The sequence below is a fragment of the Centipeda sp. (in: firmicutes) genome (genome assembly GCF_057271695.1).
The window spans coordinates 57,672-102,738 of the sequence record NZ_DBHIVL010000002.1 but is presented as its reverse complement, the minus strand read 5'-3'; the positions used below and the strand labels follow the sequence as shown (position 1 = coordinate 102,738).

48 protein-coding genes and 1 tRNA gene (1 of these 49 running past the window's edge) are annotated in these 45,067 nt (G+C 57.8%); 4 read left to right on the top strand and 45 right to left on the bottom strand.

Going from position 1 to position 45,067, the window contains the following annotated elements:
- Nucleotides 1–115: secretion protein HlyD (locus ACO6BQ_RS01020; protein WP_489118805.1), on the top strand; the 115-nt coding region annotated here is incomplete at its 5' end.
- Nucleotides 116–190: 75 nt separating this feature from the next.
- On the opposite strand, the gene glyS is transcribed toward ACO6BQ_RS01020, so the two are convergent.
- From glyS to ACO6BQ_RS01000, 4 genes are all read right to left on the bottom strand, one after another.
- On the bottom strand, nt 191–2,242 hold the full coding sequence (gene glyS, locus ACO6BQ_RS01015; RefSeq protein WP_489118793.1) for a glycine--tRNA ligase subunit beta: 2,052 nt from the start codon (nt 2,240–2,242) through the stop codon (nt 191–193).
- Complete coding sequence (gene glyQ, locus ACO6BQ_RS01010) at nt 2,239–3,120, bottom strand: glycine--tRNA ligase subunit alpha (RefSeq protein WP_006307112.1); 882 nt, start codon at nt 3,118–3,120, stop codon at nt 2,239–2,241. The genes glyS and glyQ overlap by 4 nt, the downstream gene beginning before the upstream one ends.
- Nucleotides 3,121–3,191: 71 nt before the next feature.
- Nucleotides 3,192–3,473 carry a hypothetical protein gene (locus ACO6BQ_RS01005; protein ID WP_489118791.1) on the bottom strand — a complete coding sequence of 94 codons (282 nt, stop codon included), beginning with the start codon at nt 3,471–3,473 and terminating at the stop codon, nt 3,192–3,194.
- A gap of 43 nt (nt 3,474–3,516) precedes the next feature.
- The gene (locus ACO6BQ_RS01000) at nt 3,517–4,059 is read right to left on the bottom strand and encodes a 3'-5' exonuclease (RefSeq protein WP_489118789.1); all 543 of its coding nucleotides are present in this window, start codon (nt 4,057–4,059) and stop codon (nt 3,517–3,519) included.
- A gap of 246 nt (nt 4,060–4,305) precedes the next feature.
- Between ACO6BQ_RS01000 and ACO6BQ_RS00995 the strand changes: the two genes are divergently transcribed.
- Complete coding sequence (locus ACO6BQ_RS00995; protein WP_489118786.1) at nt 4,306–5,466, top strand: FprA family A-type flavoprotein; 1,161 nt, start codon at nt 4,306–4,308, stop codon at nt 5,464–5,466.
- A gap of 60 nt (nt 5,467–5,526) precedes the next feature.
- Here ACO6BQ_RS00995 and ahbB read toward each other — a convergent pair whose 3' ends face one another.
- From ahbB to ACO6BQ_RS00930, 13 genes are all read right to left on the bottom strand, one after another.
- Nucleotides 5,527–6,015: a siroheme decarboxylase subunit beta gene (gene ahbB, locus ACO6BQ_RS00990; RefSeq protein ID WP_489118784.1), complete on the bottom strand. Its 489-nt coding sequence runs from the start codon at nt 6,013–6,015 to the stop codon at nt 5,527–5,529.
- Nucleotides 6,016–6,036: 21 nt separating this feature from the next.
- A complete protein-coding gene (gene ahbA / locus ACO6BQ_RS00985) occupies nt 6,037–6,495 on the bottom strand; it encodes a siroheme decarboxylase subunit alpha (RefSeq protein ID WP_039957548.1) in 459 nt (152 codons plus the stop codon).
- 118 nt (nt 6,496–6,613) lie between these two features.
- Complete coding sequence (gene yihA / locus ACO6BQ_RS00980; RefSeq protein ID WP_489118782.1) at nt 6,614–7,237, bottom strand: ribosome biogenesis GTP-binding protein YihA/YsxC; 624 nt, start codon at nt 7,235–7,237, stop codon at nt 6,614–6,616.
- Between the two features lie 11 nt (nt 7,238–7,248).
- Nucleotides 7,249–9,564 (bottom strand): endopeptidase La, encoded by a 2,316-nt coding sequence (lon, locus tag ACO6BQ_RS00975; RefSeq protein WP_489118780.1) that lies wholly within the window; start codon nt 9,562–9,564, stop codon nt 7,249–7,251.
- Between the two features lie 86 nt (nt 9,565–9,650).
- Nucleotides 9,651–10,916, bottom strand: a complete 1,266-nt coding sequence (gene clpX, locus ACO6BQ_RS00970) for an ATP-dependent Clp protease ATP-binding subunit ClpX (RefSeq protein ID WP_489118778.1) — start codon at nt 10,914–10,916, stop codon at nt 9,651–9,653.
- Between the two features lie 14 nt (nt 10,917–10,930).
- Nucleotides 10,931–11,542 (bottom strand): ATP-dependent Clp endopeptidase proteolytic subunit ClpP, encoded by a 612-nt coding sequence (gene clpP / locus ACO6BQ_RS00965; RefSeq protein WP_489118776.1) that lies wholly within the window; start codon nt 11,540–11,542, stop codon nt 10,931–10,933.
- A 23-nt stretch (nt 11,543–11,565) separates the two neighbouring features.
- Nucleotides 11,566–12,855 carry a trigger factor gene (gene tig, locus ACO6BQ_RS00960; RefSeq protein WP_489118774.1) on the bottom strand — a complete coding sequence of 430 codons (1,290 nt, stop codon included), beginning with the start codon at nt 12,853–12,855 and terminating at the stop codon, nt 11,566–11,568.
- Nucleotides 12,856–13,003: 148 nt separating this feature from the next.
- On the bottom strand, nt 13,004–13,585 hold the full coding sequence (locus tag ACO6BQ_RS00955; RefSeq protein ID WP_489118772.1) for a GerMN domain-containing protein: 582 nt from the start codon (nt 13,583–13,585) through the stop codon (nt 13,004–13,006).
- Between the two features lie 17 nt (nt 13,586–13,602).
- Entirely contained in the window at nt 13,603–14,673 is a 1,071-nt protein-coding gene (locus ACO6BQ_RS00950) for an N-acetylmuramoyl-L-alanine amidase family protein (protein ID WP_489118770.1), read from the bottom strand.
- Between the two features lie 10 nt (nt 14,674–14,683).
- The gene (locus ACO6BQ_RS00945) at nt 14,684–14,884 is read right to left on the bottom strand and encodes a DUF3006 domain-containing protein (RefSeq protein WP_489118768.1); all 201 of its coding nucleotides are present in this window, start codon (nt 14,882–14,884) and stop codon (nt 14,684–14,686) included.
- The gene (locus tag ACO6BQ_RS00940) at nt 14,881–15,792 is read right to left on the bottom strand and encodes a ComEC/Rec2 family competence protein (protein WP_489118766.1); all 912 of its coding nucleotides are present in this window, start codon (nt 15,790–15,792) and stop codon (nt 14,881–14,883) included. The genes ACO6BQ_RS00945 and ACO6BQ_RS00940 overlap by 4 nt, the downstream gene beginning before the upstream one ends.
- 21 nt (nt 15,793–15,813) lie before the next feature.
- A complete protein-coding gene (locus ACO6BQ_RS00935) occupies nt 15,814–17,148 on the bottom strand; it encodes an NCS2 family permease (RefSeq protein WP_489118764.1) in 1,335 nt (444 codons plus the stop codon).
- 51 nt (nt 17,149–17,199) lie between these two features.
- Nucleotides 17,200–17,290: transfer RNA gene (locus tag ACO6BQ_RS00930), tRNA-Ser, on the bottom strand.
- Between the two features lie 216 nt (nt 17,291–17,506).
- Between ACO6BQ_RS00930 and ACO6BQ_RS00925 the strand changes: the two genes are divergently transcribed.
- Nucleotides 17,507–18,406 carry a LysR family transcriptional regulator gene (locus ACO6BQ_RS00925; RefSeq protein ID WP_489118762.1) on the top strand — a complete coding sequence of 300 codons (900 nt, stop codon included), beginning with the start codon at nt 17,507–17,509 and terminating at the stop codon, nt 18,404–18,406.
- A 94-nt stretch (nt 18,407–18,500) separates the two neighbouring features.
- On the opposite strand, the gene ACO6BQ_RS00920 is transcribed toward ACO6BQ_RS00925, so the two are convergent.
- The 9 genes from ACO6BQ_RS00920 to ACO6BQ_RS00880 all read right to left on the bottom strand — a co-directional run bounded on the left by ACO6BQ_RS00920 (nt 18,501) and on the right by ACO6BQ_RS00880 (nt 27,609).
- Complete coding sequence (locus ACO6BQ_RS00920) at nt 18,501–18,914, bottom strand: hypothetical protein (RefSeq protein ID WP_489118761.1); 414 nt, start codon at nt 18,912–18,914, stop codon at nt 18,501–18,503.
- Nucleotides 18,915–19,054: 140 nt separating this feature from the next.
- On the bottom strand, nt 19,055–19,603 hold the full coding sequence (locus ACO6BQ_RS00915) for a flagellar hook assembly protein FlgD (protein WP_489118759.1): 549 nt from the start codon (nt 19,601–19,603) through the stop codon (nt 19,055–19,057).
- Between the two features lie 18 nt (nt 19,604–19,621).
- On the bottom strand, nt 19,622–21,394 hold the full coding sequence (locus tag ACO6BQ_RS00910; protein WP_489118757.1) for a flagellar hook-length control protein FliK: 1,773 nt from the start codon (nt 21,392–21,394) through the stop codon (nt 19,622–19,624).
- 48 nt (nt 21,395–21,442) lie between these two features.
- A complete protein-coding gene (gene radA / locus ACO6BQ_RS00905) occupies nt 21,443–22,819 on the bottom strand; it encodes a DNA repair protein RadA (protein WP_489118754.1) in 1,377 nt (458 codons plus the stop codon).
- Between the two features lie 28 nt (nt 22,820–22,847).
- On the bottom strand, nt 22,848–23,000 hold the full coding sequence (locus tag ACO6BQ_RS00900; protein WP_489118752.1) for a hypothetical protein: 153 nt from the start codon (nt 22,998–23,000) through the stop codon (nt 22,848–22,850).
- Nucleotides 22,990–25,494, bottom strand: coding sequence for an ATP-dependent Clp protease ATP-binding subunit (locus ACO6BQ_RS00895; protein WP_489118750.1), 2,505 nt, complete (start codon nt 25,492–25,494; stop codon nt 22,990–22,992). Before ACO6BQ_RS00895 ends, ACO6BQ_RS00900 begins: the two co-directional genes overlap by 11 nt.
- Before the next feature lie 14 nt (nt 25,495–25,508).
- Nucleotides 25,509–26,579: an ATP--guanido phosphotransferase gene (locus tag ACO6BQ_RS00890; RefSeq protein WP_489118748.1), complete on the bottom strand. Its 1,071-nt coding sequence runs from the start codon at nt 26,577–26,579 to the stop codon at nt 25,509–25,511.
- Nucleotides 26,569–27,099, bottom strand: coding sequence for a UvrB/UvrC motif-containing protein (locus ACO6BQ_RS00885; RefSeq protein WP_489118746.1), 531 nt, complete (start codon nt 27,097–27,099; stop codon nt 26,569–26,571). Before ACO6BQ_RS00885 ends, ACO6BQ_RS00890 begins: the two co-directional genes overlap by 11 nt.
- Before the next feature lie 57 nt (nt 27,100–27,156).
- Nucleotides 27,157–27,609 (bottom strand): CtsR family transcriptional regulator, encoded by a 453-nt coding sequence (locus tag ACO6BQ_RS00880; protein WP_489118803.1) that lies wholly within the window; start codon nt 27,607–27,609, stop codon nt 27,157–27,159.
- Nucleotides 27,610–27,843: 234 nt separating this feature from the next.
- Between ACO6BQ_RS00880 and ACO6BQ_RS00875 the strand changes: the two genes are divergently transcribed.
- Entirely contained in the window at nt 27,844–28,065 is a 222-nt protein-coding gene (locus ACO6BQ_RS00875) for a nuclease (protein ID WP_489118744.1), read from the top strand.
- A gap of 97 nt (nt 28,066–28,162) precedes the next feature.
- Here ACO6BQ_RS00875 and ACO6BQ_RS00870 read toward each other — a convergent pair whose 3' ends face one another.
- The 19 genes from ACO6BQ_RS00870 to queD form a co-directional block, all read right to left on the bottom strand.
- Nucleotides 28,163–29,143 carry a lysylphosphatidylglycerol synthase transmembrane domain-containing protein gene (locus tag ACO6BQ_RS00870; RefSeq protein ID WP_489118742.1) on the bottom strand — a complete coding sequence of 327 codons (981 nt, stop codon included), beginning with the start codon at nt 29,141–29,143 and terminating at the stop codon, nt 28,163–28,165.
- A 22-nt stretch (nt 29,144–29,165) separates the two neighbouring features.
- Complete coding sequence (gene folE2 / locus ACO6BQ_RS00865; protein WP_489118740.1) at nt 29,166–29,957, bottom strand: GTP cyclohydrolase FolE2; 792 nt, start codon at nt 29,955–29,957, stop codon at nt 29,166–29,168.
- Nucleotides 29,957–30,643 (bottom strand): 7-cyano-7-deazaguanine synthase QueC, encoded by a 687-nt coding sequence (queC, locus tag ACO6BQ_RS00860; RefSeq protein WP_489118738.1) that lies wholly within the window; start codon nt 30,641–30,643, stop codon nt 29,957–29,959. Before queC ends, folE2 begins: the two co-directional genes overlap by 1 nt.
- A gap of 10 nt (nt 30,644–30,653) precedes the next feature.
- Complete coding sequence (gene rpe / locus ACO6BQ_RS00855; protein ID WP_489118736.1) at nt 30,654–31,367, bottom strand: ribulose-phosphate 3-epimerase; 714 nt, start codon at nt 31,365–31,367, stop codon at nt 30,654–30,656.
- Nucleotides 31,368–31,376: 9 nt separating this feature from the next.
- Entirely contained in the window at nt 31,377–32,252 is an 876-nt protein-coding gene (rsgA, locus tag ACO6BQ_RS00850) for a ribosome small subunit-dependent GTPase A (RefSeq protein ID WP_489118734.1), read from the bottom strand.
- 7 nt (nt 32,253–32,259) lie between these two features.
- On the bottom strand, nt 32,260–34,014 hold the full coding sequence (gene pknB, locus ACO6BQ_RS00845) for a Stk1 family PASTA domain-containing Ser/Thr kinase (RefSeq protein WP_489118732.1): 1,755 nt from the start codon (nt 34,012–34,014) through the stop codon (nt 32,260–32,262).
- 68 nt (nt 34,015–34,082) lie between these two features.
- On the bottom strand, nt 34,083–35,492 hold the full coding sequence (locus ACO6BQ_RS00840; protein WP_489118730.1) for a peptidoglycan D,D-transpeptidase FtsI family protein: 1,410 nt from the start codon (nt 35,490–35,492) through the stop codon (nt 34,083–34,085).
- Nucleotides 35,485–36,756, bottom strand: coding sequence for an FtsW/RodA/SpoVE family cell cycle protein (locus tag ACO6BQ_RS00835; protein ID WP_489118728.1), 1,272 nt, complete (start codon nt 36,754–36,756; stop codon nt 35,485–35,487). The genes ACO6BQ_RS00840 and ACO6BQ_RS00835 overlap by 8 nt, the downstream gene beginning before the upstream one ends.
- Nucleotides 36,753–37,466, bottom strand: coding sequence for a Stp1/IreP family PP2C-type Ser/Thr phosphatase (locus ACO6BQ_RS00830; protein WP_489118726.1), 714 nt, complete (start codon nt 37,464–37,466; stop codon nt 36,753–36,755). Before ACO6BQ_RS00830 ends, ACO6BQ_RS00835 begins: the two co-directional genes overlap by 4 nt.
- A 4-nt stretch (nt 37,467–37,470) precedes the next feature.
- On the bottom strand, nt 37,471–37,911 hold the full coding sequence (locus ACO6BQ_RS00825; RefSeq protein ID WP_489118724.1) for an FHA domain-containing protein: 441 nt from the start codon (nt 37,909–37,911) through the stop codon (nt 37,471–37,473).
- On the bottom strand, nt 37,911–38,657 hold the full coding sequence (locus tag ACO6BQ_RS00820) for an FHA domain-containing protein (RefSeq protein ID WP_489118722.1): 747 nt from the start codon (nt 38,655–38,657) through the stop codon (nt 37,911–37,913). Before ACO6BQ_RS00820 ends, ACO6BQ_RS00825 begins: the two co-directional genes overlap by 1 nt.
- Before the next feature lie 76 nt (nt 38,658–38,733).
- Nucleotides 38,734–39,774: a dual-specificity RNA methyltransferase RlmN gene (rlmN, locus tag ACO6BQ_RS00815; protein ID WP_489118720.1), complete on the bottom strand. Its 1,041-nt coding sequence runs from the start codon at nt 39,772–39,774 to the stop codon at nt 38,734–38,736.
- Complete coding sequence (rsmB, locus tag ACO6BQ_RS00810; RefSeq protein ID WP_489118718.1) at nt 39,771–41,117, bottom strand: 16S rRNA (cytosine(967)-C(5))-methyltransferase RsmB; 1,347 nt, start codon at nt 41,115–41,117, stop codon at nt 39,771–39,773. Before rsmB ends, rlmN begins: the two co-directional genes overlap by 4 nt.
- The gene (locus ACO6BQ_RS00805) at nt 41,117–41,959 is read right to left on the bottom strand and encodes a DUF116 domain-containing protein (RefSeq protein WP_489118716.1); all 843 of its coding nucleotides are present in this window, start codon (nt 41,957–41,959) and stop codon (nt 41,117–41,119) included. Before ACO6BQ_RS00805 ends, rsmB begins: the two co-directional genes overlap by 1 nt.
- The gene (gene fmt / locus ACO6BQ_RS00800) at nt 41,952–42,893 is read right to left on the bottom strand and encodes a methionyl-tRNA formyltransferase (protein ID WP_489118801.1); all 942 of its coding nucleotides are present in this window, start codon (nt 42,891–42,893) and stop codon (nt 41,952–41,954) included. The genes ACO6BQ_RS00805 and fmt overlap by 8 nt, the downstream gene beginning before the upstream one ends.
- 5 nt (nt 42,894–42,898) lie before the next feature.
- Nucleotides 42,899–43,369 carry a peptide deformylase gene (gene def / locus ACO6BQ_RS00795; protein ID WP_489118714.1) on the bottom strand — a complete coding sequence of 157 codons (471 nt, stop codon included), beginning with the start codon at nt 43,367–43,369 and terminating at the stop codon, nt 42,899–42,901.
- Between the two features lie 13 nt (nt 43,370–43,382).
- Nucleotides 43,383–44,204: an amidohydrolase family protein gene (locus ACO6BQ_RS00790; protein ID WP_489118712.1), complete on the bottom strand. Its 822-nt coding sequence runs from the start codon at nt 44,202–44,204 to the stop codon at nt 43,383–43,385.
- A gap of 85 nt (nt 44,205–44,289) precedes the next feature.
- A complete protein-coding gene (locus ACO6BQ_RS00785; RefSeq protein ID WP_489118710.1) occupies nt 44,290–45,021 on the bottom strand; it encodes a 7-carboxy-7-deazaguanine synthase QueE in 732 nt (243 codons plus the stop codon).
- Nucleotide 45,022: 1 nt separating this feature from the next.
- Nucleotides 45,023–45,067, bottom strand: the 3' end of a protein-coding gene (gene queD / locus ACO6BQ_RS00780; RefSeq protein ID WP_489118708.1) for a 6-carboxytetrahydropterin synthase QueD. The gene runs 336 nt beyond the window's last position; the window shows 45 of its 381 coding nt (coding positions 337–381); its start codon lies beyond the right edge, outside the window; its stop codon occupies nt 45,023–45,025.

Genomic DNA, 45,067 nt, shown 5'->3' with positions numbered 1-45,067 from the left:
GAACAAGGAGGCAAACCGGACGCATAGCCAAAGCTATGTGGAGGATTTGCCGACGCAGTGCGGGCAAAAAAGATGCGTCAAGATGGCGTGGCTGAATTTATCAGTGCTTCCTTAACTCCAATAAAAAGTCCCTCTGCTGCAAAAATTTTTAACAACAGAGGAACTTTGTCGGAGCAAATTCTGTTTACCGTCAGTTCAGTACGATCTTGCTGTAGTCTGCCGTCTGGAGGAGATAGTTATCAATGGCCTTGAGAAGGCTCAGGCGATTTGTACGCACGCGCTCATCCTTGTCCATGACCATGACCGCATCGAAGAATGCGTCGATTGCCGCTGCAAGGGTCTGCTCCGCCGCAAGTGTATCCTCGCCCTCATCGAACAGCGCATCCGCCTTTTCATAGGCAGTGAGGAGAGCCCCCTCCTCAGGTGCAGCAAAGAGCGCAGCATCAACCTCGCCCTCCTCTGCTGCGCGTGCGATATTGCCGACGCGAACAAAGGACTGCACGAGAGATGCCGCATCATCGAGCGCAAGCAGACGCTCCACATAGGCGGCGCACACGGGCACATTCGCAACGAGATCCACATCTGCGAGAACTGCCTCCTGCACGTCGTAGCGCACGCCGCGCTCCGTGAGGACGTTCTTGAGACGCAGACGAATGAAGTCCGCGACATCGGTCTGCATCTTCTCACGCGCCGCCTCGTCAAGCGCATAGAGATCGCACGCCTCATCGACAAGATCGGAGAGCAGGAGCTCGCTCTCGTTCTCAATCAGCATGAGTACAAGCCCGAGTGCCTGACGGCGCAGGACAAAGGGATCCTGCGAGCCCGTCGGGATCTTGCCGCGGCTGAACGTGCCGACGATGTTGTCAATCTTGTCCGCAACGCTGAGTGCGAAGCCGAGTGCCGACTGCGGCAGTTCGTCCCCCGCGAAGCGCGGCATATACTGCTCGTCAATAGCACACGCGACGGCGAGTTTTTCCCCATCGAGAGCCGCATACTCACGCCCCATAATGCCCTGCAGCTCCGTGAACTCCGTGACCATGCCCGTCACGAGATCTGCCTTCGACAGTTCTGCCGCGCGGCGTGCGTCCGCCGCCATCGTCTCGTATGCCGCATCATCGTCAGCAAGATCCTCGACAATCGCCGTGACCAGGCCCATCAGTCGCTCGGTCTTCTCGTACATCGAGCCGAGCCCCTGCTGGAACACGACGGTCTTCAGCTTCTCGCGATGCTCTGCAAGTGATTTCTTGCGATCCTCGTCAAAGAAGAACTGGGCATCGGCAAGACGTGCACGCAGGACGCGCTCGTTGCCGTGTGCGACCACATCGAGATGCTCCCTGCCACCGTTGCGCACGGTGATAAAGACGGGCAGGAGACTGCCGTCCGCCGCCTTAACGGGGAAGTACCGCTGATGGTCGCGCATGGGGGTAATGACCGTCTCGGCGGGCAGCGCGAGATATTTCTCCTCAAATGCGCCGCTGAGTGCCGTCGGGTACTCGACAAGATACAGCACTTCCTCCAGGAGATCCGGCGTGATCTCTGCCGTGCCGCCGCACTCCTGCGCGACGGCGGCGATCTGCTCGCAGATCATCGCACGCCGACGCTCTTGGTCGACGATAATATATGCCTTTTCACACGCCGCCTCATAGTCTGCGGGCGCAGCGATGACAAACTCCTGCGGTGCGAGCGTGCGATGTCCGCGTGATGTATTCCCGCTCGTGACATTCGCAATCGTAAAGGGTACAACCTCTGTCCCGTAGAGCGCGACAATCCAACGAATCGGGCGGATAAAGCGGAAGTCCAGATCGCCCCAACGCATGCTGTTCGGCAAGGGGATCGCACGGATGAGCTCGGGCAGGAGTTCCGCGAGCAGCTGCGCCGTCTCCGCGCCCTTTTCGTGCACAGAGGCATAGACATAGCCGTCCCGCTGAATGAGCGCCGAGGGCTCAACGCCCTGCCCGCGTGCAAAGCCCGCGCCCGCCTTCGTCGGATTGCCCTCTGCGTCAAAGGCAATGGCGACCGAGGGGCCACGCGTCTCCGTGCTGACATCCTCCTGCCGCTCGGCAAGCCCCGTCACGATGAGGGCCGTGCGACGCGGTGTGCCGATCGTGCGCAGGCTCTCGTAGGCAAGACGACGCTCTGCGAACATTTCCCCTGCGAGACGTTTCAGATCAGCGAGGAGGTGCGGCATAACGTGTGCGGGAACTTCCTCCGTCCCGATTTCAAGAAGTAAATCCTTACTCATGCCTTTCCCTCCTTCTTCAGCATCGGATAGCCGAGTGCCTCGCGCTGTGCGAGATACGCCTCCGCGCACAGACGCGCGAGCTTGCGGACGCGACCGATGAACGCCGTACGCTGTGAGACGCTGATCGCGCCGCGTGCATCGAGCAGGTTGAACGTGTGCGAACATTTCAGCACGTAGTCATGCGCGGGATGCACATGACCTGCGCCAATGACGCGCACCGCCTCTGCCTCGTATTTGTCAAAGAGGTCAAAGAGCAGTGCCTCATCCGAGAGGTCGAACGCATAGGTGGACTGCTCGAACTCGTTCTGATGGAACACGTCCCCATACGTCACATCGTCCGTCCACGCGATGTCATAGACATTCTCCACGCCCTGAATATACATGGCAAGCCGCTCAAGACCGTAGGTGATCTCGACGGAGACGGGTTTGACATCATGACTGCCGACCTGCTGGAAATACGTGAACTGCGTAATCTCCATGCCGTCGAGCCAGACCTCCCAGCCGAGCCCCCACGCACCGAGCGTCGGTGACTCCCAGTTGTCCTCAACGAAGCGGATGTCATGCTCCTCGGCGCGAATGCCGAGACGCGCAAGGCTCTGAAGATAGAGCTCCTGAATGTTGTCCGGCGAGGGCTTCATGATGACCTGAAACTGATGATGCTGATAGAGACGGTTCGGATTGTCCCCATAGCGTCCGTCTGCCGGACGGCGCGACGGCTCCACATAAGCGACGTTCCACGGCTCGGGGCCGAGAACGCGCAGGAACGTCCACGGACTCATCGTACCCGCGCCCTTCTCCACGTCATACGGCTGGGCGAGGATACAGCCCTGATCCGACCAGAACTCCTGCAATGCGAGGATGACCTCCTGGAATTTCATGCAAACAACTCCTTCATCAAAAAAACCGCGTCACTCTATAGAATACGCGGTTTTTGGAAAATGGCAAGTACCTACTTAAAATTATCCTGCAAGCTCTGCAAGATCTGCGCCTGACGCGAGTTCACCGGTTTTTCCCACTTTTCGCTCGCCGTATTATCCTCCCCGGGCAGGAGCGCACAAACAATAATCAGGATGATAAAGAAAACAACGGCCGTACCAATGATCTTGCGCTGATAGGAGGTGCGTTTTTGGCGAACACGCGCAAGCCGCTGTTCGAGTTCCATCTGCTGTCGCTCGTGGATCGACTCCACGGGACTTGGGTCTCTTTGTTCATATCTTTTCTTCTTTGGCATAATGCGTCCCCTCCTTTCCTTGCAGATTAGGATATGCCGTAATTCAATCAAATAGGCTCTGCGCCTCATACACCGGCTGCTGCATCTTCTGATAGCAGTAGAGCGTCGCGAGCGTATCCGCCAGTGCACCGTGTGCCTGACTCGTGCCCCAGTCGTAACGGTAGTAGTCCGCGCACTCCGTCAGCTTCCACCAGCGATAGCCGCCGCGCCGCGCATCGGGTACTTTGCGGAACTCCGAGAACGCCAGCATGACATCATGACGGTTCGGATTCGTAATGCGGATGCCTGACTGCGCCAAAAGGCGGATATCAAACTCGATATTGTAGCCAACAAGCAGGGTGTCCGGATCGTTGAACAGCCGCTCAAGTTCAGCCTGCTGCGTGCGAATCGGCGAACAGTCCGCCACCATCGCGGGAGAAATGCGATTGATCTTCTCGGCATCCGGCCATGATGTCTTGCGCACAGGCGCATACATCCCGTCCACCATCGTTGCCCCGCTGCCATTTACAACGGCGAGTGTCAGAACTTCATCATCGCTGCGAAAACCTGTCGTCTCGGTGTCAAAGACCAGAATTTTTTCTAGCATTAAAGTCCTTCCTTTTCTAGTCATTTTCTCCTAGTTTTGTATGGCTTTCGTCATAAATATTATATCGCATGGCATATCATCTGTCAAGAAATCCCCCCGCTCCTTCCCGTTTTATGAAAAAATGCACGAAACTTCCTGTTGCAAAAGCCTAAAAATTAGGCTAGAATACTTCTATAAATATAGTTCTTATTTATAGAGAGAAACTATAAGTTGTATATATGATCCTATCGTCGAAAGGAGCAATTCATGAACGCCATCAAAATTCGGGATGATGTCTACTGGGTCGGAGCCGTCGATTGGTCGATGCGCAGCTTTCACGGCTATGATACACAGCGTGGTTCCACCTACAATGCCTATCTCATCATCGATGACAAGATTACGCTCATTGATACGGTGAAGCACGGCTTCGAGGAGGAAATGCTTTCACGGATCTCCTCCGTCATTGACCCGTCGAAAATCGACTACATCATCTCGAACCATGTCGAACCGGATCACTCGTTCGGCGTCCCACTCATCTCCTCCCTCGCCCCGAACGCGAAGGTTGTCACGAGTGCGCCGAACGGACTCAAGGGTCTGCGTGCCTACTACGGGGAACTGCCCTATGAGACAGTCAAGGCGGGCGATACGCTCTCCATCGGCAAGCGTACACTCGCATTCATCCCGACACCGATGCTCCACTGGCCGGACAGCATGGTGACGTACTGCCCCGAGGAAAAAATCCTCTTCTCGAATGATGCGTTCGGTCAGCATCTCGCCTCCGGCAAACGTTATGACGATGACAATGACCTCTCCGTCGTCATCCAGGAGGCAAAGAAATACTACGCAAACATTCTCTTCCTGTATGCGAAGCAGGCGCAGACAGCACTCAAGGAAGTACACAAGCTCGATATTGATATGATTGCCACGGGTCACGGCATCATCTGGCGTTCGCACATCCCCGAGATTATCGACCTCTACAACAAGTGGTCGCTCGGTGAGACGGAGGAACGCGCTGTCGTCGTCTTTGACAGCATGTGGCACTCCACAGAGAAGATGGCGCACACCATCGCCGAGGCGTTCATCGACAAGGGCTTCTCTGTCGGCTACTACGACATCCAAAAGAACACACACGCCGACATCATGACGGATGTGCTCACGAGCCGCTACCTGGCCGTCGGCTCGCCGACGCTCAACAACCAGATGCTCCCCACCATCGCAGGATTCCTCTGCTACATGAAGGGTCTCGCGCCAAAGGGGCGCAAGGCGTTTGCATTCGGCTCCTACGGCTGGGGCGGGCAGAGCATCCAGCAGATCGAGGACGAGCTCAAGGCAGGCGGCTGCGAGATCGTCATGGACAAGGTGCGTATGCTCTACGTCCCCTCCGCCGCGCAGCTGGCAGGACTGCGCGACCAGATTTTGGCACTGTAAGACAGCATAGAAAAACCCGAAGGATTCACAAGTCCTTCGGGTTTTTTCATGGAAAAATGTTTATTCCTCCGTAAAGTACTTCATCGATGTTTTCTTCCACTCTTTGCGCGTGTAGAGCATACGGCGATCCTCTACATCGGTGGCGGCAGCAAGCTCGGCAGCGATGCCCTCGCACTCCTCGCGGCTGTAGCCGTGGATCATAGTATAGAGGTTATACTGCCAGTCTGCTTCGCGGTTGCGGTCATAGCAATGCGAGACACGCGGATGCTCCGCCATGCGCCGCGCAACCTCATCCACGCGTTCATCGGGCACATTCCAGACGCAGAGGCAGTTCGCGGTAAAGCCCACCTCGCGATGGCGCAGGACAGCCCCCATCTTGCGGATCTTCTTCTCCTCACGCATGGCGGCAATACGGGCGAGGAGCTGCTCCTCGGTAATGCCGATCTCTGCAGCGAGCACCTTGTACGGCTCTGCAACAAGCGGGAACTCCCCTTGCAGGAGACGAACGATCTTGCGATCGAGTTCGCTGAGCTCTATTTCTTCTGTCATAGATTGACCTTCCCTATCCGCTCAGTTCAGCTTGAACTGTACGTTGATCTTATAGCGTTTATTCGACTTGAGACTCATCAGACGCTCCACACCCGGCAGGGCTGTGACATCGGCGAGTATCTTCTCCTCCGCATGACGCGACGGCGTCAGGAGGGTAAACCAGAGGTTGTATTTCCCCTCGCGCTCATAGTTGTGCGTCGCCCCCGCATAGCGATTGATCGCTGCCGCGACATCGGCGATGTGCTCCTCCGCAACGCGCAGGGCAATCAGCGTGCCGTGATAGCCAAGCTGCTCGGAGTTGAAGAACGTGCCAATGCGGCGCAGATACCCCTCGCGTTTCAGATCATCCAGACGGCTGAGCACATGCTCCTCCGTCGTCTCAAGCATTTCACCCAAACGCGCAAACGGCCGTGAACACACCGGCAGGTTGCCCTGCAGGAGATTCAGCAGCCGCTTGTCAAAATCCGTGAGTACAGTCATCTGGAACTCCCCCATAATACACACAGGCAGCCCATCTCTCTGCCGATCGTGCATCTGCCGTGCTCATGGGCGGATATTCGGACACAAAAAGATGAATCTGCTTCATTTCTTTCTGTGCCTATTCTACCAGATATTCCTTCATCACGTCAAGTAATTCTGAACGTCCTTCATTTTTCGGAGAGGCATAGGGAAGAATCGTGAGCTCGGGCACGCCGAGTGCCTTCTGCATCGCCGCAATCTGCGTGCGGCGTGCGTTCTTTCCGATCTTGTCCGCCTTTGTGGCGATGACAAGCACGGGGATGTCGTGCTCCACGAGCCAGTCGAACATACGGCGGTCGGACTCCATCGGTGTGTGCCGAATGTCGAGCAGAAGACAGACAAAGCGCAGTTCCTCGGCGTGCAAAAAATATTCCTCGATAAATTTTGCCCAAACCTTTCTGCTCTCGCGCGAGGTCTTGGCATAGCCGTAGCCCGGCAGGTCGACGAGGTGGACGGGGTAACGCTCCTCTCCCCCATCGATCTTTAGAAGCAGTTCATAGAAATTGATGGTCTGTGTCTTGCCCGGCTTCGAAGAAACACGAGCAAGCTGCCGAATACGCGTGAGGGAGTTGATGAGTGAGGATTTGCCGACGTTCGACCGCCCGATAAAGGCGACGGCGGGACGGCGTTCCTCGGGATACTGGTCGCGCCGCACGGCGGAAGCGAGATAGGTCGCCTTTGTGATAACAACCGCTTCAGACACGTCCGCACCTCCTAATTATACAGCGCAACCCGCAGCACCTCGTCCATATGTGCAACGGGCACGAACTCAAGGGAGGAGCGCACGACATCGGGGATGTCCTCGATGTCACGCGCATTCTCCTCCGGCAGGACGATGGTCTTGACCCCCTCGCGGTACGCGGCAAGGGTCTTTTCCTTGAGCCCGCCGATGGGCAGGACGTTCCCGCGCAGGGTGATCTCCCCCGTCATGGCGACATCAGAGCGTACCTTGCGCCCCGTGAGCGCAGAGATCATCGCCGTTGCCATGGTGATCCCCGCCGAGGGGCCGTCCTTCGGAATTGCACCCTCAGGCAGGTGGATGTGGATGTCATCCTTTTCATAAAAGTCCTCGGCGAGATGGAGTACGCCCGCACGGCTGCGCACATAGGAGAGTGCCGCCTGCGCCGACTCCTGCATGACCTCGCCGAGCTGTCCCGTGAGGATGAGCTTACCCTTGCCGCGCAGGATATTGACCTCGGTGCGCAGCACGTCGCCGCCGACCTCCGTCCATGCAAGTCCCGTCACAACGCCGACGAGCGGCTTTTTCTCCTGCTTTGCTGCGTGATACTTCGGACGCTCAAGGAAGTCCGCGAGGTTCGCCTTCGTCACGGCAATGGGCGGCTTCTCATCCGCGACAATGCGGCGTGCCGCCTTGCGGCAGAGCTGCCCGATGACGCGCTCGAGCTCGCGCACACCCGCCTCACGCGTATAGGAGCGGATAATCTCAGGCCAGACACCCGCACTAATACGGATGTCCTTCGCCTTCAGCCCGTTCTGCGTACGCTGGCGCGGCAGGAGGTGACGACGTGCAATCTCGATCTTTTCGAGCTCAGTGTAGCTTGAGAGGTTCAGGATCTCCATGCGGTCGCGTAGGGGGGCAGGGATCTTTGCCGGATTGTTCGCCGTCACGATCCAGAAGACACGCGAGAGGTCAAACGGCAGCTCGACAAAATGGTCGCTGAATGTGCAGTTCTGCGCGGGATCAAGCACCTCAAGCAGTGCCGCCGACGGGTCGCCGTGGAAGTCCATTGCGATCTTGTCGACCTCATCCAACAAAAACACAGGGTTCTTTGTCCCTGCATGGCGAATGCCCTCGATGATGCGCCCCGGCATTGCACCGACATAGGTGCGGCGATGCCCGCGGATCTCCGCCTCATCGCGAATGCCGCCGAGCGAGATGCGGATGAACTTGCGTCCCATTGCGCGCGCAATCGACGCGCCGAGCGAGGTCTTTCCGACACCGGGCGCACCCACGAGGCAGAGGATCGGTGCACTCTGCTCGGGGGCGAGACGGCGCACGGCGAGATAGTCAAGGATGCGCTCCTTGACCTTTTCCAAGCCGTAGTGGTCATGTTCGAGCACCGCCTGTGCCTCTGCCATATCGACGTGCTCCTCCGTCGTCTCGTTCCACGGGAGTTCGGTGAGCACGTCCAGATAGTTGCGGATGACACCGACCTCCGCACTCATCGTAGGACTCATGTCGAGGCGATGAATCTCGCGCTCAATGGTCTCGCGTACGGCTTCGGGATACTCCTTTGCCGCCAGTGCCTCCCGATAGCGATCAACCTCTGCCGCCTTGTCTGCATCATCGCCGAGTTCCTTGCGGATTGCCTTGATCTGCTCGCGCAGGTAGAAGTCCCGCTGCACCTTGTCCATCTGCTTGCGAACGCGGCGATTGATCTCGCTCTCAATGCCCATGATGTCGAGTTCGTGGACGAGTGCCTGATAGAGGCGTTCGAGACGCGCACGCACGTCGATTGCGGCAAGGATTTCCTGCCGCACCTCATGCTTGAGGCTCAGATGGCTTGCGATGATGTCCGCAAGACGTCCCATGTCCTCCATGATGGAGATGGAGACAAGTGCCTCGGGTGGAATCTTATGTGAGAGCTTCACCCATTCCTCAAACTTGCTCGTAACCCCGTGTACCAAAGCCTCCATGTCCTTGCTCAGGGGCGCATCCTCGTTTTCCTCGATCTCGTGCACATCCGCCTCGGCATACTTCTCTCCTTCACGGATGGCAAGGATCTCCGCACGTTTCTGCCCGTCGACAAGGATGCGCAGAACCCCCTCGGGCATCCGCAGGAACTGGCGAATCTCCGCCACAGCACCAACATCATAGAGGTCATCCGTTGTCGGATCGTCACACTCCGGATCTCGCTGCGCCACGACGAGGATGCGGTTGTCCCCCGCAATCGCACGCTCAATGGCGGCAACCGAGCGGTCACGCCCCACATCGAGATTGACCATCATATGCGGATAGACCACCAGTCCGCGCAGTGGGAGCAGAGGGAGGGTTTGTTTCTCGGACATCGTATTTCCTTCCATCTATAAGAGAGAATATTCTCGTATGAAAAAAGGAGCACCGCAGTGCAGAGCTCCTTTCGTAAAGTATCGCATTAGTTCGCAGCTGCCATCTTCTGCGCACCAGAGCCGTCAATCGTCAGGATGGGGTCACTGTGATTTGCGACCACGTCCTTCGTGACCTGACATGCCGTTACGCCCTGAATCGAAGGTACTTCGTACATGACGTTGCGCATGATGCTCTCGATGATGGAGCGCAGTCCACGCGCACCTGTCTTGTGCGTGAGGGCTTCCTTCGCAATGAGGTGCAGAGCCTCGTCCTCGAACGTGAGACGCACACCGTCCAACTCCAAGAGCTTCTGGAACTGCTTGACAAGCGCATTCTTCGGTTCGGTCAGGATCTGCACAAGCGCATTCTCGTCGAGCGAGTTCAGCGTCACAACAACGGGCAGACGCCCGATGAACTCGGGAATCAGACCGTTTTTCATCAGATCCTCGGAAACAACTTTGCGCAGAGATTCACCGACGGATACGCGTTTCTTGGAGCGTACCTCCGCACCGAAGCCCATCTGCTTTTTCCCGAGGCGCGACTCGATGATCTCCTCGATCCCGTCAAACGCGCCGCCACAGATAAAGAGAATGTTCGTTGTGTCGATCTGCAACAGCTCCTGCTGCGGATGTTTGCGCCCGCCCTGCGGCGGTACGGATGCCGTCGTTCCCTCGAGGATCTTGAGCAGTGCCTGCTGAACTCCCTCACCTGAAACGTCGCGCGTGATGGAGGGATTCTCCGACTTGCGCGCGATCTTATCGATCTCGTCGATGTAGATGATGCCGCGCTGCGCCTTCTCGATATCATAGTCCGCAGCCTGAATCAGCTTGAGCAGAATGTTCTCAACATCCTCGCCAACGTAACCCGCCTCTGTGAGTGAGGTCGCGTCCGCAATCGCGAACGGGACGTTCAGAATACGCGCAAGAGTCTGTGCGAGCAAGGTCTTGCCGCTGCCCGTTGGGCCAATCATGAGGATGTTCGACTTCTTCAGCTCCACATCCTCGTTTTTCCCCTGACCTACGTTGATGCGCTTGTAGTGGTTGTAGACGGCAACCGACAGAGACTTCTTCGCCTCGTCCTGTCCGATGACATATTGGTCGAGAATGTGGCGGATTTCCTTCGGTTTCGGAACATCCTTGAGTCCGACTTCAGCGTCATCGCTGAACTCCTCCGCTATGATCTCATTGCAGAGCTCAATACATTCATCGCAGATATAGACACCGGGTCCTGCTACGAGCTTTCGCACCTGCTCCTGCGTCTTGCCGCAGAACGAGCACTTGAGCTGCCCCTTGTCTTCCTCTCCAAATTTCATCGCGTCACACCCCCTCAGGCATTCTTCTCTGTGGAGGCAGCCTTGGGACGGGTAACAACCTCGTCGATCAGCCCATATGCCTTGGCTTCCTCTGCCGACATAAAGTTGTCGCGCTCCGTATCGACGTTGATCTTCTCGGAATCCTGCCCCGTATGATGCGCGAGAATATTGTTGCCGACCTCACGCAGGCGCAGGATCTCCTTCGCCTGGATCTGGATATCGGTCGACTGTCCCTGTGCACCGCCGAGCGGCTGATGGATCATGATGCGTGCGTGCGGCAATGCGTAGCGTTTCCCCGCCGCGCCCGCCGTCAGCAGGATGGAGCCCATGCTCGCCGCCTGCCCGATGCAGATGGTCGAGACATCCGGCTTGATGTACTGCATCGTGTCGTAGATGGCAAGCCCCGCCGTCACGACACCGCCCGGGCTGTTGATGTAGAGATGGATGTCCTTGTCCGGATCCTCGGACTCGAGAAAGAGCAGCTGTGCCACAACGACATTTGCCACACTGTCATCAATCGGTCCACCTAAGAAGATGATGCGTTCCTTGAGCAGGCGGGAATATATGTCATAGGCACGCTCCCCGCGGCTCGAGTTCTCCACCACCATCGGTACATAATAACTCATAGTTCCTCCCCACAGGGGATGTCTTATGCCGTGATATTGTCCACGATGAACTGCGCCGTCTTCTTGCGCAGAACCGTCGCGGCAAGGTCACTGACACGTCCCTGCTCTTTGATGATCTTCTGAACCTGCTTCGGTGTCGCACCGTAGGAGAGTGCCATCGCATAGACTTCCTGATCGAGATCCCTTCCCTCGACCTTGATCCCCTCAGCCTTTGCGACCTCCTCCAACATGAGGTCCGTGCGGACGTTCTTCTCCGCTGTCTCGCGGTACTCGTCGCGGATGCGCGCCATATCGAGACCCGCGTACTGGAGATACTGCTCGAGGCTCATCCCCTGCTGCTCGAGACGCATCGCCATCTCCTGAATCATCGCCGTGATGCGGTTCTCGACCATGACCGGCGGAATCTCCATCGTGCAGTTCTCCGTCGCCATGTCGATCGCCTTCGTGCGGCGGTCGGTCTCAGCCTGACGCTCCGCGCCCGCCTGGAGGTTCTTGCGGATGTCCTCACGCAGCTCTGCGAGTGTCTCGAACTTGCTCGCCTTCTTCGCGAACTCGTCGTTCAGCTCGGGCAGCTCACGCGACTTGATGCTGCGCACCGTGCATTTGAACATGGCCGGCTTGCCCTTGAGGTTCTCTGCATGATACTCCTCGGGGAACGTGACGTTGACTTCGCGCTCCTCGCCAATCTTCGCACCGATGAGCTGATCCTCGAAGCCGGGAATGAAACTGCCCGAGCCGATCTGCAGCGGGTAGTCCTCGCCCTTGCCCCCCGCAAACGCCATGCCGCCGACAAAGCCCTCAAAGTCAAGGGTGATGAAATCGTCCTTCTTGACCTCGGCATCCGCAGGTGCGTCCACGAGGGTTCCCTGATGCTGACGCATGCCCTCGATCTGTCGGTCGATGTCCTCCTCGGACACAGTGACCTCGGGCTTTTCCACCGTCAGTCCCTTGTAGTCGCCGAGCGTGACCTCGGGACGCTGCGTGAACTTTGCCGTAAAGACGACATCCTTGCCCTCCTCAAGGGTCACGATGTCGATCTCGGGGCGCGTCACAGGCTCCATGTTCTGCTCCGTCAGAGCATCCTCGAACGCCTGCTGGGCAACGCCCTCAAACGCTTCCTGCAAAATTGCGTCCTTGCCGACGAAGTTCTCGACAATCTTGCGCGGTGCCTTGCCCTTGCGGAAGCCGGGGATGTTCACACGCCCCGCGATGCGCTTTGCCGCACCGTCCGTCGCCTTCTCCAGTTTTGCCTGCTCAACTTCAATCGTCAGAGTGACCTCGCGGTTCTCACCATGCTCTGCCGTAACCTTCATTGTATGAAACAACCTCCTGCTATTTTCCTATGGAAACAACGTGTCTACGCGCTTCCCGATATGCGGACACGCAAAGAGCGCAACGTCCGCGATTCTATCTGTATCGTATCACAAAAAGACCAAAATGACAAGCGAGGGATTCGCGGTGTCAATTGAGCAACTCCGTCATGCGCGTGAGCGGCTCGGAGAGATCCATATGCCCCGACAGTGTCTCCACGGACGCACCCTCGATGAGGATCTGCACTTTCTGAACCTCGGGGAAATCCGTCAGTGTGTTCACGATGGAACCGATGAGCATTTCCTCGCCCGTCGATCCGCCGCTGAAATTCTGCTCCAATTCCTTCGAGAAGTCCACTGTTGCAACGCCGTCCTTCACCGTGACGCTGCGCAGCTTTGCCTTTTTCGGGATGACGTTCGTCTGCGCCTTCTCCTTCGTCCCCGTGAGGAGAGACTTCATCGCCGCTGTATACTTGTCGTCCTTCTCCGTGTTCACCTTGCGGCTGACTGCGATGAGCCCCGTACCGTCGTTTCTCGGATAGTAGACATTCACCTGCAGCTCCTTTGGCTTCACCTGTGCAGGCTTCTCCGTATCCTTCGGCTGTTCCGTCTGCGCGGGGCTGTCCTCCTGTATCGGCTTCTGCTCATCCCCGCAGCCCGCTGCAAGGGCGAGCATCGCTGCGGCTGCGAGTATGGCAGCGATGGATGTCATGCGTTTCATCTGTATCAACATTTCGTATCCGCTCCCCTTTACTCAAAATAACGCTCGATCGCACGGACAAGAGCCTGTGCCAGCTGCTCCTGATAGCCGGCGTTCGCCAACAGCTCCTCCTCGTGCGGGTTTGAAAGAAAACCGAGCTCCACGAGGGAGGCAGGGATTTCGGTGTGGCGCAGAACGTAGAACTTCGCGTATTTGACCCCGCGATTGTAGAGACCGCCCGCCGCCGCGAGTTCCTCATTGAGGAGCGTCGCAAAATGCTCATCCACATCCGTCTTGGGGTAGTAGTAGGTCTCCATGCCGTGCGCATCGGGATTTGTAAACGAATTGCAGTGTACCGAGAGGAAGAGCTCCGCCTCGGGGTGCTCCAAACTGACATCCACACGCGCCTGCAATTCCCCCGATGACGTATTGCCCGGGTAGGAAACGTCAGTATCCTCCGTCCGCGTCATGATGACGTGTGCGCCCGCCGCCCGCAGCAGCTCCTCCGTGCGTTTCGACACCGCAAGGGCAACCACCTTCTCAGGCACACCGGTATATCCGATCGCCCCCGAATCGCTGCCCCCGTGTCCGGGGTCGATGACTACCGTATGCCCGCGTGCGGGACTGGGCTGCACACGCGGCGCAATGATGTCAATGACGAGATACTCCTTCACCTTGCCATGTGCCTCGGCAGGCATCGTGTAGACGCGATAGGCATCCTCGTGTGTAAGGGGAAGCGCTGACGCAATGTGGAGTACAGCATTGTGCTTGTCTTCCATTGTGACAGAGATTTTTTCCGTCATCTCACCGCTTGCTACATATTCCTGCGGGAACTTTTTATCAAGTTTCACATTTTCAAGTGCGAGGATCAGCGCATTCTCCTCTTGTGTCTGTGCAGCAAGTGCATCGGATACCCCTGCACGGTTCACACCGATCTGAATGCGGACGGCAGCACGGCCGTCAATCTCCACCGCATGACTTTCCATGCTCAGGAGACGAAAGGTCTTGCCCTTTGCCTCGCCCGTACCGCTCACAAAAAGCGTGCAAAAACAGACAAAAAGCGCTGCCACTGCGAGCAGCGTCCTTGTCCATACGCGTTGATTCCACCGGATCAATGCCAATAATACCTCCTTATTGGTTCAGCAATTCCAGAGCCCCCGCCTCGGCAGCCTCCGTAGCCGCTGCATCCCGCTCCATGGAGATCGTCAGATAGTCTCCCTCGGAAACATCCGCAGGAAGAAACGTCTTCGGGAAATTCACCTTTTCCATTGCATCACCGAGCAGAAGTACTGCGTATTTTCCTTCAAATCGGTCAAGATATGCAGAGATCATTGTTTCTCCCCCCGTTCGGGTACAATCTTGTAGGTCTTTCCGTCACTCGTCACCGTGATCGTCCCGTTCTCTGCGGTCACATAGATCGGGATGTTCAGTGCGTGGTACTTTTTCATCGTCTCCTTGTGCGGGTGTCCATAGTCGTTGTTCACCCCGCAGGAGATGAGTGCCGCCTCCGGCTGAACTGCACGCAGGAAGTCTGCCGAGGAGGAGGTCTTGCTGCCGTGATGGCCGGATTTCAAAATCGTGCTCTTTACATGGGCACTGTCCGCCGCAAGGATGGCCTGCTCCTCCTTCTTCTCCGCATCGCCCGTGAGCATCATGGAGAAATCGCCAAAGACCAGCCGCCCGACCACGGACTCGTTGTTCGGATCGTGCTTATAGCCCTTGACCGAGCCCTCCTTGACTAGCTCTGCCGAGGGACCAAGCACCTCGAACACCACACCGCCGCCAAGATCGACACGGTCGCCCGCGACGAGCCCCTTGCGCTCGATCTTCTTTTCCTTGAGCTTTTTCACATAGCCGAGGTAGAGCTTTGAGGTCGAGGGCATACCGTTGTCATAGACCATACCGACCGTGTACTCGTCGAGCAGGACATCCATACCACCGATGTGGTCGGCGTGCGGATGCGTGAGGATGATTGTGTCAATTTTCTTGACATCTGCCTTTTTCAGCTCCGCACGCAGCTTGTCGCGCTCGTCCACATCACCCGTGTCGACGAGCACCGTCTTCTCTCCCGTCTGGATGAGAATGGAGTCGCCCTGCCCAATATTGAGCACCTTGACCGTGATCTCCCCCTGCGCCGCGTGTTTGGACGCATCGGAGGCGGGTGCAGCCGTGCAGCCCGCAAAAAACTGTGCGGCGATGAGCACTGCGCCCGCAAGGACGGATGCAATCCATCGTTTCATTTGCAAGTCCCTCCCCGCGCGTTAGGAGCGCAGTGCCAGATTGATCAGGAACGCGATCGAGACCAGATACATAATCCAGCTGACCTTCTTATACTGCCCCGCAAAGAGCTTCATAATGGTATAGCTGATGAAGCCGAACGCAAAGCCGTTTGCGATACTAGAGGTGAGCGGCATCATGATAATTGTGAGAAATGCGGGAAGTGCATTCGTGAAGTCCGAGAAGTCAATCTTGCCGACCTCGGACATGAGCAGTGCTCCGACGAGGATGAGCGCGGGAGCCGTCGCAAATGCGGGCACAAGGCCGATCAGCGGCGTAAAGAGGAGAGCGGCAAGGAAGAGCACCCCCGCCGCGAGTGCCGTGAGCCCCGTACGGCCGCCGGCGGCAATGCCTGCCGCACTCTCGATGTAGGACGTAACCGTGGACGTACCGAACACCGCAGACACCATCGTGCCGACCGCGTCCGTTGTCAGAGCCTTGTCGATGTTTTCGATATGCCCGTCAGGTTTCACCATCTTCGCCTTCGTCGTAAGACCGATCAGCGTGCCCATATTATCGAAGAGCTCCACCACTGTAAACGTGAAGATGATTGAGACAAGACCGTAGTTCCACGCGCCCGCAAGGTCGAGCTGACCGAACGTCTCCCCCATATGGGGCAGCGACGTACTGATGATATCGCCAAGCCCCTGCGGTGCGGGTGTCATGCCAAGTGCCATCGCAAGCACCGTCGTGACAAAGATGCCGATGAGGATCGAGCCATGCACATTGCGTGCCATGAGTGCCGCTGTGAAGAGCAGACCGAACAGCGAGAGCAGCGTCGTCGGTGCGGTCACGTGACCGAGCGAAACATACGTCGCAGAGTTCTCGACAATCAGCCCGGTGCCCTTGAGCCCGATGAATGCAATGAAAAGTCCGATACCGACGCTGATCGCAAGCTTCAGATCACGCGGCACAGCATTGATGATCGCCTGCCGAATCCCGCCGACCGTCAGAATGAGAAAGAGCACGCCCGAGAAGAAGACCGCACCGAGTGCGACCGTCCAGTGCAGTCCGAGTACACCGCAGACGTAGTAGGCAAAGAATGCGTTGAGCCCCATACCGGGCGCGAGTGCAACGGGATAATTCGCAAAGACGCCCATCGCCATCGAGGCGAGTGCCGCAATCCAGATCGTCGAGGCAATCGCCGCATCCTTCGGAATCCCCGCGTCGGCAAGAATGTTCGGGTTGACGAAGAGAATGTATGCCATTGCAATAAAGGTCGTCAGCCCCGCAATAAGTTCCGTGCGGACGGACGAGCCCTTCTCCCGTATCTTGAAATACCGCTCGATAAAGGACGGCGGCGTGCCCTGCATCCCCATGTAAACATCTCCTTAAAAACAAAAAAAGCCCGATAAGGCTTAGAACAAAAATGGCGGAGTGGGAGAGATTCGAACTCTCGCAGCGGTTACCCACTCTAACGATTTAGCAAACCGTCCTCTTCAGCCTCTTGAGTACCACTCCATATTCACTTCTCGCGTTCTCTGCGACATGAGATATATTAACAGAACATATAGAGATTGTCAAGAAAAATTTGAGAACTAGGATAATCTTTTTTCATAATATTCGATGGATCTGTATATAAGTAATAGAAAATAAAAAAAATATAAGTTTTTCCTTTCCTCATTGTATATAGGTCTTTTGACAGATATAATAGATGTACAAGAAAGGAATCATTAAATGGAACTTGCACAATTAAAATACTTTCAAGTGATGGCAAACATCCGTCACTTTACGCGAGCGGCGCGGATGCTGGATGTGACGCAGCCCGCACTCAGCCGCTCGATGGCGAAGCTGGAAAAGGATCTGGAGGTCTCGCTGTTCAAACGCAGTGAGGGCGAGATCGAACTGACACCGGAGGGAGAGCGTCTGCTGCGCCGCGTGGATCGCATTTTGCGCGAGGTGGACAGTGCCCGTGAGGAGGCGCGCAGTGCGAATGCGGAGGTCTCAAAGGAGTTCCGCCTCTCGTTCATCCACTCGCTCGGCAGCTATGTCCTGCCGCATATCCTGCAGGATTTTCGCGCGCTCTATCCCGACATCCGCATCCAGCTGAACCAGCAGGATTCGGCGACACTCGCGCAGCAGGTCGCCGCCGGGGAGACGGACCTCTGCCTCTGCTCCACCATCCCGACGACAGAGTACAGCGCATGGGTCTATCTCTGGTCGGAGGAGCTTTTTGTCACGGTTCCGCTCGGGCATCCATTTGCCGAGCGTGAAAGAATCAATCTGAATGAACTGGTGAATGAGCCGCTGATTGCAATGAAGAGCAGCTACAGTCTGCGCATCCTCGTCGATCAGTTCTTTGACCTGGCGGGCATTCACCCTGAAATCACGTTCGAGGGAGACGATGTGTCAACGATGTCAGGACTGGTCGCAGCGGGGCTTGGCGTGAGCCTCCTGCCAAAACTCGCGGGGGTCGAACATCCGGAGCTGCGCTACATCCCCGTCTCGTTCCCGCTCTGCAAGCGTGCCGTCGGTGTTGCGTGGAACACGCAGCGACAGCTGCCGCCCGCCGCAATCTGTTTTCAGCAGTTCCTGATCCGACGTTTTGATAATGCGCCGGCCGGTCTCCCCGTTTAATGAATCGCTGATAAAATGAAGTCTGTAAATCGCATCAAAACACCCCATGAAGATATTCATAAACAAAATCTTCATGGGGTGCTTTATACGTCAATTACGCTGAAATGTCCAGATTCTTGCCGATATTCTGGACGGGATGACTCGTCGCGTATGCCTGCTTGACCTGCTGCATGATCTCATGCGTCACCTGTCCGCCAATCTGGTACGCCTCACGATTGGACTTCTGGAACTTGCTCGTACCAAGACGGCGCGGATCCATGTACGCAGCCGACTGCTGCGCAGCGCGCGATGCGCTCTGCGTCCCATTCTGAATCACGCGATCCTGCGTCTGATGGAACTGTCCCTTGCCGAGTTTCGTGCCGGAACCGAAGTTCGAGCCGCCGATGACAGATGCCACTTCCTGCATCTTTGCATGCGTCGCCTGTCCACCGAGACGCTGCGCCTCACGGTTTGCACGCTGAAAGAGACTGCTTCCAAAGCCACCGCTCTGAATTGCCGGTATTGCCATATGGGTCCCTCCATTTCATTCCCAATCCCACCATCCTTTGGGATTTTATGCCTACATTATAATAGATGCAAATCTTTTATGCAAGAACAAAATACCGCCGAAGGCAGTCTTCAGCGGTATTTCTATAGCGTTCAATTTGTTCAGGTTTTTTCTGCCGTAAGGCGGCCAACACGGACAATGCTCGATACCTGAACCTGATGCGACTCACCGTTCACATCGGCAATCACACTCGGCTGACCGTCGGTGATGCTGACACCGATGATCTTGCCCTCGTAGCTCTGCGTCTTCACCGTTCCATCGCTGTTCTTGAGCGGTTTTTTATCATCGCCCATGACCACGCTGTTCCACTGGACGGGCTGACCGATCATGCCGCTCAGCTGCCCGATAAGGACAGAGGAGTTGATGTTGTCGACGATCTTCGACACATTCTCAAGCCCCTTGGAGACGTTCGTCATCTGCTCAAGCGCAGAGAACTGCGCCAGCTGTGAGAGATACTCACTGTTGTCCTGCGGGTCAAGCGGATCCTGATACTTCATCTGCGTGACGAGCAGTTTCAGGAAAGCATCCTTTCCAAGAGCGTCGTTCTTCTTGTCCTTCGCTTTCGCCTGATTCTGTGCTGCCTCGTAGTCAGACAGCTTCTGCACAACGCCGCCGACGTTGATTGTATTCAGTGGGTTTGAACTTGCCACGATATTTCCTCCTCAACGTTATACGCGATAGTCTACACCATCGGTTCCAACCGAGCCGTCGATGTTTGCCTGTGCCGCAGCGGGTGAAAGCCCCTCGGCCTCATCCAGATAGTCGTCGGCATCGCCGCGCGTGTAGATCTGCGTCTCACCGCGATGACTGCTGCTCTGCTGCCATGCCTCCTGTCCCTGTCCCTGCGGCATCTGACCATCCGCAAGACCGGCATAGACACCGACGCGATCGACCTTGAGCCCCTGATTGTTCAGTTCCTGTCGGAGCTGGACAAGGGAGTTTTCAATCACATTGCGAACCTGTGCGTTGTCGCTGTGGAAGGATGCCTGTACGGAGCCGTTCGAACCGACAGACACACGCAGTGTGAGCTCCCCAAGATGCTCGGGGTGCAGACGAATGACCATCTGCGTATCATTGAGCGTACGCAGGAGTCGCGCCTGCTCCACAATCTGACGTGGAATCTCATAGTCCGGCTGCGGCCGCTGCGCCTCCGGTGTCGGTGCTGGAGCATTGACATCCTGCATGGGAAGCGGGCTCGTTCCCGTCTGCGCTGCAATGGGCTGCGCGGGCTGCGGTGCATTCTCCGTCGTGCGCGTCGGAATCTCAAACGTCACATTTGAATTCATACGAATCGTCTGTTGTGTCTCGCTCTGTGCGAGCTGTGCCGCATCCTGCTGTGCAGCACCTTGCTGTCCTGCGGCATCTCCCTGCATGGTATCATGGCGCATGGTACGCTGTGCGAGCGCGGTGAGAGGACTGGCCGCATCCACATTCTCGCCGACCGTCAGTTGATTGCCGACGAGGTCTGCTGCCGAGCGCGCTGTGGACTGCACAGGCTCTGCCTGTGCCCGAAGGAGCGGAGCTGAAATCTTCTCCGCCATCACCTGCGTATTTTGTTCCTCGACGACCGTATTGGTAGTGACGAGATTACGCTGCGCCGTGTTTTCGGCAGCAGTCAATGCAGAAGAAACAGCTTCTGCCGCAATGGCAGGTGGATTCTCCTGTGTCAAGGGAATCTCGGTGTTGAATGCCGCACGCAGTTGGGCGGACGACGACGCGTCAAGTTCCGCAAGACGCAAAACGGGCGCAGCAGGAGTGTCCGTGTTCTTCGTGAGAGGAGCGTTCTCCTGTCCCGCCGCAGCAAGTTTCTGCACCAATGCACCAAGCTCGGAGGACGCATTTTCCTGTGCAATCGGCTGTCCCTCCAGTGCCAGAAGGAGATTGCGGCTCTTCGCCGCGTCCTCGGGCAGTGCCTGCAAAAGATTTTGCACGACATTCTGCACCTTCGTATCGCCGAGCTGATCCGCTGTCAGACCGTAACGCTCCAGAATGTCGACGAGGGCATCATCCAAGCCCTCATGCTCATCCGCCGCTGGGGAGGGCATCTCCATGTTTACGATTGCCGCAAATGCTGCAGTACTGCTTGCCGCAGTGACATCATCTGCGGACATTGTTGTTTTCTCTGCACCGCTCCCTGTCGGCTTTGCATCGACATTTTTCGGTGCTTTTTCCGTCACATCCTGTGTGTCCTGCGCGGGCACATTGCTCTCCACCTTCGGTGCATTCGTCTGCGCCGGACCGGCGGGGGCGTTGCGCGTCTGTGTTTTTGACGTATCCGCATTCATTCCCTTTTGCAGTGCGTCAAATGTATCGCTGAACGAATTCTTCCCTGAGGTTGTTTGCGCACGATTCCCCACAGAGCCGCTGCGCCCCTTCGGTGCACCCGCTCCTGCGGAGATCCCATCTGCTGTCGATACAGCCATGAGATTATTTGCATTCATCTACACATCACCTCTTCTACTTGTTTATCGGAAAGCATCCGCCATTTCTTAAATATTTTTTGGCATGGCACATTTGAGTGCATCACCGATCGTCTCCGCACCAAAGAGCTCCATGTCCGTGAATTTTCCTTCGAGCTGCCGATAGTTCTTCATCGGCAGGAGTGCTGCTTTGAAACCGAGCCGCCGCGCCTCGGCGACGCGCAGTTCCGCCTGGGAGACGGCACGCACCTCACCCGAGAGCCCGACCTCACCGCAGACGACCATGTGCGGGCGCGGCAGACGGTTGGCAAAGCTGGATGCCATTGCAACGCTGAGCGCGAGATCGGCGGCGGGTTCGTCGAGACGAATGCCGCCCGCCACCTTCACATAGACATCGGCGGCTCCGATGGGCAGTTTCACGCGCTTTTCGAGCACGGCGAGGAGGAGCTGTATGCGCTTCACATCCACGGAATCCGCCGTGCGGCGCGGCGGCTGATATGGTGTCGGTGCGACGAGTGCCTGCACCTCGACGAGCAGCGGCCGCGTTCCCTCCACCGTCGGGACGATGATGGATCCGCTCTCCATCGCACGCTCCGAGAGGAAGAGCTTTGACGCATCGGGAACGTCGACCAGTCCGACATCACGCATCTCAAAAAGTCCGAGCTCGTTCGTGCTGCCAAAGCGGTTCTTCACCGCACGGAGGACGCGATACTCGGCGTTGCGCTCTCCCTCAAAGTAGAGTACGGTGTCAACGATGTGCTCAAGGACGCGCGGCCCCGCAAGACTTCCTTCCTTCGTCACATGGCCGATGACGAAGACGGCAATGCCCGCATTTTTCGCAATACGCATCAGCTCCATCGCGCACTCGCGTACTTGCGAGACGCTGCCGGGCGCACTCTCGATGTCGGGGCGATACATGGTCTGGATCGAGTCGATGATGAAGAGCGCGGGCTGCTCCCGCTCCACATGGGCGCAGATCGCATCGAGGTTCGTCTCACTGACAACGAGCAGCTCGTCCGCAATCGCCTGCAGACGGTCTGCACGCATACGGATCTGACGCGCACTCTCCTCACCTGTCACATAGAGCACGCGATGTCCAGCACGCGCAATGTCCGCTGAGACACGCAGCGTGAGGCTGGACTTGCCAACGCCGGGATCGCCGACAATGAGCACCATCGAGCCGGGAATAACCCCGCCGCCGAGCACGCGGTCGAGTTCGCCCGAGCCGGTCGAAAAACGCGGCAGATCCTCAACAGCGATACTGCCGATGGGCTGCGGCGGCTCCGATTGGAGCGTGCCTACACCACGGCGTTCCTCCGTCGGCGGCGTTACAATCTCCTCCACGAGCGAATTCCACGCCCCGCAGCCGGGGCATTTTCCCATCCACTTAAAGGTATCATAGCCGCAGTTCTGACAGACGTATGCGGTCTTTTTCTTCTTTGCCATAGAATCTCCTGCAAATAAAAGGGACTGTTTACGACAGTCCCTTCCGTTTCCAATATTTCAGCGTTCGCACAGCGGAGCGCGCGAGCCAGTACAGCGACCAGCCCAGATTGAGGAGGAAATCCGCTGCACGCCCTGCGCGTGTCGGCTGTGCAAGCACGTTGCGGTGCCTCTCAGACTTCATGATAGGATGCCTGTTTCTCGTTCTTGGCACGCTTGTTGCGGCTCGTGTCCTTCTTTACGAAGTCGAGCCCATCGCCCGCCTTGCGTACGGAGATGACATCGCCCGCTGTGAAGTCGCGTGCGAGGATACGCTCTGCAAGCTCGTCCTCGATATTCTTCTGGATGGCACGGCGCAGAGGACGTGCACCGAATTTGACATCCGTCCCCTTCGAGATGAGCACGCGCTTTGCCGAGGGGCTGATCTCGATGTTGATTTCCTGCTCGGCAAGACGTGCCTTTACATCGCGCAGGAGGATGTCGACAATCTTCGTCAGCTCCGGCTCGCCAAGCGCGTTGAATACGATCATATCGTCCACACGGTTCAGGAACTCGGGGCGGAAGATCTTTTTGACCTCCTCCATGACGCGCTTCTTTGCACGCTCCTCATCGGTGTCCTTCGCCTGCTGCCCGATGGAAAACCCAATCGAGCCGGTCGTCGAGCGCAGATGATTCGCGCCCGCATTCGAGGTCATGATGATGATCGTGTTGCGGAAATCCGTGACCGTTCCCTGCCCATCCGTGAGTCGACCGTCCTCGAGCACCTGCAGGAGCATATGGAAGACATCAGGGTGCGCCTTCTCCACCTCGTCGAAAAGGACGATGGAAAACGGCTTCTTGCGTACGGCATCCGTAAGCTGGCCGCCCTCCTCGTAGCCGACGTAGCCCGGAGGCGCACCGACGAGACGCGCGGTTGTGTGCTTCTCCATGTACTCGGACATATCAAAGCGGATGATCGCATCCTCCGAGCCGAATACGGACTCGGCGAGTGCACGAGCAAGTTCCGTCTTGCCCACGCCCGTCGAGCCGAGAAAGAGAAAAGAGCCAATCGGGCGGCGCGGGTCTTTGACCCCGGCACGCGCACGGCGCACTGCCTTGGAGACGGCACGCACCGCCTCGTCCTGACCGATCACGCGGCGTCCGATGTGCTTTTCGAGGGCGAGCAGACGATCGGATTCCTTTGCCGCAATGCGCTGCACGGGTATGCCCGTCCACTGCGCCACAACATCGGCGATATCGTGCTCCGTGACCGTGATCTCCGCGCGCTGTTCCTCGCCGCACCGCGAGGCCTCGAGACGAGCGCGCAGTTCCTGCTCGCGGTCGCGCAGCTGCGCCGCCTTTTCATAGTCCTGTCCGCTGATTGCCGCATCCTTCTCCTTCACAATCTCCGCAATCTCCGTACGCAGCCCTGCGAGCTGATCGGTATCGCCAATATTTCGCATGCGCACACGCGATGCAGCCTCATCCATGAGGTCGACCGCCTTGTCCGGCAAACAACGATCGGTAATGTAACGCTTCGACAGGCGCACCGCCGCACGAACGGCGGCATCCTCGATCCGCGCACGGTGGAACTCCTCATATTTTCCGCGCAGCCCGAGGAGGATCTTCTCCGCGTCCTCCTCGCTCGGCTCGTCGACCATGACGGTCTGGAAGCGGCGGGCGAGTGCCGCGTCCTTGGCAAAATGCTTCTTGTACTCGCTGAGCGTCGTTGCGCCGATGATCTGCATCTCCCCACGCGCAAGTGCGGGCTTGAGGATATTTGCAGCATCAAGCGAGCCCTCCGCACCGCCGGCGCGGATAAGCGTATGAATCTCGTCGATAAAGAGAATAATATTCTTCGCCTTGATGACATCATCCACGACATTCTTGAGGCGTTCCTCAAACTCGCCGCGGTACTTCGTCCCCGCGACCAGTGCCGTCATCGAGAGCGTAACAACACGCTTGTCTTCGAGCAGAAACGGCACATCTCCATCTGCGATGCGCTGTGCAAGCCCCTCGACGATGGCAGTCTTGCCAACGCCCGCCTCTCCAAGCAGAATCGGGTTGTTCTTCGTGCGCCGTGCGAGAATCTGGATCATGCGGTCAATCTCCGAAGTGCGTCCGATGACGGGATCAATTCCACCCGTACGGGCGACACCGATGAGGTCACGTCCGAACCTCTTGAGCGAGGCGGGAAGCCCCTTGCCCTCGCCCTTCGAGGATTTTCTGCGCACAGACTTCCCCTTGGGCTCCTCCGCGTTGCTCATGCGCTCGAGCACCTCGCTCCGCAGCTCCTCGATGTCGACATCCATCTCCTCAATCGTATGGACTGCCGTCCCATCCGCCTCCGTGAGCAGGCTGAGCAGGATATGCTCTGTCGTCACAAAGGAACGCTCCTCGCGCGCGGTATCAATCGCGCTCTGCATGACCCGTTGGGCCCGGCGCGTATAGTACGGAACATCCTCGGCCGGGTGCAGGACATCCTGAAAACCATCCGTCCCCCGAATCACCTGCTCCGCACTGTCATAGTCCACACCGAATTTATCGAGCACCTCCGCTGCGATCGTATCACGCATATGCAGAATTCCCAGCAAAAGCTGGCCCGTGCCAATGTACCCTTTGCCGCGCCGCTGCGCGATGTACTGTGAAAACTCTACGGCTTTAATTGCCGCCTGTGTAAAAAATTGACGGTAGTTCAAGCTGTCCCCCTCCTTTATCCCTGCGTTCGATATTTATGCAGTATCGCGCGCACACGCGAAGCACGTATGCTGCTGATTTCCCCCGTAGATAGATTTTCGTTGTCTGCCATGTATTTGAGATAGCCGTCACGCCCCGCAACAATCAGCTCCGCATAACAGTCCGGTGCAACCTCCTCGACCATCCCCCGATCGATGCCGTACCGCACGCGTGAAACAAGTGCGAAGAGCTCCTGCTCCGTCAGTGATCGTGCATAGGACAAAATGCCAAAAGAACGCCATACACCGTCCTCGACACCTTCCTTTCCCAAGTAAGACAGTGCCTTGCGTGCGCGTCGCTCGTGCGCGGCGATCTCTCCGACAGCCGTCTGGATGTTCTCGATCATCTCCGCCTCGGAATAGCCAAGCGTGAGTTGATTGGATACCTTGTAGAGATGCGCACCCTCGCCGATCCCCTCAAGCGGATGCACGGCAAGCCCGAGCTGCGGCGATGTATTGACGATATTCTCAATGTTGCGCGTATAGACCAACCCGGGCAAATGCAGAATTGCAGAGGCGCGCAGCCCCGTCCCAAGGTTCGTCGGATAAGCCGTCAGATAGCCCATCGTCTCATCAAAGGCAAGATCCAACCGCGCCTCAATGTAGTCATCGACGCGTGATGCCGTCTCAAATGCCTGTCTGAGAGAGAGCCCCGGGGTCATCGACTGAATGTGCAGATGATCGTCCTCGTTGACGAGAATGCTGACACGCGTATCCGCGCTGATGTATGCCGTCCGACGCGGCTGTACCTCGGCAAATTTCTCACTGATGAGCCGCTTCTCAATCAGAACCTCGCGCTGCAATGCGCTCAGCTGGTCAAGTTCAATCCGATCGCAAGGCTGCCCCAGCTCCGTACCAATGTCCACAAGGGAATCGTCGAGCTGCTGCGCGATCTCTGCCAGCTGCCTGAGATCCGCACGCCCCGGGAACGGCACCCCCACCAGATTGCGTGCAAGGCGCACACGGCTCGAGAGGACGACATCGCTGTCCGTCCCTTCCGTTCCGAACCACGAGAGACGGCTGCTCCGCAGGAGTGCATCAACTGCCATAGGACTGCTCCTCCATGCGGCTCTCCAGACTACGGATGCGGTCGCGGTACTCCGCCGCCTTCTCATACTCCTCACGTGCGACTGCCTCCTTCAGGCGCACACGCAGCTGCTCCGCCTCCTGACGGAGCATGATGGAGCTGCCCGAACGGCGCGGAATCTTCCCGCGATGAACACTCGATCCGTGAATCCGCCGCAGGAGCGGTGTGAGCTCGTGATGGAACGTCTCGTAACAGACCGAGCAGCCGATCTGCCCCGTCTGTGAGAGATCCTGAATTTTCATGCCGCAGTTCGGGCAGGTGATGTGCGGAGCATCCTCCTCATCGGTGCTCTCCTGCTGATTGCTGCCAAAGATGCCCTTGAGGAAATCCTCCGCCGATACATTCTGCTGCTGTGCGCGAAAGATCGATGCCCCATAGCGCGCCGCGCAGCTCATACATATATTCTTTTCGCTTCGACCGCCGGGACCAATCTGCACAATGTGCACGATCGCGTCATTGCGGCCGCATTCCTCACAAATCATTGCGTTTCCTTCCATCGGTTTCCGAATAGTTCGCTTCTTTTATGATGTATCGAATAACTAGCGGAAATTCTCCAGTGTCAATATCATCGTCTTCAGCATCTGGACACGTTCCTGTGCGATAAGTGTTTCCGAACAGAAAAGTCCCGTCACCATCTGCATGAGAAGTGCCGCTTCGCGTGTCTCCACCATTCCGTGCTGAACGAGGTAGCGCACCATCGACTGCATCGTTTCCATATCGGTCTCTTCGTCGATCTTTGACAGCATATCCTGATAGACGAGATCGCGCAGCGGCACCTGCACGATGCGGATGAAGCCGCCCAGCCCACGCCGCGACTCCACCACGAAGCCCTTATCCTGCGTGAAACGCGTGGAGAGCACATAGCTGATCTGCGACGGTGCACATGAAATCTCATCCGCAATATCCGTCCGCCGCAGCTCTACCTGCCCGTCCTGGCGCGTGGCAAGCTGACGGAGAATGTAGGACTCTATCATATCGGCAATGTTGCTCATCATATCACCTTCTCTGGATTCCCTTAATTGTGCTTTTCTCTATTATATTTGTTTTTTTGACTTTTAGCAAGTAGCAATTATATCAAGGGGAAAATAATTTTTTACGATCTGATGTTTTCCTATATGATGAGCGCGTTTTCGTAGAAATTTTTAGCTGAATGATATGCGCTATACTTGCAGCTTGATAACTTTTAGGGCATAATCATATATCATATAGAAAGAAGGAGAATATGTATGCTTAGGAAAATTGCACTTGCAACGCTTGCCGCCGTTACACTCTCTGCAGCGACACCCGCGCTCGCAACGGACTATCTCGCCAACACGAAGTCGGGCAAGTTCCACTACGCAACCTGCCGAACGATCAAATATCCCGACGCACCGCACTTCGTTCCCTACAGCTCACGCGAGGCGGCTATTGCCGACGGATACGAACCGTGTGGAGTGTGCCACCCGTAAAAAGACAAACATATCGTTGAGATTCCCTAACGCGCACTTGATGCGATAAATTGCTCAAAGAAAAAGCGCCGTTATGAACGGCGCAGCGAACAAGACATCAGTACCGCCGCAGGAACTCGCGGCCGAAGACGGTGACGGTGTAGTAGAAACCAATGAGGAACGGGAGGTATTCGGCGATGAGCCGCCAGCAGACGGCGACGATGCCGACGGTGCCTGCGGGAACAGTCGCTGCAAAGAGGAGGACGAAGCCGCCCTCGGCAATGCCGGAGCCGCCCGGGGTCGGGCTGAAGTAAAGCAGCATATTGAGGAAGATCATGCGCCCCATGACGGTGTACCAGTCCGCATCGGTCACGCCGAGCCCGAGCAGGAGGCACGGAACGACGGCGTAGATACAGAGGAGATTCAGCCCCGACTCGACAAATACCACGAGCATCTGACGCGGCGCACCGAGCAGGAGCGAGATCGCGCTCTTCGTATCGCGGTAGAGACCGAAGAGCTGATGCCTCTTCCTGTCCCGCAGACGGCGTGCGATCCAAACGACAATGTAGTCAAGAAAGCCGCGCCGCGCTCCCACAACGATGAATACAATGCCGAGAAAAGCCGCGAGTGTCACCGCCATCAAAATATCGTTCGACACGCCAGGGACGATGCCCTCATCGTGCAGAAAGATAAACGGCATACACAGTGCAAGAAAGAAGATTGAGAGCAGTGTCCGCACGATGACGAGCACCGCAGCCTTGCCTGTAGGTACGCCCGCATGGCGCAAAAACATGACCTGTGCGACTGCGCCGCCTGTCGCGCCCGGCGTAAGGAGCGCGAGGAAATAATTGCCGAAGATCACCTGTACCGCTTGGTACAAGGTGATTTTTTCATTGGAGATTTTGACGAGGTGCATGAGGCGGCTGCCGTCAAAGAACATCCCAAGCCCGACGGCAAGGAGTGCGAGGAGGAGTGACCACGGATGAAAGCGCGTCAGGTTCTGAAGGGTATTGATGTCCACCGTTGTGTAGATGACGGCAGCGGAGATGCCGACAACGAGCACAAAAAGAAGGAGAAAGCGCCGCGCAAATTTACTCATGCTCTACGCTCTCCCCCTTTTTCTACTCAGACAAATATTCTTCATGTGCCGCAAAGGCGTTGTGGCTGTGAATGGACTCCTCATTTTCACATGCGAGCGAGAAATATGCAAGCCCCGGCAGTGCACGCAGGGCGAGTACGGTGTCGCGCAAAATGTCCTCGACGAATTTCGGATTCTCGTACGCAGCCTCGGTGACATACTTCTCATCCGCACGCTTGAGCAGCGGATAAATGGGCGCAGAGCCCTGCCGCTCGAGCAGCTTTGCCAGTTCCTCGATGTAGATGCACGGCACGCCCTCGTGATAGCGGAGCCGCACGCGTGCTGTGGAACGCTGATTGTGCGCTCCGTACGCAGAGATCTCCTTGCTGCACGGGCAGAGCGAGGTGAACGGCATGGAGAGTCCAAGCTCAAACTGCATCGGTTCTCCGCGCCGCTTGCGCCCCGTAAAGGAGGCATCCACGTCGAGCAGAGACGCACGTCCGCTGACGGGTGCTCTTTTTTCGAGAAAATAGGTAAACGCGAGCGAAACCTCTGCCGCCTCGGCGTGAAGACGGTCAAGTGCCTCCGTGAGCATCGCGTCCATCTCCTCCTCGGCGAGCGGCTTCGCGCTCCACGGCAGGAGGATTTCGAGGAAGCGACTCATGTGCGTCCCCTTGAACTCCATCGGCAGGGACACGGTGAATGCAATGCGCGCGAGCACCTGCTGATAGCCGCCCGCCTGTTTCTTGATGAGAAAGGGCAGGCGCACTTCCTTGACACCGACGCGCTGAATCGCAATGCCGCGTTCGTCCTCACGGTTCTGTACGTCCAGCATCATCGTGCTCCTGATACATACGGAATCGGGTCGCGCCGCCCCGCCTCGGCAAAGCCGCGCAGGCGCAGGACGCAGCTGTCGCAGATGCCGCACGCCTCCGCGCCGCCCGCATAGCAGCTCGTTGTCAGTTCGTAGGGTGCGCCCAGTTCCGTACCAAGACGAATGATATCGCCCTTCGAGAGATGCTGCAGCGGAGTCTCGACAACGATGCGGCGACCGCGCTCCGCTGCAGCTGCCGTCGCCGCATCCGCCGCCGCCTGAAATGCGGCGATGAATTCGGGACGGCAGTCGGGATAGCCCGAGTAGTCGACAGAGTTCACACCGATGTAGAGATGTGCCGCCCCTACGCGCTCCGCATAGCCGAGTGCATAGCTCAGAAAGATGAGATTGCGTGCGGGTACATAGGTAACGGGAATCTCCGTGCGCTCTGCATCTCCCTCAGGCACATCAATCGCATCGTCCGTCAGCGCAGAGCCGCCGACCGCATCCATATTCGTCTCGATGATAAGATGCTCTGCCGCATGATAGTGCGCAGCAATCCGCTTTGCGCATTCCAGCTCACGGTCATGCCGCTGGTGATAGTCGAAGCTGATCGGATAGAGCTCATAGTCCGCTGCATGGGCGACCGCCATGCAGGTACAGCTGTCAAGCCCTCCCGAGAGCAGGATTACCGCTTTTTCCCCCATACGTTCCCTCTCATCCGCGCAGCGAGGCGACGGCTGCGGCAATATCCTTTGCGCCGTAGATGTACGAGCCCGCGACGAGAATATTTGCCCCTGCCGAGCGCACGGACTCCGCTGTCTCCGCATTGATGCCGCCGTCGACCTCGATGTCAACATCCAGTTCGTTGTCCATGACCGTATGATAGAGCGCGTGAATCTTGCCGAGCGTGTTCTCAATGAACTTCTGCCCGCCAAAGCCGGGGTTGACCGTCATGAGAAGCACCATATCCACATCGTCGATCAGCTCCTCGAGAGCGTAGATCGACGTGCCCGGATTGAGTGCGATGCCCGCCTTGCAGCCCGCTGCCTTGATCTGCTGAATGACACGGTGGGCATGGCGCGTCGCCTCAACATGGAACGTGATAATATCCGCTCCCGCCTTTGCGAACGACTCGATATGCGTCTCGGGATGCTCGACCATGAGGTGCACGTCAAAGACCGCCTTGGACACCTTACGCAGGCTCTCCACGACGCAGGGTCCCAGGGTGATGTTCGGCACAAACGTTCCATCCATCACATCGATATGGATGTACTCCGCGCCCGCCTCCTCTACGCGGCGCACATCTGCGCCGAGGTTTGCAAAGTCCGCCGAGAGAATGGACGGCGCAATGATGGTTGGACGCTCGATGTGAACGTGCTCTTCTTCCATCATTTCTTCTTCGTACTCGTGTTCATGTTCGTGTGCCATTGCGTTCTCCTATTTCTTCTTTGTTCTGCGTTCATTGAGCAATGCGATGTAGGCATCGTACCGCTCGCGTGAGAGTTCCTCTGCCTCCACCGCCGCCTTGACGGCGCAATCCGGCTCATGACTGTGACTGCAGGGGACAAAGCGGCAGCCCGTATAGCGGTCAAAGTCAGGAAAGCACGCGGCAAGATTCTCTGCCGTGACCTCCGTAAGTTCCTGCTGGGTAAAACCGGGGGTGTCGACCACATAGCCCCCCATAAAGGGCAGTAGCTCTGCACGCCGTGTCGTATGTCGGCCGCGCCCGATCTTCTCGCTGACCGTCCCCGTCACGAGAGCAAGCGACGGATCGAGTGCGTTCAGCAGGGAGGACTTCCCCGCGCCCGACGGCCCCGCGAGAACGGTAATCTCACCCGCAAGGCGTTCGCGCAGTTCCGCAAGCCCGGTTCCCTGCTCCGCCGAGACGCGCAGGACGGGATAGTCAGCCGCCTCGTATTCCGCAAGAAACGTCGCAGGATCGCTCGTGCAAAGCTCCATCTTGTTCACACAGAGGATGATTGTTTTCACCCCCGATAGCTCTGCGAGTACGAGGAAGCGGCTCACAACGAGCGGATGCGGGTCGGGCGATGCCGCCGCGACGGTGATGACGATCTGCGTGAGATTTGCCACACGCGGACGCTGCAGGAGGTTCGTACGCTCCTCGATGCGCTCAATCACGCCCTCCTCGGGCGATATGCGTTCCAAGGCAACAAGATCGCCGGGGACAAGCCCCATATCGCTGCGCCCCTTCTTGACCCTGCCGCGCAGCTTGCAGAGGATGATGCCATCCTCCGCTGCGACATGAAGCACATTGTTGTAGACCTTCAGGATACGTCCGTGCTCTGTCACCATGCACTCCCTACTCTGTCTTTTCCGTCTGGATACGGCGTCCGGCGGGGTCTTTGTCCGTCTTCTTCGTATCGCCGCCCTTCGTATCTTCCTTCGTGCCTGTGGTCTTGCTGCCGCTCGAAACAACAAGGCGAACAGCAGTGCCGGAGTCTACCTCCGTTCCTCCCGCAGGGGACTGACTGACAACGGTTCCCGCCGCCTGTGTGCTCGCCTCTTCGGAGATGCTGCCAACTTTCAGGTTGCTGCCTTCAATCATCGTACGGGCTCGATCCGAGGGTACGCCCTTCACATCGGGGATGGTGACTTTCTTGATCTTCTGTCCCTTGCTGACGGTGATGTCCACCGACTGCCCCTTGCTGATGCGCGTGCCGCTGCGCGGATCCTGTGAGATGACAGTGCCGCTGTCCTCATCGGAGAACGTCTCATAGGATGAGCCGAGCCGTAGCCCCATCTGCTGCAGCTTTGCAACTGCATCCGCCTGTTTCAGCCCGCGCAGATTCGGCATCTCAAGCTCCTCGCCGCCCTTGCTGACGTAGATGGTGATCGTGCGCTCCTCCTTGACCGTCGTGCCCGCCTCCGGGGTCTGCGAGACAACAACGCCCACGGGGACGGAAGCATCAAAGGTCTCTGCAACGGTGACGCGCAGATGCTGATCCTCAAGGATCTGACGCGCAAGTGTGAGCTGCTTGCCCGTCACATCGGGTACGGTGATCTCCACCGAGCTCCAAAACTTTCCAAAGCTCAGGAAAAATCCCGTAAAGAAGCCGAGCATGAGGATGAGCACAAGGCCAAATTTGAATTTCTTCGTGCGGAAAAAGGACTTCTCCTCCACCGCTGACGCTTCTTCCTCCTCCGCCTCGGCGATTGCACTGATCTCCTGTGCCTCTACGGGCGAGAGCACGCGTGTCGCATCGGGATCGAATGCCGGCATCGCAGCCGTATCGCCGCGCATCATCTGCTCCGTGCGTGTGATTTCCTGCACGAGCAGACGGCTGTCGGGACGCAGTGCGGGCTCCTTTGCCATCATGCGCGTCACGAGAGCTTCCTCGACGGGCGGGATGTTGGGAACAACGGAGCGCACGGGCGGTGCCTCCTCCTCCAGATGCTTCCGTGCAATGCTCACCGCCGTGTTGCCGTCGAACGGAATACGTCCCGTCAGCATCTCGTAGAGCACAACGCCGAGGGAGTAGACATCCGACTTCGGTGTGATGATCGTCCCGCGTGCCTGCTCGGGCGAGAAGTAATGCACCGAGCCCATAATATTGTCGTTGTAGGTCATCGTGGATTCTGTGACGGCGCGTGCAATGCCGAAGTCCGCGACCTTCACGTTGCCGTCAGGCATGACGAGGATGTTGTGCGGCTTGATGTCACAGTGTACGAGGTTGTTTGCGTGCGCCTGTGCGAGTGCCCCTGCGATCTGACGTGCGATCTCCAGTGCCTGCGCTGCGGGCACCGGCCCCTCCTCCTTGATCCGCTCCTTCAGCGTGCGTCCCGGAACGTACTCCATGACGATGTAGTGCCGCCCCTCGGCAACGCCGACATCAAACACGTTGACGATGTTTGGATGAGTGATGCGCGCGGCCGCCTTTGCCTCGCGCTGAAACCGCGCGATAAACTCCGTGTCGTTCTCATACTGCTGATGGAGAATCTTGACGGCGACGGTGCGCTCCAAAAGCTGATCCTTTGCCCGATAGACATCCGCCATGCCGCCGCTGCCCACAAGCATTTCCAGCGCGTAGCGTCCATCCAAGACACGCTCAACCATGTTCGTTCCTCCTAACGCCTCTGCCATGCACTGCCGAGGTCTCTATCTCAGAAAGGTTCTCCTGCATTTCATCGCAGTCCTGCAAAATATGTCTGTATCACCGCGCGTGCAATCCCTGCTGCAGCACGTCCGCCAAAGCCGCCTTCTTCCACGATGACCGCCATGACAATTTTTTGTCCGCCGCGCTCCGCCGAGCCGATGAACCACGCATGATCCGTGCCGCTCGCATTCTCTGCTGTCCCTGTCTTGCCCGTGACGCGCACGCCCGCGACGTCTGCCGCTGTCCCCGTCCCCGCTGCAACAACATCCGCCATATAGCCATCGATGACTGCCGCACGCGCCGCCGTTGTCGCCGTTCGCCATGCGGTGGGACTTGCCTCGTAAAGCGGCATCCCGTCCTTCGTCAGCACGGCATCTACGACGTACGGCTGCATCACACGCCCGCCGTTCGCGAACGCATCCGCAACGAGTGCCATCTGCAGGGGCGTCACGAGGAGTTCCCCCTGACCGATGCCGATCTGTGCAAGCTCTCCCTCACTGAGGTTCTTTAGCTCCGGCACATGCGCCGCCGCCATCGAAATCTCGGGGGCGGTGAGTTCCGCCCCGATGCCGAAACGCTCACATGCGGATGACAGACCTCGTGCACCGAGACGCAGGGCAAGTGTCGCAAAGGTGACGTTGCAGGACTCACGCAGTGCATCTGCAAGGTGAAGTTTGCCATGCACCTCTCCATGACTTTCATGCAGGACGTAGTCCCTACCAATGGCAAGTTCTCCCGTGCAGGTGAACACCTCATCGGGATTTGTCACGCCCGCCTCGAGCGCAGCATCCGCAATCAGTGTCTTGAACGTCGAGCCCGGCGGATAGAGCCCGTGCGTCGCACGGTTCAGCAGCGGACTGTCTGCACGCGCTGTGAGTTCGTCCCAGTTTTGCTCCGCCGTGGCAGGATCGAACGAAGGGGCACTCACCATCGTGAGTATCGCTCCCGTCTCCGCATTCATGACGACGACTGCACCACGCCGTGCTCCGAGCGCATGCCATGCCGTCTCCGACAGCTCTGCATCGACGGTCAGGCGGACATCATAGCCCGCATCTGCACGCAAAAGGGTGCGCAGAGGCCCCATGTGCAGAGCATCCGTTGTGACACCGCTGAGTGCCGACCCCGCGACCTGCTCCACGCCCGTCGCACCATAACGCTCCGTCTGATAGCCCGTCACGGGCGCGAGAATCCTGCCATAGGGATAGGAACGCACGCCATCTGCCGCACTTTCGGCGAGTACGCGTCCCCCATGATCGAGGATGCGCCCGCGCACGATGTCCTTTTCCATGAGTGCCGACCGCGTATTGAGCGGGTGCGCGGCAAGCTCATCGCCGTCCCAAACGCTCAGCTTCGCAAGATAGAGGATCTGAACACCGATGAGTACGAGTAGGAAGGATGCCGCAACAGCAATATGTTTTCGGATTTTCCGATCAGTCATCTGCCGCCTTAACCTCCCCCGAGAGTGCCGTCAAGATGCCGACCAGGATAAAACTCGCCGCCATCGAACTGCCGCCGTAGCTGACAAACGGCAGTGTAATCCCCGTGAGCGGCAGGAGTTTCGTCACACCCGCCGTGATGATGAACGCCTGCAGGAGGAGACTTGCGGCACAGCCCGCAGCGAGCAGCGACTCCTGCACGCGTGGCAGCCCCATCGCAATACGACTCCCCCGCCAGAAGATCAGCGCGTAAACCATGAGCACAAGCACACCGCCGATGAGCCCAAACTCCTCGGCAATCGCCGCAAAGATGAAGTCCGTGTGCACCTCGGGGATGAGCAGCGGATGCCCCTCGGCAAAGCCCGCGCCCCAGATGCCGCCCGAACCAATCGCAAAGAGCGACTGCACGACCTGATAGGACATGCCGTTCGGATCTGCCCACGGATACAGCCAGATGTCAAAGCGCACGCGAACGTGACCGAAGAGCGCATAGCTGAGTGCCGCTGCAATGACGATGAACAGCCCCGCAAGGAAGACGTAGGATTTGCGCCCTGTCCCCATATAGGTCATAAGCACCGCCATCCCGAAAAAGAGCAGTGCAGAGCCGAGGTCACGCGCGATGACGAACATGAGCACGGCGAGTCCCCAGAGTGCGACGAGCGGTGCGATAAAGCGCACGGGCGGCAGATGAAGAAAGAGGAAACGGCGTGCGGGGAGGGTCAGCACGGCGAGATGGTCGGCAAGATATGCCGCAAGGAAGAAAATGAGCAGAATCTTACCAAACTCCGATGGCTGCATCGAAAAGGAGCCAAACGTAATCCAGTTCTTATTGCCGCCGATGCTCACGCCGAAAATCAGCGGAAGCACTAGGATCACCGTTGTCGTAAGCCCAAGTACATAGGGATAGTCGAGCATCCGTCGAAGGCGCGTCCAGAGGAGCACGACGAGTGCCCAAGCTGCAATGCCGACACATGCCCACCGCAGCTGCGGCACAAAAAGCTCCGGTTTCAGACGCGCAATTTCAGCAAGTCCGACAGCGAGAAGCACATAGGCAAGCGCGAGTGGAACGCAGTCCAACTTGCAGCGTGCAGCGAGCACATAGCTCGCTGCACCCGCACAGAGAAGGAGTGCGAGCCACGGCAGATACGCGAGCTGCGTATGCCAGTCAAACGACCATCCCGGCTGTCCCGCCCCCTGTTTTAGAAACAGAACGCCAAGTGCGCAGACGAGAATCCCCACAGGCGCAAATTTCAATCCGCCGGTCATGGCATTTCGTATGCGATTGCAATCGCCGTGATATTGTCACTGCCGCCCCCTGCAAGCGCCCGCTCCGCCATGCGCTTTGCGACATCGGAGAATTCGCCCCCGAGCAGGGAGGCAAGCGCATCGTCATCCACCATATTCGTCAGCCCGTCCGTCGCGAGGAGAAGACGATCGCCCGTCTCGAGCGGGAAGGAGTCCCCATCTACATGGAGGTGCTCCTCAATGCCGACGGCGCGCAGGAGGAGATTTTTGCGCGGATGGTGCTGCGCCTCCTTCTCGCTCAGTTCCCCTCGTGCGACAAGTTCCTCCACATAGGAGTGGTCGCGTGAGACCTGCCGAAAGACACCGCGCCGCAGAAGATAGAGACGGCTGTCCCCAACGTGTGCATAGTACGCCATGCCCGCGCTCTCATCGATGTGGAGGACGGTCGCCGTCGAGCCCATCCCCTCGTACGAAGAATTGCCCGCAGCGGCAGAGAGCACCTGTGCATTCGCACGCAGGACAGCGGATTTCAGTGCCGCCGTATCCATCGGTGCCCCTTCGTTTGCCATATCGTGCACAGCGGCGACCACCATGCGGCTCGCCACCTCCCCCGCCGCGTGACCGCCAAGCCCGTCGGCGACAACGTAGACGGCAGGAGCAAATACGCCGTAGCTGTCCTCGTTCGATGTCCGCACGCGTCCGATATCCGACGCACTCGAAACCTCTATCATGTGCTTACCTCTCAAAACGCAGGGCAACGGCGTCGATCCGCAGGACATCACCCGCGCGCAGATACGCCCGCCCCGTCAGAATCCCATCGTTCAGATAGGTGTGGTTGCGGCTGTCCAGATCCTCCACAATATACGCATCTTCTCTCTGATAGATGGATAGATGGTGATGGGATACAAAATTATCCGCAAGTACAATATCGTTGTCTGCACTGCGACCGATGGAAAGCCCATGCCCCACGGGAAAACGCAGGCCGACCAGTCCCTCGCCTGCAACGGCGACCAGAGACGCCGCTCCGGCAGACGGCTGCGGCGGACGTGCCGCCCTGAGATCCGCATGCAGCGTGCCAAACATCATACGTCCGAGCCGCACGACAACGTAGGCGAGCCAGAGAAGCGCACCGTATTCGAGCAGCACGCGCAGGACTTTCAATGCAAGTGCAGGCATCAGAGCACCCCGTAACGTAGAGCAGTCGTACCGAGACGAATCTCGTCGCCGTCACGCAGCCGCTGCGCCGTGATGCGCACGCCGTTCACAAAGCTGCCGTTACGGCTCTCGGCATCGTAGAGCACATGACGGTGTTGCTCGTACGCAATCCACGCATGAACGCGCGAGACATTCGTATCTGTCAGGATAAACTCACTCTGCGGCATACGCCCCATATAGATCTTGCGCTCACCGAGGCGCATTGCAATGCCCTCATCAGCACCACTGAGCACCGTGAGTGTCGCGATTTCATGCACAGGAGGGAGGTTCAGACAGCGCGCATCCATCAGCGACGGACGTTCAAGCACGATCGTCTGCGCCATCGTATCATGGGAGACCGGTGTCTCCGACACGGGAACGCACGCGTGCTGCATCCGTGCCTCCATATGATAAGAGCCCGCGCGCAGGCTTTCATCCAGTGCAAAGCAGATGCTGAGTTTGCCATCCATCGTGAGATCCGCACGGATGATGTATTTCTTGAGTGCCACCCCCAGCTCATCCGCCACGCGATGCGAGCAGAGCCGCTGGTAATCCTCCGTCCCGAGCGAGATGACATAGGAGTTCGCAAGCCCCTTGCCCGCGCCCTGCCTCTTTGCCTCCTTCTCAAGCCCCTTGATGAGCTCGACCGGCTCGAGATGACTACTGAACTTACGGTTGAAAAAACCTTCGATATGATCTCCCAGAAAAGATTCCACGCGATCCATCATCGTGCAATACTCTCCTTTGGTTACAAACTAAATCGTTTTCGCGAACTTCTATATCATACCATAAAAGTACAAATTTTTATAGTCCCGCTTCCATGAGACGGTTGCGCAGCTGTCCGCACGCCGCCTGGATGTCCGTTCCCATCTCGCGCCGCAGCGTCACTGTGATGTGCCGCTCCTCGAGAGTTTTTTGGAAACGTCGGATCGTCTCTTTGCTGGGACGAAAGAGATTACGCTCCGCAACGGGATTGATGGGGATGAGGTTCACACTTGCAAGCTGTCCCCGCAGGAGTTTTGCAAGCTGCTCCGCCTCACGCACACCGTCATTCAGATCACGAATCAGGATGTACTCGTAGGTGACGCGCCGCTTCGTCCGCTCCGCATACATACAGGCTGCACGCAGTACATCCGCAAGCGGGTACATGCGATTGACGGGCATGATCTCAGAGCGCAGTGCATCCGTCGGCGCGTGCAGGGAGATGGAGAGCGAGATGGGGATGCCCTCCTTTGCCAGCCGCTCGATGCCGGGCACAATGCCCGAGGTCGAGAGCGTCACACCGCGATAGCTCAATCCGATGGTATAGTCCTCGTGTAGAAGACGCAGTGCCGCAATCACATTGTCGTAGTTCTCGAGCGGTTCGCCCGAGCCCATGACGACAATCGTATCGACACGCGCCCCCTCCTGCCGCAGGAAGTCCGCAATACCGATCACCTGCGCCGCGATCTCCCCCGCGGTCAGATTGCGCTGCAGCCCGTGCAGTGTTGACGCGCAAAATGCGCAGCCCATGCGGCAGCCCGCCTGTGTCGAGACACAGACGCTGTTGCCGTACGAATGGCGCATCAGCACCGTCTCTGCCGTCTGCCCGTCCGCAAATTCATAGAGCAGCTTGATCGTCGCACCGTCAGCGGAGTGGAGACGCGAGATGACCTTTGGTCGTTCGATGGAGAACTGTTCGGCAAGCTGCGCACGCAGAGGCTTGGACAAATTATCCATCGCATGAAAAGAAACCGCACCGCGCTGATACATCCATCGAATGATCTGATCTGCGCGGAAACGGGGAATGTCATGCTCTTTGAGGGCTTCGGCAAGCCGTTCCTTTGTCCATCCAAAGATATTCATAGTCGCCTCATGCGTGCGATAAAGAAGCCGTCAGGGCCGTCCGTCTCGGGCATGATCTGTACCATGCGCTCCGCACTTTTCTGCATCGGAAGAAACGCCCCCGTCTCCTCAAGCACAAAATCTGCGTGCGTCTCCAAAAAGGTGCGGACAACGGAGGCATTCTCGCACTCCTCCATGGTACAGGTGCTGTAGACCAGTATTCCGCCGTGTTTCACCGCCTGTGCTGCACGCGCAAGGATGTCGCGCTGCAGAGGCGGCAGTGTCTTTGCATCCCGTACGCTTTTCTTCCAGCGTGCGTCGGACTTACGCCTGAGAACGCCGAGCCCCGAGCAGGGCGCATCGACGAGCACACGATCCGCCTGTTCCGCATATGCCGCACCGATCTCACGTGCGTCGCGCATCTGTGTCTCGATGATGGAGATGCCGAGACGCTTCGCGTTGCGCTCGATGCGGCGAATCTTCTCCTCGTAGATGTCAAACGCGAGGATGCGCCCGCGATTTTCCATGCGCTGTGCAATGTGTGTCGTCTTGCCGCCAGGTGCAGCACAGGCATCGATCACCGTCATGCCCGGCTCCGGAGCAAGCACATGCGCGACGAGCATCGAACTCTCGTCCTGCACCTGTGCCAGCCCCTCGCGCAGAGGTGCGAGCTCATCGAGTGCACCATGCGCGGCGAGCACAATGCCGTCCGGCACCCGTGCAGAGGCACGCACCTGCGCCCCCGCCGCCGCAAGTTGCGCCATCAGCGCGTCGCGGTTCGTACGCAGTGTGTTCACACGCACGGAGAGCGGCGCACTCGTATTGTTGCAGCGACAGAGCTCCTCCGTCCGCTCGTATCCATAGGTACGCATCCATCGTTCCACCATCCACTTCGGATGCCATGTCCGCAGGGCAAGTGCGTGCGCATCCCGCCCCTCGGGGAATGCCACACGCTCCGGCTCGCGCAGTGCTGCGCGGAGAACACCGTTGACGAACGCGTCCGCCCCCCTGCGCCCATGTTTTTTTGCAAGCTCCACCGCCGTATTGCACGCAGCAGAGGGCGGCACGCGATCCATGCAGAAGATCTGGTAGAATCCCAGACGCAGGAGCTCGCGAATGGCGGGCTGCGCCTTGCGGATGTCAGCGACGTAGCACCCGATCATATAGTCGAGCGATGCGCCCGCCTTCGTGACACCGTAGACGAGTTCCGTCAGAAAACGGCGGTCACGCTCCGACAGCTGCACCTCACGCAGTGTTTCTGCAAGCGCGACATTGGCATATGCGTCCTCAACGTGTACCCGTTGGAGCACCCGCATCGCCAGCTCACGCACATGGTCGATCTTTTCCTCACGGTAGTTCTGCATTATGCCCCCTTTCTCGTGTCGTCCGATGGCGGTTCAATGATCTCCTCCAACTGGCGGCGTACCTCGTTCATATCCACGCTTGTATTGTAGCACGGGCCGTTCGGGCGAATATTGAGAACCCCCACCGCCGGCAGCGGGAAAACGTCCTGTATCCCGCTCATCAGATCGCGCTCGCACGCAATCGCAAGCACCGCTTTCGGGCGCATATTGTAGATGATCTGGCGGGCAAGCGTGCCACCCGTCGCCACAAAAAAGTGAAATCCCATCTCCTCCGCGAGTGCCACGAGATCACCGATGTTGCAGCCGCCGCATCGCTTGCAGTTGTTTGGGTCGCGCGTCACCTTGTGCGGGCAGCTCGCAAGCTGCAGACAGTGCGGCGTGACGACGAGCAGACGGTTCGCAGGCACGCGGATGTGCATGCGGTGAAAGAGCAGATTGCTCACGGCGATAAACGAGCCCTCAAGCCTGCGCCGCTTCACGCCAAAAATTGCCCCGAGACGCACAGCTGCGGGAAAGAGCAGATTGATGAGCTCATAGGTCTGCCGTTTCATCCACGGCAGATAGGGCAGCCCTGCAATCGCCAGCACCATATTGAAGAGCCCAAAGAAGGACAACAGAACGGCGAGCGTCAACGCGCCCCCAATGACCCACGGCAAAGCCGGCTGAATCCGTTCAAGTCCCGGTACGCCGATGTACCAGATCCCAAAGAGGAGCATCGCCGCAAGCACCGTCACAAGGAGCAGCATACCGATGAAAAGCCGCTTTTTCGGACGCGACGGGAGTGCGATGGTCTTTTTCTCTCCCGCCGTCTTGCCGTTCACCGTCAATGTCTGCTCACTCATGGCAAAACCTTCCGCCAACGGGAAGTGTATAACCGTTCAAAAAGGCACGCGCCTCCATCATCTTCTTGCCGGGTGCTTGAATCTCTGTGATCTCCACATCCTCATTCCCTGTGGCAACGATGAGCCCCACCTTGCAGTCGGCGGCGACAATCGTCCCTGCGGGCGCATTTGCAGTACGCTTCGAACGATGCATTGCACCGATCTTGTAGACCGCGCCATCTAGTACGGTCTGCGCATACGGCGTTGGGTTCAGACCGCGCACAAAGGCATCGAGTTCCTGCGCCTTTTTCGACCAGTCCATCGCGACTGTCTCGCGTGTAATGCGTGCGGCATAGCAGGATGCACCCGTCTGCGGCGTGCGCACGAGCGTCCCTGCTGCAAGTCGCTCAAGCGTCTCGACGAGAAGACTTGCCCCCGTGTCCATCAGTGCGTCGTGCAGTGTGCCATACGTCGTGTCCGCATGAATCGGCACTTCTCTCCACAGGAGCATATCGCCCGTATCAAGCCCCGCATCCATCTGCATCGTCGTGATACCCGTCACCTGCTCCCCCGCCATAATGGCGTGCTGAATCGGTGCCGCCCCACGGTACTTCGGCAGGAGGGATGCGTGCACATTGATGCAGCCGTGAACGGGCACGTCCAGCACCTCCTGCGAGAGGATCTGACCGAATGCGACGACAACCGCTACATCGGGTTTCAAATCTCGAAATGCGGCGACAAACGCCGCATCGCGTGCACGCACGGGCTGAAGCACGGGGATATCATGCGTCACTGCCCATGCCTTCACGGGCGGCGGACTGAGCTTCTTCCCCCGTCCACGCGGGCGGTCGGGCTGCGTGACAACGGCGACGACCTCCGCGAGATCGGATCGTGCCGCAATCGCCGCAAGCGTCGGCACGGCAAAATCCGGCGTCCCCATAAAGACGACACGCATCCTCGTCACTCCTTTTCCTCCGCCTTGCGCAGACTCACAGCGATGTCGATAAAGAGCCTGCCGTCGAGGTGGTCGCACTCGTGCTGAATACAGCGCGCCAAAAGCCCATCCGCCGTCAGAGACCGCTGCCGGCTGCGCCGATCCGTATACTCCACCGTCACCCGCTCCGCACGCTCCACATCACCATAGACCTGCGGCACCGAGAGACAGCCCTCCGAGTCCACTACCGTGCCCTCACGCATCGTGATAACGGGATTCACAAGCTCCAATAGCCCGTGCTCGTCCTGCACGTCGATCACCACGATGCGGAGGGATTTCCCCACCTGCGGCGCGGCAAGCCCCACGCCATCGGCGGAGTACATCGTCTCCGCCATATCGTCAAGCAGCTGCCGATGCCGCTTTGTAAGCCGCTCAATCGGTTCTGCCACCTGTTTTAGGACGGGATCGCCCGCCTTTTTGATTTCCAGTATTGCCATAGATTTTCCTCGTTTATAAGTGCAGATGATAAATCCGCACAGCATTGTCATAGAACACCGCATTCCAATGCTCCTCGGGAATGAGCAGCTTCGTGAACGCAATGTAATCGTCAAAATTCGCAAGCGGCCAGTCCGTCCCGAACATGAGACGGTCATAGGCATTGAGATAAGCGAGCCATCCGCGCAGCTGCTCGACGTAGAACTTCTTGCGCGTACAGAATAGCTCAAAATCCTGAATTTTACCCGCAAGCATCCCCGAGAGATCGGCACTCACATTCGGATTTTTCTCCATCACGGCGACCGCGTCCGTGAAATACGGTTCGCCAAAATGACACATGACAAAATGCACATCACGGAACTTCGTCGCCGCTTCATCCATCACATTTGGATGGGCGTACTTGAGCAGTGCCTTCTCCGTCGCCGTCAGCCCCGTATGCACAGCGACGGGCTTCTTGTACTGTGTGGCAAGCTCGTAGACGGGCGCAAGCATATCATCATAGATATAGAAATAATGATAGCCCGGATAGAGCTTGATGCCGACGCATTGCTCGCTTTTTAGGTGCTGTTCGAGTGCGGGCAAAAGTTTTTCGATGCGCCCCTCCGCGATCTCTGTCACGCCGTCGCCCCCGATACCCACACAGTAATGAAAGATATCGGGATAGTTCGGACTCGTCTCCTCCACAGGCAGATTGCCCATCACAATCCCGTGGACAATGTTCGACGCACGAAAGTCGCGGCGCAGAGCCTCCTCCGTATTCTCGTGCCCCGCTGCCCGCGCCACCGTATCAAAATACTCCCCTCTGCCAAAGTGCAGGTGGGCATCAATGATCTTCATGTATATTCGCTTTCTAAAAACAATTAACTATCCGTTTAGTTTACCATATTCGTCAATAGTTTTTCGTGATAAATGAGACAATGTTTCACAGCAAATCCATCATCCGATGGGTCTGCGGGATGATGCGGACGTCGGACAGATGGCGGAGGGCGATGCATTGGAGCTCGAGGAGTCGTGCGGGTGTAGGTGCAGTACAGCCGCCGTAGGGCGTAACGGGTTGGAGAATGAGGAGTGTCGCGGGTGCGATGTCGGCAACGAGGTGCGCCGCACGCTCCACATCCTCTGCGCGCGTCTCTGCCGCGACGACAACCTTGACATAGACATCCACTGCGCGTGCAACTTCAAGAAAGCGTGCGTGCGCATCCCAGACAGGCGCAGACAGGACATCGGGCAGTTTCAGATCCATGCTGATGTGTGAAATACAGTCGATGCACTCTGCAAGAGCTCTGTCGAGCGTTCCATTTGTTTCCAGGAAAACGGGCAGTTCGATATGTGCGGCAAGCTCCTTGATAAAGGAAACATGAAGCAGCGGCTCCCCGCCCGTAATGCTGAGCGAGTGATGCGGGACATCCCCTGTAAGACGCGTGACAATCTCCGCTACCTGCTCCACCGAAAGAGGATTTTCGTATGGGACGAGCTCATGCGTACCCACCCGCTCCTCGACCATGCAGTGCGCATGACCTCCGATCTCGTTCTCCGTGTCACAGTAGGTACAGTCGAGGTTGCAGCCCTCAAGCCGCACGAAAATCTGACGGCAGCCGACGTATTTCCCCTCCCCCTGTATGGAGGAAAAGATTTCGATGATGTTCTCGCGCATATCAGTCCTTCGTATAAGTGACAGAGGACTTCGGCGACTCCCAGAC

Excerpts from the sequence above, each read along its gene's own strand:
- ACO6BQ_RS00840 (WP_489118730.1), bottom strand. The coding sequence starts at position 35,492 with ATGACTGATCGGAAAATCCGAAAACATATTGCTGTTGCGGCATCCTTC.
- ACO6BQ_RS00830 (WP_489118726.1), bottom strand. The coding sequence starts at position 37,466 with ATGATAGAGGTTTCGAGTGCGTCGGATATCGGACGCGTGCGGACATCG.
- ACO6BQ_RS00885 (WP_489118746.1), bottom strand. The coding sequence starts at position 27,099 with ATGATTTGTGAGGAATGCGGCCGCAATGACGCGATCGTGCACATTGTG.
- rpe (WP_489118736.1), bottom strand. The coding sequence starts at position 31,367 with ATGGCACACGAACATGAACACGAGTACGAAGAAGAAATGATGGAAGAA.
- ACO6BQ_RS00880 (WP_489118803.1), bottom strand. The coding sequence starts at position 27,609 with ATGAGCAACATTGCCGATATGATAGAGTCCTACATTCTCCGTCAGCTT.
- ACO6BQ_RS00835 (WP_489118728.1), bottom strand. The coding sequence starts at position 36,756 with ATGACCGGCGGATTGAAATTTGCGCCTGTGGGGATTCTCGTCTGCGCA.
- ACO6BQ_RS00825 (WP_489118724.1), bottom strand. The coding sequence starts at position 37,911 with ATGCCTGCACTTGCATTGAAAGTCCTGCGCGTGCTGCTCGAATACGGT.
- ahbA (WP_039957548.1), bottom strand. The coding sequence starts at position 6,495 with ATGACTGTACTCACGGATTTTGACAAGCGGCTGCTGAATCTCCTGCAG.
- ACO6BQ_RS00940 (WP_489118766.1), bottom strand. The coding sequence starts at position 15,792 with ATGAAACGATGGATTGCATCCGTCCTTGCGGGCGCAGTGCTCATCGCC.
- ACO6BQ_RS01000 (WP_489118789.1), bottom strand. The coding sequence starts at position 4,059 with ATGCTAGAAAAAATTCTGGTCTTTGACACCGAGACGACAGGTTTTCGC.
- ACO6BQ_RS00920 (WP_489118761.1), bottom strand. The coding sequence starts at position 18,914 with ATGGCAATACCGGCAATTCAGAGCGGTGGCTTTGGAAGCAGTCTCTTT.
- ACO6BQ_RS00945 (WP_489118768.1), bottom strand. The coding sequence starts at position 14,884 with ATGATCTCTGCATATCTTGACCGATTTGAAGGAAAATACGCAGTACTT.
- glyS (WP_489118793.1), bottom strand. The coding sequence starts at position 2,242 with ATGAGTAAGGATTTACTTCTTGAAATCGGGACGGAGGAAGTTCCCGCA.
- ACO6BQ_RS00910 (WP_489118757.1), bottom strand. The coding sequence starts at position 21,394 with ATGAATGCAAATAATCTCATGGCTGTATCGACAGCAGATGGGATCTCC.
- clpP (WP_489118776.1), bottom strand. The coding sequence starts at position 11,542 with ATGAGTTATTATGTACCGATGGTGGTGGAGAACTCGAGCCGCGGGGAG.
- rsgA (WP_489118734.1), bottom strand. The coding sequence starts at position 32,252 with ATGGTGACAGAGCACGGACGTATCCTGAAGGTCTACAACAATGTGCTT.
- def (WP_489118714.1), bottom strand. The coding sequence starts at position 43,369 with ATGGCAATACTGGAAATCAAAAAGGCGGGCGATCCCGTCCTAAAACAG.
- folE2 (WP_489118740.1), bottom strand. The coding sequence starts at position 29,957 with ATGCTGGACGTACAGAACCGTGAGGACGAACGCGGCATTGCGATTCAG.
- glyQ (WP_006307112.1), bottom strand. The coding sequence starts at position 3,120 with ATGAAATTCCAGGAGGTCATCCTCGCATTGCAGGAGTTCTGGTCGGAT.
- lon (WP_489118780.1), bottom strand. The coding sequence starts at position 9,564 with ATGTCCGAGAAACAAACCCTCCCTCTGCTCCCACTGCGCGGACTGGTG.
- queC (WP_489118738.1), bottom strand. The coding sequence starts at position 30,643 with ATGGGGGAAAAAGCGGTAATCCTGCTCTCGGGAGGGCTTGACAGCTGT.
- fmt (WP_489118801.1), bottom strand. The coding sequence starts at position 42,893 with ATGCGTGTCGTCTTTATGGGGACGCCGGATTTTGCCGTGCCGACGCTT.
- pknB (WP_489118732.1), bottom strand. The coding sequence starts at position 34,014 with ATGGTTGAGCGTGTCTTGGATGGACGCTACGCGCTGGAAATGCTTGTG.
- radA (WP_489118754.1), bottom strand. The coding sequence starts at position 22,819 with ATGGCAAAGAAGAAAAAGACCGCATACGTCTGTCAGAACTGCGGCTAT.
- rlmN (WP_489118720.1), bottom strand. The coding sequence starts at position 39,774 with ATGAATATCTTTGGATGGACAAAGGAACGGCTTGCCGAAGCCCTCAAA.
- tig (WP_489118774.1), bottom strand. The coding sequence starts at position 12,855 with ATGAAGGTTACGGCAGAGCATGGTGAGAACCGCGAGGTCACTCTGACG.
- ACO6BQ_RS00820 (WP_489118722.1), bottom strand. The coding sequence starts at position 38,657 with ATGATGGATCGCGTGGAATCTTTTCTGGGAGATCATATCGAAGGTTTT.
- ACO6BQ_RS00805 (WP_489118716.1), bottom strand. The coding sequence starts at position 41,959 with ATGAGTGAGCAGACATTGACGGTGAACGGCAAGACGGCGGGAGAGAAA.
- ACO6BQ_RS00995 (WP_489118786.1), top strand. The coding sequence starts at position 4,306 with ATGAACGCCATCAAAATTCGGGATGATGTCTACTGGGTCGGAGCCGTC.
- ACO6BQ_RS00890 (WP_489118748.1), bottom strand. The coding sequence starts at position 26,579 with ATGGCAGTTGATGCACTCCTGCGGAGCAGCCGTCTCTCGTGGTTCGGA.
- ACO6BQ_RS00870 (WP_489118742.1), bottom strand. The coding sequence starts at position 29,143 with ATGAGTAAATTTGCGCGGCGCTTTCTCCTTCTTTTTGTGCTCGTTGTC.
- ACO6BQ_RS00900 (WP_489118752.1), bottom strand. The coding sequence starts at position 23,000 with ATGAAGTCTGAGAGGCACCGCAACGTGCTTGCACAGCCGACACGCGCA.
- ACO6BQ_RS01005 (WP_489118791.1), bottom strand. The coding sequence starts at position 3,473 with ATGCCAAAGAAGAAAAGATATGAACAAAGAGACCCAAGTCCCGTGGAG.
- ACO6BQ_RS00790 (WP_489118712.1), bottom strand. The coding sequence starts at position 44,204 with ATGAAGATCATTGATGCCCACCTGCACTTTGGCAGAGGGGAGTATTTT.
- rsmB (WP_489118718.1), bottom strand. The coding sequence starts at position 41,117 with ATGCAGAACTACCGTGAGGAAAAGATCGACCATGTGCGTGAGCTGGCG.
- ACO6BQ_RS00785 (WP_489118710.1), bottom strand. The coding sequence starts at position 45,021 with ATGCGCGAGAACATCATCGAAATCTTTTCCTCCATACAGGGGGAGGGG.
- ACO6BQ_RS00935 (WP_489118764.1), bottom strand. The coding sequence starts at position 17,148 with ATGGGGATGCAGGGCACGCCGCCGTCCTTTATCGAGCGGTATTTCAAG.
- ACO6BQ_RS00925 (WP_489118762.1), top strand. The coding sequence starts at position 17,507 with ATGGAACTTGCACAATTAAAATACTTTCAAGTGATGGCAAACATCCGT.
- ahbB (WP_489118784.1), bottom strand. The coding sequence starts at position 6,015 with ATGACAGAAGAAATAGAGCTCAGCGAACTCGATCGCAAGATCGTTCGT.
- clpX (WP_489118778.1), bottom strand. The coding sequence starts at position 10,916 with ATGAAATTTGGAGAGGAAGACAAGGGGCAGCTCAAGTGCTCGTTCTGC.
- ACO6BQ_RS00955 (WP_489118772.1), bottom strand. The coding sequence starts at position 13,585 with ATGTTGATACAGATGAAACGCATGACATCCATCGCTGCCATACTCGCA.
- ACO6BQ_RS00875 (WP_489118744.1), top strand. The coding sequence starts at position 27,844 with ATGCTTAGGAAAATTGCACTTGCAACGCTTGCCGCCGTTACACTCTCT.